Below are 57,671 nucleotides of genomic sequence, written 5' to 3' on the forward strand. Positions count from 1 at the left end.
AGGCCGTGCTTTTGCCCCCGGCTTCCTTCAGATTCCACCTCGCGATGGACACCCTTGCCCTTGGCTAACGGTAGGCGCTTGCCAGCCCCCGCTCGGGACTTTCACCCTAGAGATGACGCCCATGCTGGGCGTACGCACAAAGAACCCCCTGCCATGAAGGCGGGGGGTGGTTGTCCGGCTTTGAGGGTCAGCTTAGAAGCCCATTCCATGCTCCAGTACTTTGAAAGATCCGCCTTGCCCTGCAGGTGCCTCCGGTCCGATCAGGATGAAGCTAAATAATGCCAGAACGCTGAATGCCATTAACAGTGTTTTCTTCATTTTTCCTCAGCTCCCTTATAGTTTCGCCATATTTCTGTTGCTGCTGCTCGGTCGCATAATTCCTGTACGTCTCAAACAAAGTTACACAATCAATTATGTTGCTGGCACCGTTCAGCCGGATGGCCAACTGAAGCGACTGCAGAATACTATCTACCCCTTGATTATACAACTCACGGTCGAGAAGGTACATCGAAATTTGATAGCGGAGCCGATATAACCGGTCAATGTTGATCGGGTCCATAAATTGCTCAAATCGCACCATTTCCCGGGAGAACTGCGCGAGAACATTGTCTACAGAGAAGCCGTAGCGGTTGGCCGACTCTACAATGACAACCAGACCAGGCAATATTTCACCGGGGTTGTCAGCCAAGAAGGTTGTATAAGCCGGGAGGGCCTCCTCATTGCCGATCATCATCTCCAGCGTAAACCCGTTGGCTATGGCAAAAAGGCTGAAGCTCTCGACAATATGCCGTCCTTCTTCGTCCAGAATTTCAAACCAGCTCAGGTCCGCATATCCGGCGGTATATTTCTTTGCTTCCTCATAGTTGCCCTGTTTGGTAAGTGCGGTTGCCTTGGCTAGATAACCGTGGCCGTAATATATGACAAGCGGACGCTCCAGATTCAATTCCTCGTGGCGTCTGCTGGATTTTTTCCTGAGCTGCTCCCGGTAGATCCCGTTAGCGAGTGCTCTCAGCTCATCCGCGTACTTCTCCACGTCCTTCCACTTGTGCAGTGTGAAGCAGACGTTGGCCAGCTTAAGCAGCCCATCAAGCTGCATATTCTCCGGAAGACGTCCGCGAAAAGGTTCAAAGGTGATAACTGCCCGCAGTTGTTCTTCCTTATCCACGACGGATTCCAATGACTTGAAAATACGGTACTGGCTTATGGCCATACGCTCAGAATAGCTGTCCTGCTCATTGTCTACGATAATTTTATAGAAAATAACCGACTCCTGGATTTTCCCGCTGCCGAATAATTTCTCCGCCACGGAATACAAAATATCCAGCGGCTTCGAATATTCCATGATCCGGCTTAAGACATCCTCTATGCAATGCTGCTTGCCAAGCTCGGCACAACGGATTAAAAAAGGCTCCACCCGGCGGCGGGAGATCCTCTCCTCGCTGAAGCACTCATCCACATATAACGGATATAACCATCCTTCCGGAAATCCGAAGGCTCTAGTGAACGCATCAAGTTGCCGCAGTGAAATTGGCTTAGGCGGGTTCCCATGAAGAATAGCACTGAGACTTCCGCGGTTCAGGCCAGAAACCTTCGCAAACGAAGCGAGATTATAACCCGAGCGGGATAGATGTTTCTCAATTTCTGAGCGTATGGTTGTCAACTTCGCCTCCACCCGGCCACCCCCTCCGTTAACTCTGATAATGCCCTTCTATTAATTGCCATTATAGGTGATGCTTATAGAAAGCACAACAAAATGGCCCCACAAAGTGAGGCCATCCGGTTCAAAGGTTTTGGAGAAATTTCACATATTACAAAATCAAATAGAAAATTTATTGTTGCAGCGCGGCTTTGCTTCGCGCCCTGTGGGTCTTTGGTTTCTTCCCGTAGGAAGTTGCTGCGCTCTTGCGGCTGCGCAAACTTTCCATCATTTTGTTCTGGGCCATCACGATGTAGCCATCCAGACGCTGGCTTAGCTCCAGAACCACGTGGTCGCTGAGACTGCGCTCCTGTGCAACCTCAAGCAACTCACTTCTAAGACTCTCTATAGTAATAAACAGTTCATCTTCTCTATACTCTTTTAAAAGTTCAACAGGGGAATTTTGGTAAAGGCTCATGATTGCTCACCTTCTCTCTATCAACTTCATCCCTATCATAATTCATGATGCCAAAAAACATATTTTGAAAAAAAAGAAAAATATGTCGATCACAATACAATATTTAATTTCGTTATTTCTTCTCTCCGGCTCCCGGCGGCAAATACCGTTCTCCCAGCACCTTCATGGCGAAGTTTATCCATTCGCGTGCTGCGAAGGACAAGTACCGGTCTCTGCGCCAGATCATACCGAGCTGCCAGGGAATGACAGGCTCCGTCAGCGGCACCACGGAAATCCGCGTACGGTCCATGTCCCGGCAGATGGTCTCGGGGAGCAGGGCGATTCCCATTCCGGCATCCACCATCCGGCTGATCAAATCCCATTGCGAGCTTTCATATACGACCTTGGGCTGAAATCCTACCTTAACACATTCAGTGATAATCCGGTCATGCAGGGCAAAATCCTCCCGGAACAGCACAAACTCCTCCTCCGCCAGCTCCCTCAGCGGCACAGCCGCCGCTCCGGCCAGCCGGTGTCCCGCAGGTACCAGCAGTTTGAGCTTCTCCTCTACAAAGGTGAAGCAGTGAAATTTCGCTGTGTTCACCGGCAGCACAATCGCTCCAATGTCGAGCAGCCCGGTCTCTACATCATCCTCCACTTTTTTGGCTCCGTCTTCGTGCAGGCGGATCGTCACGTCCGGGTAACGGCGGTGAAACTCGCCAATTACGGCAGGAAAGAAGCTCGCGCCGACCATCGGCGGCAGCCCGATGCGGATGTGGCCCTGCTTCAAATTGCGCAGGCTGTCCAGCTCCGAGGACAGGCTAACGAACGCTCCCACGATGTTCTGCGCCTTGGTCAGCAGAATCTCTCCGGCATCCGTCAGCCGGATGCTTTTGCCCTCGCGGTAAAAGAGGTCCGCCCCAAGCTCCTCCTCCAGATTGCGGATCATTTTGCTGATTGTCGGCTGGGAGATGTACAGTGATTCCGCTGCTCTGGAGAAGCTGTTCAGCCGGGCTACCTGGACGAAATACTGCAGTTGCCGGATATCCAAATTCGCCGCCTCCTTGTATAGATAAATGGAATGTCACTTATTCAATCTATTCATTTTACCTATGAAAGAAATGGATGTAAACTTTCAGTAATGAAAGGAGCGAAGCCTTATGAAAAAGCTTGGTATAGGCTTGCTGCAGGTAGCCGGACTCACCATATTCTCAATGTTAATCAACTCTTTGACCCCACTACTCCATATTCCCATTCCCGGAAGTATCATCGGCATGATTGTTCTGTTCCTGCTGCTGGAATCCGGTGTCATTCGTCTGAACTGGGTAGAAGTCGGAGCATCCTGGCTGCTCGCCGAGCTGCTGCTGTTCTTTATCCCTTCAGCTATAGGTGTTATGAAATATTCCAAGCTGCTCGAAGCGGATGGCCTTCAAGTGCTGGCGGTTGTGCTGGTCGGTACCTTTGCCGTAATGGCCAGCTCAGGGCTGCTTACGGGAGCTATATTTAAAGTAAAGGAGCGTAGAGGATCATGATAACCGGATTATTGCTGCTTGTACTGACTGTCGCCGTCTATCTGCTGTCCAAACGAATCTATGCTTCCAGTAATAAAATGTACGCTTCCCCGCTCATCATTACGCCGCTGCTGATTATCAGCTTCCTGCTGATGACGGGAATTCCCTATGAATCCTACAATGCGGGAGGCAAATGGCTAACGGATCTGCTGCAGCCGGCAACCATCGCTTTTGCAATCCCTCTTCATAAAAACTTCAAGGTACTTAAAAAGCACGCCGCCGAAATTGCGGCAGGCGTGCTGTCAGGGACGGTAATGGCAGTACTCTCCTCGATGCTGCTGGCCAAATGGATGCATCTTAGCGGCGACCTCGCCACCAGCCTGGTACCTCGTTCGGTAACTACACCGATCGCCATGAGCATCTCGCAAAGCATCGGCGGCGTTCCGAGTATTACGGCAGTTTTCGTAATTCTGACCGGGGTGCTGGGTACGCTGATGGGGCCTTCTGTCCTGCGCCTCTTCCGCATTGACAATGAAATTGCGCGCGGTGTATCGCTGGGAACCGCTGCACACGGTACGGGCACCTCCAAAGCCTTCGAGCTGAGTTCGCTGACCGGCACCATCTCCAGTATCGCGATGATTCTGACGGCGCTGCTGTCCATAGGAGTTGCGCCGGCTCTCCTCGCGGTTTTCCTCCACTAGGCCGCCCCGGCTTGGGCCAATAGACCTGCCAGTTCAGCAGTGCTGAGCCGGCGGGTCTATCTTTTTCTTACAGCTTCACTGGCAATCCGCTCTGCGCCGAATCGTACGCTGCACAGGTCACCTTCAGCGTCTTGTAGCCATCTTCATAGTCGCTGAGAATACGCGAACGGTTACCGGTCCGCACCGCATACAGGAACGCTTCGCTCTCGGCGGCGTAAGGATTACCAGCGTTCGCATACTCCTTGCTGTCGCCGCTGCGCACCTCAAGCAAACGCTCCGGGTTCCAGTCCAGCAGGCCGTTATCATTATAGAAGCTCAGACCAACACGCCCTACCTCGCCGGGCAGTACGCAAGTGTTCGAAATATTCGCCACAATGCCGTTGTCCAGCTTGAGCGATACAGTACCGACATCCGCCACCGTTACCCCCTCATGCTGCTCATGCATGATCCGGTTGCCGAACATGCCGTAGACCTCGGTCACCTCACCTCCCAGATAACGGAGCAAATCAACAATATGCGTCGTCTGCTCCGTAAACTGGCCGCCGGACTGCTCCTGGTTGCGCCACCATGCAACTCCCGGCATACCGCCCATCCATTGTCCGACAATCATTCCCACCTTGTCGCCGCTGAGCGCCTTCTTCAGCCGGGCTATGTTCTCCTGATAACGGAAGTGATAGCCGACGGAGGTCAGCAAATTATGCGCTTTAATGTCCTGCAGCAGGCTGGCCGGAATCTCCGTACTTGAGCCCAGCGGTTTCTCAATGAAAAAGGGGATGTCCCTGTGGATCAGCGCACGCTCAATCGCTCCGTGCGATTGAGGAGGTACGCAAATATATACCGCATCCAGCTTGTGGGCATCCAGCATCTCTGTAATTTCACCATAGCCGGCGGCTCCGTAAGGGAGAGCCATCTCCTCCCCTTTTTGCTTGCTGCTTCCGCACACGGCCTGCAGCTTCACATCGTCCATTCCCGCCAGCAAATCCGCATGCACCTTGGAGAACCAGCCTGTCCCTACAATCCCTATATTCAGTGTCATCATATTCCCTCCTGTAATATTCGAATGTATGCCTTTTCATAGATTATACGCTATCAGCCCAAGACTGTATAAGTTGAACTTTAGATTTTCATATTAGGGTCTGGTCGTAACTGCGGGGAATGTTTGGACTTCCGCACTCCTACCTTTTTCATGATGTTTATAAGTTCAGCTTATTACCAGGTAGTCTCTCCACTCCTCCGGGAGCAGCTCCACATACGGGTGCTGCAGGAAACGGTCATCCGCCAGCATAATTATTCCGTTGTCCTGCTCGCTGCGGATCAGCCTTCCTCCTGCCTGCTGCACCTTGCACATACCCGGGTAGACGTAGGCATAATCAAAGCCATTCTTGCCCTGGGACTGAAAATATTGCCGCAGCAGATTGCGTTCCAGCCCCACCTGCGGCAAGCCGACACCGACGACCATCACCCCGTTCAGGCGGTCGCCGGGCAAGTCCACACCTTCCGAGAAAATCCCGCCAAGCACAGCGAAACCAAGCAGCGTCTTCGGATTATCCGGCCGGAAGGAGGACAGGAATTCCTCACGCTCCTGCTCGCTCATCCCGCTTCCCTGGACGAGAGTCGTCACCTCGGGATACTTGTCCGTGAACACCTCAAAGACATTCTGCAAATACGCATAAGAAGGAAAAAACACCAGGTAATTGCCCTTCCTTGCAGCTATCCCTCCCAGCGCGTCGCTTAGCGGAAGGAAGGAATCGGCACGGTCGCGGTAACGGGTGGACACCGGAAGTACGGATACCTCCCACTGCTCCTTATGGAAGGGCGAAGGAACGCTCAGGCTGTAATCTTCCTCAGCCGCCCCGATCATGTCCCGGTAGTAGGACATCGGGGATAGCGTTGCAGAGAATAGAATCTGGCTGCGGAAGCCCTTCGCCATTTGCTGCAGCAGGTGGGACGGGTCCAGATTGAATAGCTTCAGCACGACATCCCCCCGCTGGACCTCAGCATAGGTTACATACCGTTCATCATAGGTTTTGAAGGTGCGCAGCATGCCCTGTACCGCATAATAGGTGTCCAGCAGACTGCCCGCCTCTTCCGTATCCGGTGCAATGAGCGCAGAGGGAGGACTGAGCAGCTCCAGCTCCGCTTCAGCGGAGAAGGTCTCCAGCAGCTGCGGCAAGTCTGCGGGGTAATCCGGCCAATGTCCTTCTCCTTCTTCGCCGCAGCTTTTGCGCAGGGCGATGAAAAAAGCATTCACCGCTTTGGCGGCTGCGGCAAGGCTGCGGTTCACCGTCTTATACTGCCGCTGCAGCGCCAGGAACGGCGCTTTGGTCAGAGAAGCGGAGTACATCTCCCTGCCCCGGTCCACCAGGTTATGGGCCTCATCCACCAGCAGCACCGTCTTCTTCTTCCGCTCCTCCGGCAGCCGCTTCAGGCTGATCCGGGGATCATAGATATAGTTATAATCGCAGATGACCATATCGCAGGCATAGGCTGTATCCAGCGAGAACTCAAACGGGCATACCTGATGCTTGCGGGCATACTCCGCAATGATCTCCTGCGTCATCAGCGTTTCATGCGCCAGCATATCCAGCACCGCTTCATTTATCCGGTCATAATACCCTTCAGCAAAAGGGCAGCCGTCCTTGCCGCACAGCCCCTCCTCGCGGAAGCAGGCCTTCTCCTTAGCGGTCAGCGTGATGGCATGCAGATGAAGGCCGCCGGCAATCAGCAGCAGGACCGCCTCCTGCGCTGCAAACCGGGTGACCGTCTTCGCCGTCAGGTAGAAGATGGCCGTTAGCTTGCCCTCGCCCAAGGCTTTTACCGCCGGGAAGAGGGTGGACATCGTTTTGCCGATGCCTGTAGGCGCCTGGGCAAACAAATTAACGCCCTCCGCAGCCGTCTTGTACACGGCTGCGGCGAAATGCCGCTGCCCCTGCCGGTAAGCGGCAAATGGAAAAGACAGCCCGCGGATGCTCTCCTCCCTCCGCCCTTCATGCGCGACCCTCAGCTCCGCATAAGGAGCATATCTTGCCACCGTGTCCATCGCGAAGACCATAAGCTCCTCTCTGGACACCTGCCTGTACAGACTATGCTGCTCTTCGCTGCCTCTGCGGACGTAGGTAAGCTTGACTTCAATAGAAGGAAGCTCCTGTTCAAGCGTAATCATATAGGCGTACATGAGCGCCTGCGCCCAGTGAACCTCCCGCCCTTCGAAGGTGGAATCCAGAGGTCCGGCTGTAGACTTAATCTCCTCTACAATCAGGCTTCCATCCTCGCGGACAAGCAGGCCGTCACAGCGCCCGTCGATGATGAACAGCAGGCCTTCATAAGGAATCTCTGTCTTCAGATAGACCTCTTTGCGGTCGCCTTCCTTATATTGCTTCTGAATATGCTGATGGATACGTGTGCCTTCGGCCATTGCCGCACCGCTGCGGAAGCCCGGCTCCAGGCTGCCGCTGCTGAAGGCGTACTCCACCAGCGCCCGCACGGACAACGATACCTCTGCGTACTCCATGTTCCGCCTCCTCCATGTCCACGCCTTTTTTGCAGGCGAGGGGCCATTTTCGTTCTTATAACACTGTATAATCCCTGATCAAGCAGATAATCTCCGCTTCACGCGCTTGCAATTGAATTTACGCCTTCCCCAAAGGTTATACGGCTGTTCTGATTTTTGACATTCCTCACCCAGCGCTGCATAATTAGGTCTATTGATAAGGGTGCAGCCGGGAATTGGTGTGTTTATTTTGCAGAAAGAGGGCGAAGCTGTGTCATCCCCAACATTTAAGAGGTGGCTTTTCAAACCATTCGTATTTTTCTCGATTCTATTTATTTTAAAGAGCTTTTTGGCCTGGGGCGTTATCTTTGGAGAATTGCTCTCCTGGAAAACCCTGTTAACTGAGATTCCTTTTGTCTGGGCCCTGTTTGCCCTGATTGAGAGATTTGCCTCCAAGCGGAAGCTAGGCTATTATATGACGGTCAATTTGCTCGTTACCGCAATCTTTTTTGCCGCCATTATGTACTTTAAGTATTACGGAGTCATCGTCACTTATCATGCGGCGGAGCAGGTGAATCAGGTTACGGCTGTACGCAACAGCGTCTTCTCGCTGATGGACCCGTATTATCTGCTGATTTTTGCCGATATTATCGTTCTGGGCTTCTACTTTTTCTTCAATAAAAAGGGTCGGACCTATAAGAAGGATAACATTAATTACCACCGCGGGAAACTCTCGCACAGCCTTCTGTTCATCGTCTCGCTAGCCCTCTGCCTGTTCAATATCCTGCCCAACAAGGCCAGCATGAATGAGATCAAGAAGGCGCAGGAGATGGGGATTTTGAATTATGAGGCCTACACGATATTTGCTAATGACAAACCGGAGATCGTGAACGCCAGTGAAATTACACAGGATACAATCGACAAATTGAAGAGCATAGACACGTCTGCTGTCTCCCCGCTTCAGGGCGCCGCCAAAGGCAAGAACCTGATTATTCTTCAATTGGAGTCGTTCCAGAACTTTCTGCTCGGGCTGAAGGTGGACGGACAAGAGATTACGCCGAACCTCAACCGCCTGATGAAGAACAGCTTGTACTTCCCTAACTTCTACCAGATGGTCGGGCAAGGGAATACATCGGACGCCGAGTTCGTAGTCAACTCCTCCTTCTATATTCCGCCTCAGGGCGCGGCAACGATGTCTTATGTCGACAAAGAGCTGCCAAGTTTGCCAAGGCTGCTGCAGAGTAGCGGCTACCAGACAGCTACCTTCCACACCAATGATGTGGAGTTCTGGAACCGCGGAGAGCTGTACAACGCGCTTGGCTGGGAGAAATATTATGATCATAAGTTTTTTGGCGACGAGGATTCCTTTTTCTTCGGAGCTTCGGATGAAGTGCTCTACCGCAAAACCGCAGATAAGCTGAAGGAAATGGATGCAGACAGCAAGCCTTTCTACGCCCAGGTCATTTCGATGTCTGCCCATCATCCGTTTACCATTCCTGCGGAAAAATACAAGATGAAGCTGCCGGAGCGGTATGAAGGCACATTCGTTGGTGACTATATCCGCGCCCAGAACTATGCCGACTATGCGTTCGGACAGTTCGTGGATGAGCTTAAGGCGAATGGACTATGGGACGACAGCCTGATTATGGTCTACGGAGACCATATGGGATTGCCGATTTATTCGCTGGACCATGATGATAAGGAATTAATGAAGGAAATCTACGGGCATGATTATGAATATGCCGATATGCTCAATATCCCGCTGATCATTCATGCAGAGGGCGCCATTTCGCCGCAGACGGTGGATCATGTTGGAGGCGAAGTGGATATTATGCCTACTGCAGCCAGTCTGCTGGGTGTATCAATGGACAACAATATTCATTTTGGCCAGGATCTGTTGAGCCAGTCCTACAATCTGCTGCCGCAGCGGTACTATCTGCCAACCGGCTCCTTTATCGCCAGCTCCGGGCTGCTGATTCCCGGCAACAGCTTCGAGGATAATACCCAGTTCACTCTTGCAACCGGCGGCAAGGCGCCTGCTGGAACCGAGGATGAATACAACCGCGCTTTGCGATTGCGCCAGCTCTCGAACAGCTACGTTATGCAGCTTCCGGATAGAGTGAAAAAAGCAGAATAAGCTATACGTATAAAAAGCCGCGTTCCGGATTTACGGAGCGCGGCTTTTATTGTTCAAGCTGCTGCTGTCAACGTTCCTGCTTCTCAAGCATCAAATAATAGTCGGCAAGGTTTTGCAGCTCTTCCGGCTTCAGGATTGATAAATGTTCGGTGAGCAGCAGCAACGAGCGGTATTTCGCTTCTTCAAGCACATTCTGACCCTTCGTGGTAAGGGTGACAATTACGGCCCTCCGGTCATTCTCATCCGGCTCACGCGCACTGAGACCCAGCAGCTCAAGACGGTCCAGCATTACCGTAACTGCACTGGATTTGACCTCCAGCTTGTCAGCCAGTTGAATGACGCGCGCGTTTCTCTCCTGGGCGATCATCCGCAGCAGTCCGAATTGCGGCACGGTAAGGCCGATTTCCTTATGCAAGGACATCTGCGACGCAATTTTGCGTTGAACCTTCCACATGGATACTCCTAACTGCTCTACGAGCGGATCAATTTGTTGCGACATCCCTTTCAGCTCCCAGTCCGTTTGTCCTACTCCAAGCGTACCATTACCACAGGCCATGATTCAATCCTTTCGTAGCCCATTCGACACAAAATTACTATATTCTCGCTAATACTCTACTATCAGTCATGATATATAATCGTAGCAGCAGTGATAGCAGATATCACTGAAAACAATAAGAGTCAGGGCTGGTGATGCAAATAATGAAGTTGGCTACAAAATTAACCTGGATGATGCTCGTCGTGTTGCTTCTCGTCGGGTCCTCCATTGGATTCTTCGGATACCGCGCTGCGTATCATCAAGTGGATGAAGCTGCCGGGATCGAATTGGTAGGCTGCGCCAATATTACGACCGGTCTCGTTGATCCCGCTGATATATCGGCACTCGCCGGCGGAGATAACAGCAAGGTTGCTGCCGTCGAAGACCGGATAGGCTGGATCGTGGGGCATAAGCCTATTTTTAAAGAGGCCTTTATTCTGTCTCTGGATGGAAAAATACTCGCTGCTGATGCCAACCTGAAGAAAAGAGGCTACAAAGCAGGGGATTCCTTCTACTTCACGGATGAAGACAAAAAAATGATAACTACCATGAAGCATTCCGCATATTCCAAGGTTTATACATACCAAGGAATCTCGCTCAAAACCGGATACGGCCCCATTTACCAGGATCATGATCCCACAAAACCAATTATTGCCTTGATGGCTATCAATTTTGACGGCCCGTTAATCAAGGAACGGACAATGGATATCATTGTTCAGCCATTCATTATTGGCGCCTCCATCCTGGTCGTGGCGATCCTTGCCGCCTATCTGTTGATTCGCCGGATGGTAAGTCCGCTGACCAAGCTGTCAAGCTCAGTGAACACCGTTGCCAAGGGAGATCTTACCCGCGATCCGCTGCTCTTCACAAGCAAGGATGAGATCGGGACACTGGCACGCGACATTGGCGCGATGACGCTGAATCTGCGCAACCTGATTACCCAGGTCAATGATACCTCTATGCTGGTCGCCTCTTCGTCCCAGGAGCTGTCCGCCAGCGCCCAGGAAACGAACCGGGCCGGGGAGCATAGTGTGAACATTACCATTGAGCTGGCAGATGGCGCGAACACCCAACTGCATGACCTTGAGGGAAGCTTTAAAGCTGTACAGGATATGTCACGCTTTATCACCGAGATAGCCGGCAACGCGGACAGCGCAATGAACAAGGCTGCAGAGAATGCCCAAAAAGCCCGCTCCGGCCGGGAGTCGATGGAGTCCACCACCTCTCAAATGGGCGTTGTGGGCGGAAGCATCGACGACCTATCAGCCATCATTGAAACGCTGGGCAGCCACTCCAAAGAAATCGGGAATATTATCGGTACGATAACCAGCATCGCGGAAGAGACCAATCTGCTGGCGCTGAATGCCGCTATTGAAGCTGCGCGCGCCGGAGAGGAAGGCCGGGGCTTTGCCGTTGTCGCTGGCTCCATTCGCAAGCTTGCAGAGCGTTCTTCTGCATCGGCAAGACAAATTGGCGAATTGGTAAGTCTGATTATTACCCAGATGGACAAGGCCTGGGAAACGATGCTGCATTCCTCCCATGAGATGCATCAGGGTCAGGAAATGATCAAGTCTGCCGGTCATTCCTTCTCCGAGATTGAGCTTTCCGTCTCCGACATGTCTGCACAAAGCCAGCAAATTTCGGCAACGGTCCGCGAGCTTGCACTGATCTCGGAAGGACTCGTTGAAGCGATCCAGAAGATTGTTGCTATCTCTAACCAGACGGCTGACGGCGCCGCGACACTCTCCGCCTCCTCACAGGAGCAGCTTGCTGCAATGGAGGAAGTCGAATCCTCCGCTGCCTTCCTCTCCTCACTAGCGGAGAAACTGCAGGTTGTTGTGGAGAACTTCAAGATCTAAGGTTTCTAGCCAGCGGTCATTTGTCCGCTGGCTTCTCTTTTCTTCCAAGGTTCCATTACAAACCGGAAAGAAAAAATCCGGGGCTTCTCCAGCCTCAAGTAACCTCAGCTTTTTATCCCCGCATCCATAACGGCTGGATGATCCACTTGCTCTTTTTCCTGGAAATCCCTCCGATAGAACCATCCGACCAAGACAGCAATTGTCGTCATAGCCGCAGCCAGCAGATACACCTGGACCATTCCAAAGCGGTCTGCATACCAACCCAAGAACAACAAAGATAAACCAAAGGCAAGGTTCGTAAGCACATCAATTCCTGCCATCACTTTTGGGAGCACGGCAGCCGGAGCGCTGGTTTGCAGCAAAGTACGGCGAATAATTCCAGCCATTTGCACCGGTAAACCTGAGACGGCAAAAAGAACAAGCGCAGCGACCGGTATCGTATTGAGAGCAAACACTGCTGTAATCAGCACATACACGAACAATGCTCCCAGCATGTACAAATAACTGCTCTTTTGCAGCCGTTTGACCAAGCCAACAACAAGCAGCCCGCCCAGAATTGTACCGGAGAAAAAGGAGGCATTCATAAACCCCCACCAGCTTGCATTCTTATGCAGCACCTGAGTTACATACGCCAGAATAAATGCACCAAGCCAGGAGGTTCCCCCAATGGTGTCTATACTGTCCACGATCATTAGGGAACGAATGCGGCGGTTATTCCAAATGATCCGCCACCCTTCCCCAAGTTCTTTCCAATGAGAGCCCTTTGATTCGGCTGCTGCCGGACGTTCAGCGGGGATTGGAGATTCGGAGCCTGATTCCTGTTGATCCAGCGGATCACGAATGAATGAGGTGACAGTTGCCGCCAGCATATAACAACAGGATGCGATCAATAGCGTATTCAGTGAACCGATCCAGGCTACAATAATCCCGCTGAGAGCCCATCCTGCACATTTAACTACTTGATCACTAACTGCTACCAAACCATTCGCGCGCATGAGTCCCTCACCGGTTGCCAAGCGGGGGACAAGCGCATTTCGTGCCGGGTTAGTCCAGCCATCCAGAAATGACATGCCAAACACCATTATAAAAATGAAAAAAAACGCCCCTTGTCCAGGCACGGTCCGCAAGTAAAGAAGCAGCAGTGTAAAAATGATAAACTGCCCAAGCTGGGAGAACAGCAAAATCCGCGTGAGCCTGAACCGGCTGAGAATTATAGGTGCAACCAGTCCGCTAACCACTTGGGCAGACAAACGGAACAACGGAATTAAAGTGGTCTGCAATAGAGAATTGCTTGAGCTGAACACCAATACCGTTATACTCAAAATGTAGATAATATCTGCTATATTCGAGATCGTCTGAGACCCCCACAGATAATAAAAAGAACGCTTGATCAAAAAAATTCACCCTTCCTTTTCCATAGCCGATTTTTGAATTCCTTTATATGTCAAGTTTATACATTCTATATACACCCTTAAATTTCCTCTTTTTAATTATAAAGGAAATTCAATTGCCAATAACCAACAACCCATTTGCTTCTTACGGACTCAGGCAAAGTCCTCAGCCGGACAAATAAAAACGGCTACACCGTCCATAACCGGACAGTGTAACCGTTTTGAATTTATATATGTATCCAATTACGCCGTATTCTCGCTGAACCATTGCCCCAGCTCGCTGACAGGCATCGGCCTGCCGTAATAAAAGCCTTGCATCACCCGGCAGCCCAGAGATTGCAGCAGTTCAATCTGTTCCGTCGTTTCCACGCCTTCGGCGACAACCTCCATGTTGAGATTGCTGGCAATGGCGATGATATTGCTGATAATCGCTTTTTTGGAGTGCATCTTGCTCTTGCGGATGAACACCTGGTCAATCTTCAGCGTATTCACCGGAATTTCATCCAGATTGCCGAGGGAAGAGAACCCGGTTCCGAAATCATCCAGCGACACCCGGACCCCAAGGTTCCGCAGCTTGGAGAGCTGGGCCACCGTCTCTTCCATATTATTCATCGCAATGGACTCCGTAATCTCCAGTTCGAGGAAATGCGGCTCCAGGCCAGAGCGCACAAGCGCTTCCTCAACCACATCGCAGAGACTGCCGCCATCGAACATGCGGGCCGACATGTTGATGGAGACGGCAACACTCGCCACCTTCGCCTTATGCCAGAGCATATTCTGGCCGCACACATCATGCAGCATCCAATAGGTAATCGGTACGATCAGTCCGGTCTCCTCGGCAATGGGGATGAATTCAGCCGGGGAAATAATTCCGTGCTCCGGATGTCTCCAGCGCAGCAGCGCTTCAAGTCCAACCGTCACATTCATCAGCGAATCCCATTTGGGCTGGTAGACAACCATGAATTCCGAACGGGCCAGCGCTTTGCGCAGATCCTTCTCCAGCGACATCCGGCGAAGCTGGTGGCGGTTCATTTCCTGATCGAAGATGCTGAATTTATTCTTGCCGGAATCCTTGGAGGTATAGAGTGCAGTGTCGGCCGCCTTCATCAGCGCAGAGCGGTCCGTCCCATGCACCGGATTCATGCTGATTCCGACGCTTGCCGTAATATACAGCTCGTTGCCTACAATGCTGTAGGGCTTCTTCACTTCCTGCAAAATATGCTGCGCCGCTTCCTGGGCTTCATCTACGGTACTCTCAGGCAGCGCAATTAGAAATTCGTCACCGCCCAGCCGGAAAACCTTCCCCTTCGTGCCGATGCAGCCTCTCAAGCGCTCGGCAACCTCCTGCAGCAGCATATCGCCAATGTCATGGCCCAGCGTGTCGTTGATCGACTTAAAGCGGTCCAGATCGACAAAAAATACCGCACCCGAGCTGCTGCCGAAGAATTCTTCCTTGAAATACCGCTCAAGCCCATGCCGGTTCGGCAGCTCCGTGAGCGGATCATTGTAAGCCATCCGCTCCAGCATATGCCGGTCCAGGAAGACCGCGCCGCCGGATACAGCAAGCATTAGCAGCGTTACAAGTGAAACCCCCGTCAGCAAAATAACGTCCGTATCTACCTGAAAGGGCTTTGTAACGAGCCAGCTTTCGTAAGCTATATGGCTTGTTCTCAGACTGATATAATGCATCCCGGTGACCGCGAGTCCGATGAACATCGCCGAATACAGCTTCCAGCGGCTGAAGCCGGTATAATCCTTGAACTTTCGGAGCAGAAGCACTCCAACATATGAGGCTGAAAAAGCAACCATAATGGACAGTACCTGGGTTGCCGACTCATAGTGGATCTTCGCTTCCATCTTCATGGAGGACATTCCAACATAATGCATGGCGGCAATGCCGCTGCCGAGAATAAGCCCGCTGGCTACAAGCCCCATCCTTTGACGGAGGACAGCGGCGATCCACAGCGACAAATAGCAGGCAAGCATGATGAGCAGCAGCGACGACACAGCCCGGCCCAGGTCATAGCTGACCTTGAAGGGCAGATGCAGCGCCATAATTCCCACGAAATGTATCGCCCATATCCCGCAGCCAAGCACACAGGCGCCGGACAGGAGCCAGATGAGTCTTGCTCTGCCTGTGGAATGGGAGATTTGTGAAATCAGACTCAGTGCCGAAAAAGCTGCGGCCGCCGAGAGCACAAAAGATAGTAAAACAATCCAGATATTATAGTGGATTCCCATTTGATCCATAGTCGACCTCTTCACCGGTTAAATTATCATAGTCGCTGCTGTATGTTTCTCAAGTAACTATCAATATACGAATATCAGATAAATGGAAGAGTGCATAAAGATAATATAGGCCATCCCTGAAAGTTAACTGTAGGTGTATTCTACCTTGTATTTGGCAGGCTGTCTAAGTAAATACTGGAACTCAGACCCTTTTTTTATTGTCGGCAAAAAATGTCCATATTTGCATGTCGGCTTCAGCCGCCGAGGGTTGGAATTTGTCCGGATTGAGAAGTGCTTCCGGGGAAGCTTTTGCGCCAAATCCACCAATTTGCAGCTACCAGAATTACCAGATAGATGTAAACTCCGGAAGGAAACAGGGTAATTGCAAAATGCAGCCCGCCCAGTCCTATCAAGATGAACAACAGAGCGAAGGCGCCTCCCTGAAAGTCCTTCTGCTTCGCGGCCTCATATTTCTCCGAGAAAGGCAACGCTTGCGGCAGCACACGGAAGCATATCACCGAATACAGTAGCAATACCAGCAGAACAGCAACCAGATCCGGCAGAATGCGTATACCGAACAGCCAGATGAATATAGCCGCTTCCAGAATAAACAGCGGGAGCAGGAGCCGCAGCACCGCAGCCTTGAGCATTCCACGGTACACTGGAGACGTTCCGGGCAGCGGGATGGTTCTGTAAATCCATGCTCCTTTGTAGCTTGCGGAGTAACGCAGCATTTGCACTACGGTCATCATCAGCATCCCGCTGAAATAAATGAACAGATAAGCTCTGGAGGCCTTCAGCGATGCCAGATCCCCGCTCCATACCTGATTGAATATGAAGATGAACGGCAGCACTAAGGATAAGCCAATCGTCGGGTATACCTTCAGCTTGAAATCCCGTTCATTTCTCATCATCGACCAGGTGAACCGGAAGAACATAGCCTCTGCCTTGTTCCGGCAAAAGACCTCTGACAGCCGGCTGGCCACACGGCCGCTGTCTTTGCCGGCAGCCCCTTGCTCCGCCAGCTTCTGCAGATTCCGCTCGAACACCGGCATCAGCTTAATATAAGCGAGCAGCAGCAGCACCGGAACTGCGAGCGCCAGCACCGCAAGCACGATGAGCTCCGCTCCCCTGTTTCCGCCTACCAGCACCTCAAACGGAGCGGCGAACCAGACAGGTGCTATGAAGTATTGCCACCAGGCGGGCTGGAACGTACCCACCATATCAGTAGTATTGAAGAGACGCGGAACCAGTTGATAGCCTACTACAGTTCCAACGGATAGAATAATTTGAATATAGTTGATGATGTCCTTAAGCTTTTCCCCGTCAAAAATTCTTAAGACCAACAGATAGAGCAGCGCTGTAACTACCAGTATGAAGCAGTCCATAAGCAGAACTCCGACCGCATAGATCAGAAAGAAAACCACTCCCTGCTTAAACAATGAAACCGCCAGCGAGGGCCCCATGAAGGTCAGCGTTAAGGTAAGCAGATAAATGAGAATATGGATGATCTTGGCCATGTTCAGCGTCCGGCGGTCAACGGGCTTGGAGAACAGGATATTCTTGTCGCGCAAATCGAGCATGACCGACGAGAAATCGGAAATCAGGGTGGTCGCGATCATAAACATCGAAATGGCAAACACCATGCTCATCATCAGCATATAATTGCCGTCAGGTATGATGAACAGGATCAGCATCAATCCGAATAATAAATAGATCCACTGTATCCGCAGCGGTGAACCTTCGGTTCCCTGATTTTTTTTCTGTGCGCCGCCGGAGAGCACTGTCGGTGTCCGCCTTCCATCCATCGTCAGCTTGACCTGAAGAATGCTGCGCAGCATCTCATAGTCCACGCCGGCTCTCCTGAACCCGCCTTTTAACCGGTCAAGCAGCTTCAGTATGTAAAAATCATTCATGCGGAGCACCTTCTCCAATAACTGCAACAAACTCGCCGGCAATATCCCGGTATTTATCGAATCCGGTCAGCTGATTAAATATCTCCTCAAGCGACCCTTCCCGGCTTCTCTCCTGAAGCTGCGCAAAGCTTCCGTCCGCCACAATATCCCCGCCGCTGAGCAGAATGATCCGGCTGCTGATCTTCTCCACGACATCCATAATATGCGAGGAATAAAAGATCGTTTTGCCCTGCGCCGCCAGGGAAGCGAAGATTTCCTTCACCACCATGACACTATTGGCATCGAGTCCGCTAAGTGGCTCATCCAGAAACAGAATATCGGGATCATGCAGCATGCTGGAGATCAGGAGCACCTTTTGCTTCATCCCTTTGGAATAGGAGGCGATACGCATATCGTAGGCTTTGTCGAGATTCAGCAGCGTCATCAGCTTCTCGGCCTTGACATCGGCTTCATGGCGCTTCATGCCATACAGCTCGCCTATAAACGTCAGGTACTCTCTCGCGGTCAGACTATCATACAGCTCGGCAATCTCAGGTACATAACCGATTCTCCGCTTGTAAGCGGTATCCCCGTCGGCAATATCCCTGCCAAAAATCCTCACCGTGCCGGTATAGCCTTCCACCAGCCCCAGCATGATCTTCACCGTAGTGCTCTTGCCTGCGCCATTGGGACCGATATAGCCGATAATCTGTCCTCTGTATACCTCGAGGTCAATCCCCCGCAGCACCATCCGGTCGCTGTAATTCATCCATAAACCGGAAATCGAAATGACCGGCTCTTCTGCAAGGCCCATTACCAAATCTCCTTTCAGACTCCGTTATGTACTTCCAGACATATACACTTTAATTCAATTCCTATTCTAACAAATTTTACATCGTTCACCTATTAGAAATTACCACAAACCTCGCCCGATTTAGCGCCCCGAAATCAATAAAAAAAAGCAGCCCAAAGGCCGCTGAATGTAGAATCCTGTATTCGTATATAATGGAGTGCTATTCCTGCTTCAAGCTGATCCGCTGACGCTGACGTGCGGACTTAAGGCAGGTCTCAATCAGCATCATATTTAGTACCGGGTCCTCTGCGGCAACTACTGGCTCCGCCCCGAAGACGGCGGCGGCAAAATCATCGGCCTGCCGGACATACGGATTAGCGCCCGTTGCTTCTACCTGCTTCACCTTCCCGCCGGTATGCACGAAAAACGCGGCATCCTCGAATCTGGCATTGAACGGCATCGGAATCTCGATCCGGCCTTCAGTGCCAAGCACCTCCAGCAGTTGGCGGTTGTAGGCCCACATGCCGCAGTCGAAGATCAGGCTGACGCCGTCGGGGAATTCGACCAGACCGGAGGCCATCATGTCCACATGATCATGCTTCGGGGAGAAAATAGCCTGCACGGTTGCAACTTCCGGCTCTGCCCCGAACAACAGCCGCGCCGCGCTGAGCGGGTAGCAGCCAACATCGTACAAAGACCCTCCGCCCCACGCCGACTTGAAGCGGATATTGGAGGTGTCTTCGGCATCGTTATAGGTAAACGTTCCGCGAATGGACCGCAGGTCGCCGATATCGCCCCTCTTAATGATCTCCCGCAGCTCGGCAATCCGCGGATGATGCCGGTACATGTAAGCCTCAGCCAGATGAACGCCCGCCTTCCGGCAGGCTTCGACCATCTCCGCAGCCTCGTGGCTGCTAAGGGCAATCGGCTTCTCGCATAGCACATGCTTGCCCGCTTCCGCCGCGCGGAGCACCCATTCACGGTGCAGATGATTCGGAAGCGGAATATACACCGCGTCAATATCCGGGTCTGCAAGCAGCTCCTCATAGCTGCCGTAAGCCTTCTCTATGCCGAATTCTCGGGCAACGGCGCTGCTCTTATCCAGCCCCCGGCTGGCCACTGCCCCGATGATCCCGGTCTCCGATTCCTGAATGGCCGGCATAACCGAGTTTGTCGCAATCTGCGCACATCCCATGATTCCCCAGCGAAGTTGTCGCGCCATCAATGAACACCTTCCTTTGTCATAGATTCCCATGCCTATCCTAATGAAACAATATCATAGAACCCGGCATATCTCTATCAACGTGCAGGCGTTACATTAGCGCATTCAATAGAACTGCCGCACCCAGTACGCCAATCCGGGCGGCGCTCATCAGCACAAAATTTTTGACGGACAGGATAAAGGTTGCCGCCTTCTCCTGCTTCTCATAGAAGCGCGCAATGTTGCGGCGGAGGGGAATCAGAGTCAGCAGCAGCAGAGCCACCAGAACAGGATTCACGCCCAGCAGCAGCAGGACGGCAAGATCGGCAAAAGAGACATAATAGAGCAGCTTGAACAGCAGCAGGGCGTTCCCCCGTCCGATATACACGGGCAGCGTGTACCGGCGGTTCTCCATATCATCCTCAATGTCGCAAATATTGTTAGCCAGCATTATCCCGGCAATGCCGAGAATGGCCGGCACCGAGAACCAGAAGAGATACAGCACCTCCAGAAGGTTGATATGCAGACTAACCCAGCCCCCGGACAGCAGCAGCGTCACCACACTTTGATCCGAATGAATATAGGCCGAGATAAAGATAATGACAAAACCCATGAACAGTCCTGAGAACAGCTCACCGAGCGGCATCCGCGAGATGGGTATCGGTCCGAAGGAATACAGGATGCCTATCAGGAAGGACAAGCCGCCCAGCAGGAACACAAGCAGCCCCGTCTCAGCAACAAGCGTTATCCCCCCGCCCACCGCAAGCACCAGCAGGATGGCAATCGCTGCGACCACCGTGCGTTCTTTGAGCTTGTAATGAACGATGGCATTATGCGTTTCATAGCCGTAGCCGTGGGTTTTGGCCGCTTTTTTGAAATCGTAATAGTTATTGATTGCCGTTGTCGCCATGTCGAAGCTCAGCAGGGACACGAACATCAGCGCAAAACGCAGGATATAGAAATCCTCGAACCGGTACAAGGCATACAATGTCCCCAGGAGAAAAGGCAGCATGCTCGCCACCTTCGTCGGCAATTCAACCAGCCTTAAAAAACTTTTTACATTCACACCAAATCATCCTATCTGTCAAGTTAACACATCTATACTACGGTAACTCTATCAATTATTGCTGCAAAACTCTACAATGTCGATTATTATACATCAAATTTCGACACTTTAGGCAGAAATGCGCTGCAAAATATTCCCTAATCATGGTACACTGTTCATTGTGGTACTTATTTCCTATAAAGTCGAATTACAATAAAGGGGAGCATCATGAAGCTGCGCAAAAAAATAATGATCTTCATTAGTGTCGCTGGCATGCTTGGCATAGGGACGACCTACCTGCTCCTGCACCTCATCATGCTGAACCGTTTCGAGAAGCTGGACGAGGCCGCTTTGCAGGACAAGCTGAAGGACACGGTATCTTCCTTTCAGAATGAACTGCTGAATATGAAGGCCGGTCTGCTGAATTATTCACTTCGGGATGAAACCTACCGGTTTATGGAATCCGGAAGCTCGAATACAGCCGCCGCCGCCCCGGATGATGCTTTTATCCGCAGCAATTTTACCCCGACAACCTACGAAATCAACCACTTCGATGTGATGGCTCTGCTAGATAAATCAGGGAATCCTCTTTACGGCGGCACTTACGATTCGAAGCTCGGGAGCGTGTCTCCGCTGACAACAGAGCTTCGTACACTGTGCAAATTGATCAGCAGCCGGCTGCCTGCTTTATCTGATGCAGAGGACAGCAGGTCCGGCATTGTGATTCTGGATAAAGGTCCGATGCTGATCACTCTTGCCCCTATAATCAACAACAACAAAGACATGCCGGCGGCCGGCACCGCCATTGCCGGAAGAATGCTGCTGCAGCAGGAGGTCGACCAACTCTTACATGCTGCCTCCTCCGGCATTCAGATTGCCAGAGTTACCTCGGGAATGCTTGCACAAAGTCAGGGTAAGTCTGTCTGGATGAGTCCGCCCTCCGGCAAATCAATGTCGATTCATACCGTCGTGAACGATCTGTTTGGCAACCCGGGAGTGGTCATCACCCTGAACCAGCCGCGCCAAATATATGAGAACGGGAAAGAGTCGCTTTACAGCTTCCGGCTGCTTTTCTTTATCCTGACCATGCTGCTCATCGTGATCAGCCTGATCTTCGTCAACCGCTTCATTCTGGGACGAATGACTTCATTAATCAGAAATATCCGCGCCATCGGCAACAGCAAGGATTTATCCATTCGCATCAGCAGCACCGGGCGGGATGAATTCAGTGATGTGGAGCGTGAATTCAACCGGATGATTCATTCTCTGGAGCAGGCACAGGAGGAGCTGCAGCAGCAATCGCTGCTTGATCCGCTGACCCAGTTGCCCAACCGCTCGCTCTTTTTCGCCAAGCTCAACGCGGCAATTGCCGCAGTGAAGGGCAGCAGCAGGCAAATTGCCCTCGTATTTATTGACCTGGACCATTTCAAGACTGTCAATGATACGCTCGGCCATGATTTTGGAGACGCTATGCTCAAAGAGACCGCCTTACGGATATCGAAGGCCGTCGGCAAATATGATGTCGTATCACGCCTTGGCGGAGATGAGTTCACTATCCTGCTCGCCGACATTCCCGATTCCTCTGCCGTCACCGCCCAGCTGTCGAGGATTCAGGAAGCTCTCTCAATGCCGCACCATATCCAGGGGCATCTGCTCTATAATACGGCCAGTATCGGGATCAGCATCTATCCCCAGAACGGAAAGGATGCCGACTATCTGGTCAAGCAGGCTGATCTGGCGATGTTCCATGTCAAAGAGACAGGGCGCAATAATATTTTTCAATACTCAGAGGATTTGGAAAACAGCATTAGACGCAAGAAGGTCTTGTCCCAGCATTTGCTGTCTGCGGCTGTCAATAATGAGTTCGAGGTCCATTACCAGCCGATTGTCTGCACAGATGATTTACAGGTGCATAAGGTGGAGGCTCTGTTACGCTGGAACAGCCCGATTCACGGATCAGTCTCTCCGGAAGAGTTCATTCCCCTCGCAGAGACCAGCGGCTCCATCGTCGGCATCGGCGGCTGGGTGCTGCGGCAGGTATGCGCTGATGTGCGCCGCTTCCGGGAAGACGGCCTGATTCTCACCGCTGCAGTCAATATTTCGGCACTGCAGCTCATGCAGCCCGGACTGCTGGAGCTGCTCCTGGAGCTGCTGCATGAATACGGTCTGCCGCCTTCCAGCCTGGAGCTTGAGATTACAGAGAGTGTGCTGATCTCCGGGGATGAAATACTCCAGTCGGTCCAGCAGCTTAGAGCACACGGGTTCCGTATCTCTCTGGATGACTTCGGCACCGGATTCTCTTCCTTAAGCTATCTGCGCCGCTTCCCTGTCGATGTAATCAAAATCGACCGCTCCTTTATTGCCGAGATGACCCCGGGGCCGCAGGGCGACGTGCTTGTCAAAACCATCATCGAGCTGAGCCACAAGCTGGGGCTGCGCGTTGTGTCCGAAGGCATCGAGCTGCGGGAGCAGTTCGACATGCTCCGCCGCCTGGGCAGCGATGAACTGCAGGGCTACTATATCAGCAAGCCAATTGCGGCCCGGGAGATTCCAAGATTTTTGTTGCCGGAAAATCTGTTTTGGAGCAAAAAATAGGCGTTTCCTTTATAGGCAAGCCTCTGGCGATATGATATGATAGGCAAGCTGATAACAGCACCCGGCAACGGGTGCTGTTATCGTATGCGAACATTTTTTGAAAAAATTGGAGGCTTTTTATTCTCATGTCAGCGCAATCGCCTAACACCCAGTCTGTCAAAATCATCACCGCCGACCCTAGCGCCATCGGCCTGTTCGGACTGGCTATCGTCACCCTGGTCGCTTCTTCACAAAAGCTCGAGATTACAACAGGTCTCAGCTACGCCATCCCCTGGGCTATCTTCCTCGGAGCCTTCGCCCAGCTATTCGCATCCATTCAGGATGCCAAGCACAACAACACCTTTGGCATGACCGCTTTTGGCGCATACGCCTTCTTCTGGTTCGGGATGGCTGCAAGCTGGCTGATCAAGCTCGGCGTATTCGGCACTGTTCTGGCAGAAAGCGTAGATCCCAAGCAGCTTGGTTTTGTTTTCCTGGGGTATCTGGTGTTCACGCTCTTCATGACCCTTGGTGCGGTTGAAGCGAACAGAGTGCTGCTCATCATCTTCGTGTTAATTGACTTCCTGTTCCTCGGCCTGACGATGGATTCCTTCGGAATCGCTGCTGAATTCTTCCACAAGCTGGCCGCCTGTGCAGAGCTGGCTATCGGGATTGTTTCGCTGTATGGCTGCGGCGCATCCGTGCTGAACGCTCATTTCGGACGCACATTCCTGCCAACAGGAGCTCCGCTTGGTATCTTCAAAAAATAGTGTTGCCTGCTAACGAAAACCTCATCATGATATAACTGTACGAACAACGGGTAAATACAAGCTGCCGTTTAAGGGCGGAAGGTGTTTACCCGTTTTGGTTTTTATAGGCCCACTGTAACCTTCCCCCTTGCACAAAGGCGATAAAAATGACATGCTATAGAAACACCTACGACATATATCGACATCCCTCTGCGGTGCGGGGAACTGTTTTTTAATGAACGGCAATATCTATCCTGAAATAACGATGTCCGAACAGGGGACATTGTTATGGAAGCCTCGAATTTGGCGAAGCCAAACTCAAGGGCCATCTATGAAATTTCATCGTCTGAAGTGCCGCGAAAGAGCGGCATGGCTGTCTATTGTTGAATTTTCTCGGGTATCGGAGGCATTCTATGGCTTTCATTAATAAAAAGCCTTTAACGATCATCCTCGGCTTCTTAGTCGTACTTCAGCTCTCATTGTTCTACTATTATTCTTTATCCATCGACCGGGAATACCGGGCTGAAAAAGCCGACTTGTCCTCACAAGCAGTCATGCTTACATCGAACATTGAAGAGAGAGCCTCGATTGTCAAAGGCGTCAGCTCCTTTATACAAACGGTCGGCTTTGATGCCGATCCTAAAGTGATTAATCAATATCTGGTCACCGCATACAACAACAACTCAAGCAATGTTATGAATATCATGATCGCTCCGGACGGCCTCATCCATTATCTTTATCCTCTCACAGGCAATACAGCGATTCTGGGAAAAAGCCTCCTGCTGGATCCCTCCCTGTCCTCACCCGGCATGGTTCAAGAAACGATCCGCTCCCGCAGTATTACGGTAGACGGTCCCCGGACACTGGCCCAGGGCGACTACGGCATGGTAATCAGGCAAGCTATTTTTAATGGCAACTCATTTGCCGGTATTGTCTCTGTCACACTGAAGATTGACAATATTCTGGAGCAGCTCCCGCTTAAGGGGGCCAATCTATATGTAACGGCAGAGGATCACACCTTTTTGTTCGGCAACCCCTTCCATAAAGCCGCTCAGCAGATTACTGTTCCTATTAAGGTCTATAATCAGCATTGGCTGATGGGTGTCTCTATGCCCTTCCACAAGAAATGGGAGATTATCCGGAGCGTGCTTTGGATCGACATTGCCTTTCTGCTCATTATAGCTTTTATACTGTATATCTATTGGCATCAGAGCCGGTTCAACCGCGAGCTGGAGCGTGTGGTTAGCATTCGGACCCGCGATCTTCGTGTATCGAAACGCCTGTATGAGAAGCTGGCGCATTTCGACAGCCTGACCGGGATTCCGAACCGGCTGTATTTTCTGGATGAATTTGAGCGTTTGCTGCAGTCGGCAGATGAGACACAGACCTATACCTTGTTTTTCTTTGATTTGAACAGATTTAAGGAAATCAACGACACGTTAGGCCACTCTACAGGTGACCAGGTAATCAAGACGCTGGCGAACCGGCTGAAAAACGGAGAATTGCCTTACAAGCTGTTCGCGCGTACCGGAGGCGACGAGTTCGTCATGCTCTTCTCGGACCTGCCCCGGGAGAATATTGCCGCTATTGCTGAACAAATCGGCGGACTGATCTCGGAGACCCTGCTGATCTCCAGCGCACATCTCAGTCTATCGACCAGTATCGGCGTCTCTTTGTACCCGGAGCACTCGCAGAACAAAGATGATCTGCTGAAATTTGCCGACATGTCGATGTATCAAGCCAAATCGCTGGAGGAGGCCAATTATTTTATCTTCGATTGGGATCTGCGCGAGAAGCTGGAGCAGAAAACGATGGTCGCCAAATATTTGCACTCTGCACTGGAGCGCGAGGAGTTTGTGCTACACTATCAGCCGCAGATCAATGCCATCACCGGTAAAATGACCGGCATGGAGGCGCTGATCCGCTGGAACCACCCGGAGAAGGGCCTCATTGGACCGGGAGCGTTCATCGCCGCCGTGGAGGAGGCCGGGCTGATGATTCAGCTTACGGACTGGGTGCTCCGCGAGGTCTGCCGTCAGCTCTGCGAGTGGAGGTCAGCCGGAATGCCGCTGCTGCGCACATCCATCAATATCTCCAATAGCTGGTTCTATAACCGTAACCTTATAGAGAACCTGCTTGCGGTCCTTGATCAATACGGGCTGGAGACAAATGTGCTGGAGTTCGAGATTACTGAGAGCACGGCCCTCCTGGAAGAGCATTATCCGGTGCTTCAGCAGATGCGCGACCACGGCATTGTTGTCTCCATCGACGATTTCGGCACCAAATATTCTTCACTGAATTATCTGAAGCATTTTCCGGTCAACAAAATCAAAATCGACCGGACCTTCATCACCGGCATTGGCGTCAGCTCCATTGATGAGACCATCATTAAATCCATCGTTTTTGTCGCTTCACAGCTTGGATATGAACTGATTGCCGAGGGCGTGGAGACTGAGGAGCAGCTCGAATTTCTAATCAAGCATAACTGCCATCATATTCAAGGATTTTTCTTCTTCCCGCCGCTTCCGGCGGAAGAGATTAGCAAGCTTGAATCGTAATCAGTATAATAAGAAAATAGCGGTGCCGTCCCTGCGGGGACGGCGGCAATCCGTGATGTTAATCCGAAAGGAATTCGAGAAAATGAATGCGTTATCAACAACCGAATGGATCGTAACTGTTGCCTTTGCGCTGTTACTTGCCGTTATCGCTTACCGCGTCATCCGTGGCATGCCGAAGATGGCTGGAGATATTACAGCTTTTCGCAAAAGAACGCTGGTCTGGACCCAGGTGGCACTTGTGCTGACTGTGCTTCAGCTCAACTTCAAAGCAGGCGACTGGCGTTTTGGGATTATTCTGGCTCTGATTGTGCTGTTCACCGGCAGTATCTGGCTATCTGCCCGCCATTATGACCTGCGCCGGACTGAAGCTCAAGGGTCTGCGGATCAAGAATCAGCCCCTAAAGAATAGGTACGCAGCTTTGTGGTACTACGCTGCAATATAAATAAGCTCCCGGATGGGGGCTTATTTGATTACATCTCCCTCCCAATGTGCCTTTCTCGCAGAATTTGATGTTCTTTCGAATGAATTCTATGTACAATGAGCAAAAGAAGCTTACTTAACCACTTAGTATGGAGGGATTTTGTGACAAACCAAAGCAGCCACGGGGTCTACGGATTCCGCTTCAGCGAGCCGGACCGTCTGCCGCTATTTAACCTCTTCGCGGTCGGACATGATATTGTTGCGGATTCTTCCTATCACTGGAACGGCATGGAGCGCACAGATGGGCCGCTGCTGCTGTTCCAATACACTGTGGAAGGAGCCGGAATGTTTGATACAGGGCAGGAGAGCCTGCGCATCGGCCCCGGTCGTGCTTTTCTTGCGGAAATCCCCAGCAGACACCGCTATTATTATCCTGGCGGCCCTGCGCCTTGGGAATTCTTGTTCCTGCTCTTCAGGCCGCAGCCCCTCCTGCCTCTCTGGGAAGAAATCAAAGCAAAGCTTGGACCTGCTCCACTCATTGACCCCGGCAGCACGCCGATCCGCATACTCCGTGATATTGCCCGCGAAGCTCATTTCGGCAGAATCGCGGACCCATATATCGCTTCCTCATTACTGTATCAGTTCATGATGGAACTCGGCAGACTCTCCTTGAGCGGCCCGCGGACCGAGGCTGAATGGCCTGCTGCAGTGCGGGATTCCGTCCAATTCATCAAAGCCCACTATAACTCCATGATCGGCCAGGAGCAGCTCGCCGAGAGGATGGGGCTCTCCAAATTCCACCTGCTGCGGACCTTCAGCAAATATGTCGGCGTCACCCCAAATGAATATGTAAACCGGGTCAGAATCGAACATGCGGTAGAACTGCTGAGAACAACCGATTGGAGCATTGAAGCCATCGCGGTTCAGGTTGGTTATTCCAGCGGCAGCTATTTCATCAAGGTGTTTCAAAAGCTCACGGGGCAGACTCCCGGGTCCTTCCGTTCCGGGAACGGCAGCCTGAATTACAGCCGGCTCTTTTTCGACTAGCGACCTCTATATAAGTTGAACTTTAGATTTCCATATCGGGGTCTGGTCGTAACTGCGGGGAATGTTTGGACTTCCGGCCGCTGTTGTTCACAGATTTCCTGATTTGAGACCGCTGCTCGCGGTTGAAATCTGTGAACAAAGGCGGACGCATTCGCTCCTACAGTTCCAAACTTCCCCTTCGTCACTCCTGCCCTTTTTATTCATTTTTAAAGCCCAACTTATACAGGAGCAATTTTGTGCTATTAAGGAGACTATTTTATTGTGGAAATCTGCTCTGATAGTATTCTATGATGGAATTGTTACAGCAATTTTATTTCGCAGCTTCTATCAAGAAGCGCTAAGGAGAGCGACACAATAATGAGCCATTTACAATATGCCAAGACCCCGCCTATGGGGTGGAACAGTTGGGACTGCTATGGAGCTGCAGTTACCGAGCAGGAAATCCGCGGAAATGCGGAATATATGGCGAAGAACTTAAAGGAATTCGGCTGGGATACTGTCGTCGTCGATATTCAGTGGTACGAGCCGGGAGCTGTTTCCTCGCAATACCGTCCGTTTGTACCGCTGGTCATGGATGAATATTCCCGGCTGCTGCCGGCAGTAAACCGTTTTCCTTCCGCAGAAGGAGGACTGGGCTTCCGCCCGCTGGCCGATTATGTGCATAGCCTTGGCCTGAAATTCGGCATTCATATCATGCGGGGAATTGCCAGACAAGCTGCACATGCAGCAACACCAATCAAAGGCACTTCGGTTACAGCCCGCGATATTGCGCACACCAATTCCATCTGTCCCTGGAATACGGACATGTACGGCGTCGATGCTGAGAAGGATGGGGCGCAGGCCTATTATAATTCCCTCTTTGAGCTGTATGCCGACTGGGGCGTGGACTTTGTAAAGGTAGATGATATCGCCGCTTCGAGACTATATGATACCCACCAGCCTGAAATCGAACTGATTCATCGTGCCATCCAGCACTGCGGGCGTCCGATGATTCTGAGCCTCTCGCCCGGCCCCGCTCCGGTTCCTTATGCCGATTTCCTGGCCGATCACGCTAACATGTGGCGGATCACCGACGACTTCTGGGACCGCTGGGAGCTGCTTCTCGACATGTTCGACCGTTGCGAGAGCTGGCAGGGACGAGCCGGCGGCGGCAGCTGGCCGGACTGCGATATGCTGCCTCTGGGCCATATCGGCATCCGCTCGGTAGACGGCGGCGGAGCCGACCGCTGGACCCGTTTTACACGGGAGGAGCAGGTTACGATGATGACGCTGTGGAGCATCTTCCGCTCACCTTTGTTCTTCGGCGGCGAATTGCGGGACAATGACGAATGGACAAATGCCCTGCTGACCAACCGCGATGTACTGGACATGCACCGCAGCAGCAGCGGAGCGAAGCTTGTCAGCCGCAAGGATGACAAGGTGGTCTGGTCGGCAGATGGCGGCCAAGGAATCCGCTATGTTGCCATGTTCAATACCGGAGAGAAAACTCAAGAGGTCCATGTGCGGCTATCCGAGCTGAACCTGGAAGGCGCGGTATCCGTCAAGGAGCTATGGAGCGGAACGGAAACACACGGTCTCAGGGATGAGCTGTCATGCGGCATCCTGCCGCATGGCGCCGTGTTATACCGGGTTACGTACGCTTAGCATATACGTCTGGTAGGTAAAGGGCAGAAGTGACGGAGGGGAAGTTTGGAACTGGAGGAGCGGCAGCGTCCGCCTTTATGTTTGGATTTCTACCGCAGCTAGCGGTTTAAATCAGGAAATCCAAACATAACAGCGGCCGGAAGTCCAAACATTCCCCGCAGTTACGACCAAACCCCAATTTGAAAATCTATAGTTCAACTTATATACATCTAATTGTATTTTGTGCAGTAGATTAGTTGCGCAAGGTCTTTGAAAAGCGGTTTTGTTGTATTTTGTACAATAGAAATTACGCTTCTAACCAAAATTCAGCCTAAACGCAAAAATCTGCTGTACGAAATACATTAGATTGACGAATAAGACACTCAGAGCAGTATTCTATTGCACAAAATACATCCGCATACATGCCCCCCTCTCAAGCTACCCGCAAACTCCCCCTTTTCTGCAGCTATTCTGTGACAACAAGCATACTTCTTCCCTCCATAACCATACTAATGGCATTCTAGGTTTTCTATGGAGGGAGTCAAAAATGGGTAAAAGAATGAATCTGCTGATGTTCAGCGGGGAATATGACAAGGCGATGGCCGCACTGATTCTGGCCAATACGGCGCGGGATATTGAGGTTGAGGTCACGATGTTTTTCTCCTTCTGGGGATTGTTTCTGGTCCGTGATCCCGAGAAGATGACGCTGGAGGACAAGACCATCTACGAAAAGCTGATGGATGTGATTACGCCAAAGGGACCGGAACAGCTGCCGCTCTCGCGGATGAATTTCAGCGGTCTTGGCCGAGTTATGCTGGAGGAGATGATAGAGGATCAGGGAGCGCCCAAGCTGATTCATTTTTTGAAGGGGGCACGCAAAAAAAACATCAAATTCTATGCCTGCAAGCTCTCTGTGGAGATCATGGGCTTCAAGCCGGAGGAGCTTCTGCCTGAGGTGGAGATTATTGATGCCGCCGCTTATCTGAAGGATGCGCTGGAAAGCGACCTGCAGCTCTTCATCTAACCGCCATATCTGGGCTTTAACCTATCTGCTGCTGCGGGCATATACTGAGGCCAAGTAGAAACGGATACCGTCCATAAGGAGCCTAATCTCCCGAAGCAGCGATGCTCCGTATTTCAGGTATCTGTTTCAGCAAGGAGGAATTGCCCGTGCTGAGTATCAACCGCGCCTCATCGGCAGAGAAGCCCGCCCTGCTGCAGGAGCATTTCGCAGCTTTCCGCGAGCGTACCATTGGCAACCGGCATTATATCTCCACCCCCTATGGCCGTCAGCCGCTGCTGTATGCCGATTGGACGGCCAGCGGCCGGCTCTATGAGCCCATTGAGCGCAAAATCCAGGAGACATTCGGGCCTTATGTCAGCAATCCCCATACGGAATCCAATACAACGGGGCTAACCATAACGCTCGCCTATAACGAGGCGCGAAGCATCATCAGGCAGCATGTGAATGCCGGGCCGGAGGATGCTCTGCTCTTCTGCGGCAACGGTACAACCGGCGCGGTCAACAAGCTGCAGCGGATGATGGGCCTGAAGCTGCCGGAATGGCTGCGTGAGGAATACTTCTATGCCCCTGAGGACCGTCCGGTAATCTTCGTCAGCCATATGGAGCATCATTCCAACCTGCTGCCCTGGCAGGAGGGCATCGGTGACGTAGTTACCGTTCCGCCGGCAGCGGATGGAAACATCGATCTCCGGCAGCTCGAAAATCTGCTGCTCCTCTACCGGAACCGCCGCTGGAAGATCGGCTCGTTCACCGCCTGCTCCAACGTCACAGGCATTCAGACGCCCTATCACAAGCTGGCCGCCGCCATGCACCGGCACGGCGGGGTTTGCTTTGTTGATTTTGCCGCAAACGCCCCCTATGAACCGATCAACATGCACCCCGCAGAGCCGCTGGAGAAGCTGGATGCGGTCTTTTTCTCCCCGCATAAATTTCTCGGCGGGCCCGGAACGGGCGGAGTGCTGCTCTTCGATACCAAGCTGAGCAGAGGCCGTCTCCCGGATGAGCCTGGCGGCGGGACGGTCGTGTGGGTCGATGCCTGGGGCGAACGCCGCTACATTAATGATGTGGAGGTCCGTGAGGACAGCGGCACGCCCGGATTCCTGCAGGCGATCCGAATCGCACTGTGTCTTAAGCTGAAGGAACAGATGAACGGCGACGGCCAATTCATGATGGTAAGGGAGCACGAGCTGTGCCAGAGGCTGTTGACCGGACTCGGCTCCATTCCCGGCTGCTCCCTGCTTGCGGGTGAGCATACCCGGCGGCACGGCATCGTTTCTTTTACTTTGCAGGGCATTCATTACAATCTCGCCGTGAAGCTGCTGAATGACCGCTTCGGCATCCAGGCCCGGGGAGGCTGCTCCTGCGCTGGCCCCTACGGGCATCATCTGCTGGGGCTGGACCAGGAGCAGTCCCATAAGTTCATCCAGGCTATTGAGGCTGGGGACCAGTCTCTGAAGCCCGGCTGGGTCCGCCTCTCGCTGCACCCGATTATGACCGATAGTGAAGTGGACCGGATGATTGCCGCCGTCCGCAGCATTGTGCGCCACATCGGCGTCTGGAAACAGGATTACCGCTATAACCGCTCTACCAACGCTTGGCTTCACATCGCTGAGGAGGCTGCGGAGAAGCCGGCCGTCAGCGGGTTATTCGCCCTGTAAGGATTCACCGGCTGGAAGCCGCTCCTCCCTTAGCCGCGCGGCCCGGGCGAACCGGGCCTCAATCGCTTTTACTCCCCACAGCGACAATCCGATAAACAGCAGCACATAGATGATTTCAGCCGGACGGTGGATAAACCGCTCTGCATCATTGCCGATATAGGAAACCGCAAACACCATAATAGCTTTGCCTGCGGACAATGCAATCAAGTAAGAACGCAGACGCATCTGCGCAAGTCCTGCTGCCATGTTGATCACGACGAACGGTCCCACCGGAAACAGGCTGAGCAGAAAAACATAGCTGAATCCGCTCTGGCGGACCCAGGTCATACCCTTAGCCACTTTTGGCCGCTGGCTCCATTTCCGCAAATAAGGGTGTGAGGCGATTGCACGGATGATCAGGAACGTCGTCACACAGCCTGCAACCAGGCCGAGCCAGGAATATAAGAACCCGAGCCATAGCCCGTACACCGCACCGTTTAATCCCACTATGGCAATGGTCGGCAGCGGCGGCACGAAGGATTTCATAAAGGTCAGCCCGATGCCGGGCAGCGGCCCAAGCGAGCGGTACTGCTCAAGAAGCTGCCGCAGGCGCTCCTCAGTGAGCCATGACATTATATCTAAAAAGAACATAGCGGACCCGCTCTCCTCATCTACAGTTGAAATAGTTGACGCTTTGTTTCAATTATACATTACTTTTCCCCGCCAGATAGCGGCTTCTTTCCTTCCATTCACTGGACAAGCGGAAGCTGCCGGGGCTATGATGAAATTATTGTCAAGCATAAAGTGAGGTTTTCATGAAATCCCTGGATTACAGACTGCTCGCCAAAAGAACCCTTGCCCTGCTGTGCCTCTGCCTGCTGGGTGCCGCTGCACTGATGCCTCTAATCAGCGGTTCCGTATCCAATTGTTCCCGGCCGAAGGCCGGTATGATTGATTTGTCCGCATGCACCTTCGACGATGCCTCCACCTTCAGCCTGGACGGTGAATGGGAGTTTTATTGGAGCACTCTGCCAGAGCCGCAGTCAGGGCAGCACCGGATGCCGGACCAACCGGCTTATATTTCTGTGCCTGCACCCTGGACCTCCCCCTTGCAAAATGCAAAGTACAACCGCTATGGTTACGCGACCTACCGGCTGGTTGTGAGGCTTCCGGCGGATACGCCCGCCCTGGCACTTAAGGTGAACAATATCCGCAATGCCAGCCGGGTATTGGTAAATGGCGTTGCCCTGGGCGGCAGCGGCACTCCCGGCACCTCCCCTGACAGCAGCAAGCCGCTTAACCGTCCCTACTCGCTCTCTTTTAACAACAAAAACGGCCGGGCTGAAATCCTGATTAATGTGTCCAATTTCAACTATGCCAGCGGAGGCATTATTGAGTCTATCCGCATTGGAACGCCTGCCGCCATAGGGGCGCTTGAGCAGCGGAACAACACCTATGATATCCTGCTGGTGGCAGGCTTCGCCTTTATCGGCTTTTACTTTTTCGGGCAAGGGCTGCAGCGGCAAGAGGACCACCCTTCGCTTCAGCTTGCGATGTACTGCTTCACGGTTGCGCTGTTCATACTGACACACAGCGAGAAGCTGCTGTTTGACTTCTTTCCTTCCATATCCTACGAGTGGTTTAGTAAGCTTCAGCTCATCTCAGGGGTCATTGGCTTTTCTTTTGCAGCCAGCTATACCTATTCCCTGTTCCCTGCTTTGTATTCCAGAGCCTTTCGCTGGGTATCCTTCGCCTACTCTGCGGGTTTTGTTCTTTTCACTCTGGCAAGCAATGTCAGCCTGTATTCCAAAGCGTCCAATTTCATACTCCTCTTCAGCCTTCTGTCCATTTGCTACACCCTGTACATCATGGCCAGAGCAGCATGGCGCAAGGAAATCGGCTCGTTTTATCTGCTGATCAGTGTAATCGCCGCCGTTATGTTCACCTTGACTATAGCCAGCAATCTGCTGCTGGGAACGGAGTTTTATGCCATACCGCCGGTAGCCGGTCCGATATTCATACTTGCCCAAGGGCTGTTCCTCTCCGCAAGACAGGCTTACGCCTACGAGACGATCAAACAGCTCTCACAGCAGCTTGAGCGCAAGGACAGGGATAAGGACGAATTTCTGCTGAAGACCTCCAATGAGCTGCGCACACCGCTGAATGCCATTATCAACATTTCGCTTTCACTCTATGAAGGCGCAGGCGGCAGCCTCACCCCCTCCCAGCGCGAGGATATGCGGCTCATCCTGGGCACAGGAAGACGGCTCGCTTTTCTTGTCAGGGATATCCTCGATTATGAGCAGATCAAAGGACAGCGGATTACGCTGCACTGGGGAATCGTTGATATTCAGGGTGTTGCAGGTATCGTTATCGAGGTGTTCCAGTTTCTGAACAAGAAGGACAATATCCGTATTAAGAACCGCATCCCGCCTGCCGTATTCCTGGTAGAGGCCGATGAGCACCGGCTGATGCAAATTCTGTACAACCTGCTGGACAACGCGCTGAAATTCACGGACCGCGGCAGCGTCGCTTTCGAAGCCAGGCAGCATGGCGATTACGTGTCCATTACCGTGGCCGATACTGGCCGGGGCATACCCGCAGAACGGCTGGAGAGTATCTTCCGTGACTACGAGCAGGTTAACGAAGCGGATTCGCTGGAGAGCGGCGGACTAGGCCTTGGTCTTGGCATCACGCGCAAGCTTGTGGAGCTGCATGGAGGAAGGATTGAGATCTCCTCCACACCGGGAAAAGGAAGCAGCGTCACCTTCGACATTCCGGTCAGACAGGCCGCTACACCTGCTCCGGCAGAGGAGACTAAGCCAGAACAGCGCGAGCTGCTGCTCACTCCGGTAAAGCCTCCTGCGGAGCATTTAAAATATCCCAAGCTGCCGCAGGAGCCGCTTACCTCCGGCAGCGATGTGAATGCCCCGCGCATTCTTGTCGTTGATGATGACTATGCCAATCTGAAGGCGCTGACCAACCTGCTGTCACTGGAGAACTACAGAATCTCCAGTGTGCGCAGCGGCAAGGAAGCGCTGGCGCTGCTGTCTGCGGACCGCGATTTCGATCTTTGCATCATTGATGTCATGATGCCGGAGATGTCGGGCCTGGAGCTGTGCAGAATTATCCGCGATACGCACAGTCCGCTGGATCTACCTATCCTGATGGCCACCGCCGGACAACAGCTCCATTTCAACGAACCTGCGTTCCGCGCGGGTGCGAATGATTTTATACATAAGCCGTATGCTTGGAGTGATCTGAAGGGGCGTGTCAAGACGCTTGTCCAGTTGAGAAGATCGGTATCGGACCGGCTCAGCTCGGAGATTGCCATGCTGCGCGCGCAGATCAAACCGCATTTTTTATACAACGCCATCAATACGATTATCTGGATGAGCTCACGCGATCATGAGAAAACCCGGCAGCTGCTGTACGATCTGAGCCATTTTCTGCGCGGAAGCTTCGATTTCAGCAATCAGGAGACGGCCATTCCGTTCGAGAAGGAGCTGGAGCTGATTGAGGCGTATCTGTCACTTGAGCAAGCGCGCTTCGGCAAACGCCTGAATGCGGAGTACAACATCGAAGCCGCCGAATTCTCCCTTCCGCCGCTGATTGTGCAGCCCATCGTGGAGAATGCGGTCCGGCACGGGCTGATGGAGCAAATCGGCGGAGGAACCGTCCTCCTCTCCACCCGGCAGGAAGGCGACCGGATTCTGATTACCGTATCCGACAATGGCAAAGGGATGAGCGACGAGCAGCTCTCCTCCTGGATGAAGGAGGATTACCGCTCTCCTCACGGGGAAGGGACCGGAATCGGCTTGAAGAACATTAACCGCAGACTGCTGAAGCAATTCGGACACCCGCTGAAGATCAGCCGGGGAGAGCAGGGCGGGCTTGAGGTGCATATAACAATTCCTTGGAAGGGTGAATCCCTCTGAATTATTCCGTAATGGTTGTAGACGATGAATGGCCGGCGCTGGAGCAGATGCGTGAGCTGCTCCTCCAGTGCGAGGGGATTTCCTCTGTCCAGGTTTACGATAATCCGCGCGAGGCCTTCGAGGCGGCGGCTGAGCTGAAGCCGGACATTCTGTTCCTGGATATCCAGATGCCCGAGCTGTCCGGCCTGGCTTTTGCCGAGAAGCTGCTGCCGTTCTCGCCGGACACTGACATTGTATTTGTGACCGCGTACCGAAATTACGCTGTCGAGGCCTTTGAGCTGTCCGCTGCCGATTATTTGCTGAAGCCCGTAGATCCGCCCCGCCTGCACAAAACATGGACCAAAATCCTCTCCAGGCGGACGCTGTCCGGCACTTCAGAGCAGCCCGATACTGCGGCCCGCTTCCATTTCCTTGGCGGGTATGAATTATCCGGCCCTCATGGAGCGGTGAAATGGAGCACGCACAAGGCAGAGGAGCTGTTCGCTTATTTGTGGATTCACAGGCAGGGCAGCGTCAGCGTGATTCTGAATGATGTGTTTACACAATGGAATTATGAGAAAGGCAAGCAATACCTGCATACCACCGTCTACCAGATCCGCAAAACACTGAAAAAAGCCAAGCTGGACGATAAAATCGAGCTGATCTTCGACAGGGAGAACTACCGGCTGGAATCCCGGGGAATCGCGAGTGATATCGAAAAATTCCAGGATGCGGCTTCGCTGGCGCTGCAGGACAGCAATCTGGACAAGCTGCATGGCGCTGCTTCCCTGTATGCTGGCGATCTTTTGCAGCCGCTGGACAGCCTGTGGGTATACCCCGCCAGGGACAAGTACCGCCGGCTCTACTTGAAGCTGATGGAGCAGCTTACTCTGGGGCTGATGCAGACAGGCCGCCACTATGAGGCGGAGGAATATGCTGTACGCCTGGTGGAGCTGGAGCCGCTGGAGGAGAGCTATTCGCTGCAGCTTATCTCCATTTACTTCGAGATCGGCAAGCCTTTGCGGGCACAGCGCCGGTTCACCCAATTCAGGGAGGCCTACAAGGCCGAAACGGGCGACGAGCTGCCCGACTGGTTCCTGGATGTGTATAAGCGCTTGGGGAAATAAAGCTGCCTAATCGAAAAAAACAGTCCTGCACACTGATGCGCGGCTGTTTTTTTGTGCCTCCCGAATGATATTTTTCCGCTGTTGTTCGATCTTTTCTCCCATTGTTCGACGTTTATCAGCGATTTATCAGTACCAAGCTGCTACTATGGTCTCACACAACAAGATTACATACCTGAATGTATTAACACACAATACGGAGGTTGTAAGATGAACAAACGTTCAGGCTTCAAAAAATATTTCAAAAGCTCGGGATTCCTCACGCTCATATTCTCCATGTTCCGTGAGATTTCCGTAGACAATACACCGCCCGCCATGTCCGTGGAAGTCACTACAGACAAATCCTCATATGCTCCAGGGGAGGAAGTGACGGTGCTGGTGCATTTGCGCGATTTTGCCCCGAATGATCCAGGGTACAGCTACTTCAATTTCATTGTACAGTATGACAGCGCGGTATTTGACAACTCGGAGTATCTGCAGCAATCGGTGTACATGAAAGAGGCATATACGTCCGGCAATGAAGTGAATAATATTACCCAGTACAATTTCATGAGTCCGGTGGATGGGAGTATTTATCTCGATATGAACACAAGCCTGCGCGGAATCGACATCCAGGTCGAAGCGAACACCAGGCAGATCAGCATACCGGCAGTCGATCAGACGCTCGTAACCTTCAAGCTTCGTGTCAGAGAGCATACGCTGGCGGCATCCTCGACGATCTGCTTAGCCAATGAGTTCACCAGAATCAGAACCTCGGAAGTTAGCGACAGCTTTTACCTCTACTCTCCTGATGTAACAGAAATCGCTCCTGAACCCATTGCCATCACCCCCTCTCCGTCGGTTTCCGTCTTCTCCCTGGATCTTGATCCCAACCGCCTGGCGTAGCATTTGGCAACAAGTAGAAACGGCTTTGCCGTCCTCTGAAAGAGGCGGTATCCGTTTCAGCGAGAAATATAAGGATGATTAATGGCGTGGAACATAAAATCCATATATTTTAAAATAAGCGGCAGGCTCCCCTGCGTTCAGATTCTCTGGATACTTTGGGGTGCCTGTTTGTGCTTTGCAGTTCCGCGCCCATCCTGTACTATCAATGTAAAACTGCTACAAGCGAGGGGATTTCATGCTGCTGCATGCGGAAAATATGGATTTGCGCGCAACATCGGAGAAAGATTTGGAGTTTGTCCTGAATGCGGAGCAAAGCGAGGCGAACCGCCCGTTCATCGGACAATGGAGCAGGGAACAGCATGCTGCAGCCCTGAAGGACAGAGATATTCTGCATCTGATCATCCAGGAGAAAACAGGGGAGCCAGCGGGTTATGTCATTCTAACGGGGCTTCTGGACCCCAACCTTAGCGTCTGCATCATGCGGATTGCCGTTCAGTCCAAGGGGCACGGCTTCGGCAAAAAAACATTGGCGCTGCTGACGCAGTGGGTCTTCACCCAAACCCAGACGCACCGGCTATGGCTTGATGTGAGGGAGCATAACAGCAGAGCGCGCCATGTCTATGAGAATGCAGGCTTCAGACCGGAGGGAATACTCCGTGAATGCGTCAAAGTCGGCGACTCCTTCGAATCGTTAATGATTATGTCGATCCTGCGGCATGAATTTTTGGAGCGGGAGCGGGTTTAGCTCTCCAATTGGCTTGGCTGCTGCGGATTGGAATGTTTATAGAAAGTAGAAACGGCTGTGTAACGTCCTTAAAAGAACAGTCTTATACTTGAACAACAAGCTGCCGGAGCAGCATGCAATGCAGGTTCGCCTAACTCTTCTGTTGCGCTTTCTACAATAGAATTGGACGTAACGCCGGGGTTTTTCAATTCTGTTGCACTTTATCACTCAGGAAGGACAGAACTCGCCCATTTAAGGCGTTTCAGTTGGAATCTGCTGCACCAAATACAACAGAATTCGGTTTTGTTGAAAAATAGCTTTGATCTGCTGTATGAAGTGCAATAGATTGCTGCTGCATCTACACTGAACGTAGATCTGCATTACCCAAAGCATACCTTCGTTCTTCAGACAATTTAACCCCAAAGTTATATATCCCCAGCTTTATGCACAGTTTATGCACAATTCATCCACAATTCACCATGGCTTATCCACAACAATAAAATCCAAACGTAACTATTCAGGTACAGTCTTAAGGCAACACAAATAAGGTGTGCGCTCCTTGTTCGCTCCGAAATGTTCCAGAATATAGGTGAGCTCTCGAAGGTGGTGCGCGTTGCACAGCGCATGTTGACACTGGTCGTAGGCCAGATAGGGTTTCCAAGCATCATGGACAGCGACTCCCTCATAATTCGGAAGTATCCCTGCTGCTTCGAGGCCGTTCTGTCCGTGACGAGCATGGATCGTCACATTTTAGATCTAATCAAGAAGGTTTGCTGATCAATATCTCTTCTATGGGAGGAAAAGTGGCCTTTCCTACGATGTCTCTGTATCAAAAAATCGAAATCGGGAGACTAGGAGTTTGGAACATTATACTCTTCGAGAGTACGGACCAACTTCCTTCTGACAGCTTCTCTTAATTCTTCCGGTTGGAGCACGACCGCTTCAGCACCGAACGAAAAGAAATATTCAGCAAAGAATAGTATTTCTGAGGGGAAGATACCCAGCTCTAGTATGCCTGTGCCGTTATTAGAACTATGTACTTCTCCCCAAGGGAAAATCCAGCTCTTATCTCGGAATAACTCAATCCCTTTTGCCGTTAGTTTCACTTTGACATTTACGCTTTCTTGTTTGCTGTAGAAATGAAGTCCCCAGTTCGTTAAATCCACCTCTGAAACATCCACTGTAGGCGATAACGCTTCGGCATCCGCCAAAACGGCTGACCATATCCGATCTACCCGGAATAATCGGAAGGCTTTTCGAAGATAGCAGTAAGCTGGGCAAAACCAATATCCCTCATGGGCATATATACCGATGGGTTGAATCGTTCTTTCATTGGTTTCATACTTCCGAGTTCCATAATTGATTGTTACAGGTAACCTTCTAATGGACGCTTGGAGCAATATCTCAAGGTAGCCAGCTCGTTCTGGGCGTGTATGCGTAAAGAAGTCAATTCGGTGTCGCATCTCGTCTATCTGACATTTCACATCATCCGATAAATACCTGTAAAATTTTCGAAGTGCGGATTCTGCAGATGCCTCGAAGGGCAGCGAACTGAAGTGTCGAAGAGCATGGGAAGCAAAGAATATGGAGAATGCCTCATTTTCCGTAAATGAAATCGGTGGAAGGCTTCGCTCTGTAAGAACCTGGTATCCACCTCCTGCACCAACTTGAGAGTATAATGGCACTCCCATTCCACTCAGCTCCTGCAAATCGCGTAGCATGGTTCGGGTAGACACACCAAATTCTTCAGCAAGCTCTTTAACGGTGAATTTCCGCTTCCGATTTACTGCCATCATCAATTCAATCAGGCGTCTCGACTTCCCCATTAAATTCACCCCACCAAAAAATACTGACAAGTTCTGTCGTAATTACATTATACACTATGAATAAGCCGGATCGCAGGGAGAGATTACGGCAAAAAGCCGGAACAATGGCTAATAGAGTTACTGGCTAAATATTGTTTTCAAGAACGCAAATTGTGCAAACAGAGAGGTTCCTAGTAAGCAACAACAATTTTTGAACACTATAGAAAAGGAGTGCATCATATGTCTAAAGAACAGCGTCAGATAGTGGATGCAATGCTGCGGCGCCCCCAACCCACTAAGCCAACAACCGTCGAGGAGATGCGAGCGAGCTTCGTTGCCATGATGGCGACTATGAAAGCACCTGCGAACGTGCGGACCACACCGACTACCCTGGGTAATCGCCCCGGCGTGATCGTTGACCCCGCACAGGATGCCCTTCCGGGAATAATCCTCTATTTTCATGGCGGATCGTATATTATGGGTTCTCCCTGCACTGCCATGTCCCTTACCGCAAATCTAGTCAGCAAGACCAGCATCCGGTCTGTCTCACTCGATTACCGTCTGGCTCCGGAACATCCGTTTCCTGCAGCTCTTGACGATGCTCTCGCAGCCTATCGTGAGCTTTTGGACAACGGAGTTGAAGCGACGTCTATCGCGTTCGCCGGCGACTCTGCCGGTGGCGGTATTGCTGTCGCGGCTTGCCTGATGGCACGGGACGCAGGTCTGCCGATTCCAGCAGCGGTAGTGGTGTTCTCGCCGGGTTTGGATAAGACGCACTCTGGAGCTAGCATGGATAGCAAAATTGGGCTCGACCCGTTCTTCACCCGTGAGAGCTTTGAATACACAGATGCACTGTACCTCGCTGGACAGGACCCGAATCATGAGCTCGTAAGCCCCGCCAGGTTTGCCGATCTTACCGGGTTCCCACCGCTCCTGCTACAAGTCGGAACCAACGAGGTGCTCCTCGACGACTCCACGCAGTTAGCCGACCGTGCACGGGCAGCAGGCGTAGATGTAATCCTTGACGTTACCGCCGACGTCCCGCATGTTTTCCAGGCGTTCGCCGGTATTCTTGATGAAGCTGATCAAGCCCTAGATCGTGCTGCGCTCTTTATCACACAGCATCTCAAATGAAAATGGGAGAAGCCTCATAATAAAGAAAGTAAGTAACTTCCAAGGTACCCAAAATGTTTAAAAGTACTTCCAAGTCCTCAAGCGATGGATTACGGAAACCCAAGAGTATGCGGCCAACTGGTGGTAAGAAAGGAGCACCTCAGGAGCATAGTGGACATCCCTTTACACTGCCCCAATACCCGGACGAAGTGATCCGGAATGAAGTGAAGAGTTATTCCCAGTGCTCGGCATCCCTGCTGGACGTGCCTGCCCAAAACCTTAGCCGTCCACAGGTCGTTGATCTGCCTGCCAAGTCAACTTCACAGTTGCCGTTCATGTGTGTAGACACTTTCTGCGCTCAAGGGACGATGAATGCCCGCCCGATGTTGAAGCACTGATTCGCAAGAATATTTTGCCAATTCGACCTCTTCGACCAGGACAGCAGAATACGCGCAAAATTTGCTGGAAATCAGTTATTGGCTTCGTTGCTTGCACCCAAAAATAAACGGCACAGGACTCGTTCCCATGCCGTTCTGGATTCCAATTTTTATTCTCTGTCTTGTCTTTGAGCTAAACTTAATGACAGTGGATGCTTGATTCCCTTGCTCTTGCTGTTCGTGGCGATTTTTCCTTTTAATCCTTCTGTCGCGGACCTAAGCAGTTACATCATCCAAACAACAATAAAGGCTGCAATCCGAAGATCACAGCCTTATGAGCCTTTCCATAGCTTACGAATGTGCTTCTATGGCCGCAGATGGCAGGGCTGCTGCAATCAGCAGCGTAGTCACATGCTTGCGAGCGTCTGCGGTCAGCAGCAGCAGCTCCACCGGGTCTCTGCCGGGGGCACTGCTGGTGAACTTTACTTTGGCCCCATCCAGGTCCTCCTGGATGCCGGTTATCGAATAGCCCTGCCGCAGCAGGGCATCAATCTCCTGCCGCTCTTTATCGAACTCGGCGAATGCAGACATTCAGACCACTCCTCCGCTGATTTCCGCTTTGGACGGACGCGGGGCTTCCGCCTCGAACCGCTTGCGGTGCAGATATTTGCCGGCCCCTGGCTTGCCGACAAACTGCTTGTCACGAATCACAAATTCGCCCCGGCTGAGCACGGAGACCGGCTCGCCTGTAATCTCAAAGCCTTCAAAGGCATTGTAATCCACATTCATATGATGAGCAGCTGCGGAAATGGTTCTTTGCACAGAAGGATCGAAGATTACAATATCCGCATCGCTGCCTACAGCAATGGTACCCTTCTGCGGAAATAACCCAAACAGCTTGGCGCTGGAGGTTGAAATGATATCGACAAATTTATTGAGCGAAATACGGCCCTTCTGCACACCCTCGGAATAGAGCAGGCTGAACCGGTCTTCGATGGTCGGTCCGCCGTTCGGAATCTTCGAGAAGTCGCCCAGCCCAAGGTCCTTCTGGCCCTTGAAATCAAAGGAGCACTGGTCCGAGCCAATCGTCTGCAGGCTGCCGCTCCATAAGGCGTCCCACAGCACATCCTGATTCCACTGCTCCCGCAGCGGCGGGGACCAGACATATTTGGCGCCCTCGAAATCCGGCTTCTCCAGCGCCGTCTGATCGAGCACCAAATACTGCGGACAGGTCTCGCCGTAGACACGCAGTCCTTTCCGGCGGGCTTCAGCAATCTTCCAGGCAGCTTCCGCACAGGTTACATGCACCACATAGAGCTGAGAATCGGTCAGCTCCGTCAGGTACGCAGCCCGGCCGGTAGCTTCGCCTTCCAGCTCGGGAGGCCGGGTCAGCGCGTGGTAGATCGGATCAGTATTGCCGGCGGCCAAGGCCTGCTCTACCAAATATTCGATCACATCTCCGTTCTCGGCATGCACCATAACGAGTGCGCCTTCCCGTTTGGCGGCCTGCAGCGTCTTGTAGAGTACGCCATCATCCGCCTGGAACGTGTTCTTGTAGGCCATAAATACCTTGAGTGAGGTAATGCCCTCATTCTCAATAATCTGCGGCAGCTCGCCGAGTACCTTGTCGTTCAGCTCCGAGACCATCAGGTGGAAGCTGTAGTCGATCACCGCTTTGTCCTGCGACTTGTTATGCCACGTATCCACCGCCTGCTGCAGCGGCTGGCCTTTGGTCGTCAGGCAGAAGTCAATCACCGTGGTCGTCCCGCCATAAGCGGCGGCAATCGTTCCGGTCTCGAAGTCATCTGCGGTTACAGTACCGCCAAAAGGCATATCGAGATGGGTGTGGGGATCAATTCCCCCCGGAAACACATAGCAGCCGGAAGCATCAATCAGCTCCGCGCCAGGCGCCTCCAGATTGAGGCCGATTCCGGTAATCACGCCATCCTCCAAGAGAACATCTCCCGTATACGTGTCCGTTGCAGTAACGATAATGCCGTTTTTGATGATTTTCTTCATCCTACACCACCTCCGCTTCCGAATAAGCGCCATGAAGCGCGCTGATTACCTTTTGACGCTGATTCCAGGTCAGAGGCGCCGCTCCGGTGTCTAGAGCCACCATGTCAATCGCGCCGTCCGCCGGACAGACAATGGAGCATAGATTACAGCCTACACAATCCTCCTCGCGCACCTGCAGAATCGCCTTGCCTTCGGCATTCGTAAGCATGTCAATACATTGATGCGATGCGTCTTCACAGGCAATATGGCATTTATTGCAGTTGATGCAGTTGTCCTCGTTGATCCGTGCGACCACTTTATAATTCAGGTCCAGATCGCCCCAATTGGAGTACTTGGGTACCGATTTGCCGATCAGCTCCGTGACCGAAGCCAGTCCCTTGTCATCCAGATAGTTGTTCAGGCCGTCGATCATCTCCTGGGCAATCCGGAAGCCGTGGTGCATAACCGCCGTGCAGACCTGTATACCGGTGGAGCCCATCAGCATAAATTCAACAACATCCTGCCAGGTGGAGATCCCGCCGATCCCGGAGATCGGCACGCCTACGCCGCGGTCGCGCGCACATTCGGCGACCATGCTAAGGGCAATCGGCTTCACAGCCGGCCCGCAATACCCGCCGTGCGCCCCTTGGCCGCCCACGTTCGGAATGGTATTCCAGCTATGAATATCCACCCCGGCCAGGCTGTTGATCGTATTGATCAGGCTGATCGCATCCGCGCCGCCCTTGACGGCGTGGCGGGCGACAACCGTGATATCGGTAATGTTCGGCGTCAGCTTCACAATGACCGGCGTGGTCGCCACTTCCTTGACCCAGTAGGTCTGGGCTTCTACCAGGTCGGGCTGCTGCCCGGAGGCCGCGCCCATTCCGCGCTCGGCCATCCCGTGCGGACAGCCGAAGTTAAGCTCCAGCCCGTCTACGCCGACAGCCTCCACCCGCTTGACGATTTCATGCCATTTCTCCTGCTTCGGCTCCACCATCAGGGAGGCGACTACCGCATGATTCGGGAATCTTTTCTTCGTTTCATAGATTTCCTTCAGATTGACCTCCAGCGGACGGTCGGTGATCAGCTCGATATTGTTGAAGCCAGCTACCCGCTGCCCATTGAAATGCACGGCGGCAAACCGGGACGAGGTGTTAATAATCGGATCGCCCAGCGTCTTCCACACCGCACCTCCCCAGCCCGCTTCAAATGCCCGCTGCACCTGGTACCCTGTGTTGGTAGGCGGCGCCGAAGCCAGCCAGAACGGATTGGGTGACTTGATTCCTGCAAGATCAATACTCAAATCTGCCATTACTGTTCCCTCCCTGTCATGTAAGTCCGGCAAGCGCAGCCGGCCTGGATTTTTTCAGGATAGAGCCACCCTGCTGTCCTGCATCCCCGATAACTGCTTCGCTATAGCATAAGCGGCATCCTTACCCTGCTGGGCTGCGGATACCACCATCGCTTCGCCTGTGCCGGAGCCAAAGACGATATCCCCGGCGGCATAAATTTTCGGATCGGAGGTCCGGCCGGTCTTCTCGTCAATCTTAACCACACCCCATTCATGCTCCAGGCCCAGCGCTTCAATCAGATCAACCCGCCGTTTTTGCCCGATGGCCACCACCACCGCATCCACCGGCATGAGGAACTCGGAGCCCTCCACAGGCACTGGGGTGAGGCGGCCATCCTTTCCGGTCTCCCCGGTCAGCTTCATCTGCACACATTCCAGGGCGGCAACGTTGCCCAGCTCGTCCCCGATGATCCGCTTTGGCAGGGTCAGCCAGCTGAACTCCACGCCTTCCTGCTTGGCGAATTCATATTCAAAGTCATAGGCCGTCATCTCTGCGAGCGTCCGGCGGTAGACCATCTTCACATTCGCTGCTCCCAGCCGCACCGAGCAGGTAGCGGCATCAATCGCCGTGTTGCCTGCGCCGATGACGGCGACACGCTGGCCCATCAGCTCCAGTGTCGGAATCCCCGTCTTCGTGGTCTCGACCAGCTCGATGGCATCGTACACCCCGGAGAGCTTTTCTCCTGCAATGCCAAGCGGCGGGACATAGCCCATTCCTGCGGCCAGCACAATGGCATCATAACCAGACTTCAGCTCCTCCACCGTGACGTCCACGCCGACCTTCACTCCTGTACGGATCTCTACACCCAGCTTCTCGACCTGCTCCACCTCCCACAGCGAGATCGGCTGCGGCAGCCTGAAGGAGACAATTCCGTGTGTATCCAGTCCGCCCGCGAGGGACTTCGCCTCATAGATCACTACGCCGAAGCCCTCTCGCGCCAGTTCTCTGGCTGCAGACATCCCGGCTGGACCGCCGCCGATGACAGCGACCTTTTTGCCATTAGGCACGCCCGGCTTGAACAACTGCGCCCCACTGTTAATCGCCCAGTCGGTGGCATAGCGCTGCAGCAGTCCGATCTTGATCGGCGCGGAAGCATCATTCAGCACACATGCCCCTTCGCACAGCTCCTCTGTAGGGCAGACACGCGCACAACTTGCGCCTACTGGATTGGAATCCATGATGGTCGTCGCCGAGCCCTTCAGATTGTCGGTAGCAATGCGTTTAATGAAGGAAGGAATATTAATGCTGGTCGGGCAAGCTTTGATGCAGGGTGCATCATAACAATACAGGCAGCGGTTGGATTCTTCGATTGCGCCTTTACGGGTAAGGCCAGGCTCAGCCTCGGAGAAATTTCGCATAAACATATCGGGCGTGAATGTGTGCAACGGAGAAGTGTGCTCCATCCGTATCCCTCCTTCTGTGTGATTGGCTTCCGCTTTAAGATTATTTTATGTTATATAATATAACATTGTTTCGGGTATTGCCTTAATATTCTACTTACTTATCAGGATTATTGTAGTAAAATGAACAATAAACCAAAGGTTTTCTTCTGTTCCCTATCCAATTGAGTTAGATATACTGACACATCATACTCAAACTATAGTCAATTCCATTTTTCGTTACATTAGACACTTTGTCTAATTTCAAAAGTGTATTTTTTACCTGTGAGAGCGAGGGGAAGCTTATGGATTGGGAACTTGTATTTACCATTCGCGATGCGCTCAAAAGACCGCTGTTTGCAGAAGCTGAGATCATCGGCGGAGCAAGCGGCCTGGACCGGGCGGTCCGTTGGGTGCATGTGCTGGAGAGCGCAAGCTTTGAGAGTCTGATCCACGGGGAAGAGATGATTCTTACCACCGGAATGGGCGCAAGCGTCGATCTGCCCTCTTCGTTAGCTTTTATGCAGAATCTGATTGATAAGAACGCAGCTTGCTTATGTATCGAGCTGGGAGCCTATTTCAGCAGCATCCCGCAGGAGATGATCAACCTGGCCAACCGCCATGACTTCCCGCTGATCATCTTCACCCGTACCGTACGCTTTGTCGATATCACACTTGACCTGCATTCACTCATCATCAACCGCCATCACCGGATGCTTCAGGAGCTGGAGAGCATCTCCCGCGAGTTCCACCGCCTGACATTGACCTCTCAAGGAACGCTTAAAGTGCTGCAATTATTATGCAAAAGCACCCGCACACAGATTGTATATATGCAGCTCCAAGGAAAACCCCTGTTCTTCCCGGCCCTGTCGCCGGAGGAGCAGTCCCCGCTGCTGAGCTTCTTCGAAGCCACCCGGGAAGAGCTGGAGGGCGCACAGCCGGACGCTGCACCGTACATCCGTGAATACGGCCACAAGACAATTGCCGTGAAGCCGGTGGGCGCGCTCGATCAGACCTGGGCCTATATCCTGATGGTCTGCAATCACAAGCCCCAGGAGTTCGACTGCCTGCTGCTCGATTCCGCCTCGCTGTCGATTGCGCAGGAGCTGCTGCGTACGCGTTACATGGAGGAACGCAAGCTTTTCTCGGAAAATCTGTGGGTAGAGGAGCTGGTGGGCGGCCGCATCGAGGACGATAACCGGCTCAAGGGACTGGCAGGTCCTGACTTCAACGTGGTCAATGAGCTGCCCTACCGGGTATGCCTGATCGAAATCGAGAATCCCCGTGATGTTAAATGGAACAGCTCGGAGAATGAATGGGAGTCGATCACCTTCCATCTGTCGCTCATCCTGCGTTCCATCTTCGAGAAGTACTCCCTGCGGCCGCTGATTACGCTGCGGAACAACCGCCTGACCGTCATTGCCCTCGACATCCAGTCCAAGCTGCCCGGCAAGCTGCGGCTCCAGCAGGCGCTGGATGCCCTGCAGCATATCCGCTCCGACGAGAAGCTGAAGGACCTGCAGCTCGTGATCGGAGTCAGCAAGTCCCACCGGGGGCTGAAGGCCGCCCATGCCGGTTACCAGGAAGCCGTACAAGCGCTGTCTCTATACTCTTGTTATCAGAAGTCCATTCTGTTCTACGAGGAGCTGGGCGTCTTCCAGCTGCTGCTGAGTCTGAATGACGGCAAGACGCTGGAGACCTTCATCCGCAGCTACCTCGGGCCGCTGATTGATCATGATGAAGCCAAAGGGAGCGAGCTGCTGCTGACGCTGCGAGTCTACCTCGACCATGATGGCTCGAAGCAGATCGCGGCCCGGAACCTGTTCATCGTCAGACAATCGCTCTATTACCGGCTGGATAAAATCACCGAGCTGCTGGGCGAAGACTTCATGCTGCCGGAGAACCGCATCTCCATTCAGGTGGCCTTGCGCGCCTACCAGTTCCTGCACCCGGAGAAGCTCACTCTGCCCAGCTCCCGTTCAGCACAGCTTTGAAGGTATCAATGATGAACTGAATATCCTCATCGGTGGAGGACAGCGGTGGAGCTATGGTAAGCACATTATTGTAGCCTGCCACGGTATCCCCGTTTTTGCCGATGATCAGACCCTTGGCCTTGCACTCGGCAATAATGCCCTTGACGACAGCCACATCGGCAGGCTGCTTGGTGGCCTTATCCGCCACCAGTTCGATGCCGATGATCAGCCCGAAGCTGCGGATGTCGCCCACCAGCTTGTGATCCAGCAGCCCGGCGAACTCACCGGCCAGTCTTTTGCCCAGAATATCCGCCCGATCTACCAGATTCTCCTGCTCCATGAGCTCCAGATTGCGTAAGGCCAGCGCACATGCCGCCGGATTGCCGCCGAAGGTATTTACATGGCGGAAATGCCCGTAGTCATCGCTGTTGTCCTTGAAGGCCTCATATATATCCTTGCGTACCGCCGTGGCTGACAGCGGCAGATAGGCACTGGTCAAACCCTTGGCCATAGTGACAATATCAGGCTTCACACTGTAATTAAGATGGCCGAACTTGCGCCCGGAGCGTCCGAAGCCGCAGATTACCTCGTCGATAATCAGCAGCACACCGTGCTTGCGGCAGATTTCCTGCACCCGGTCCAGATAGACCTGATGCGGCACAATGACTCCGCCGCCGGTAATCACCGGCTCCATAATCACCGCCGCCACCGTCTCCACGCCTTCCCAGACAATCGTATCCTCAATCGCCTGTGCACACTGGAGGTTGAACTCTTCTACCGTAGTTCCGGCAGGTCTGCGGTAGCTGTCCGGCGGAGCCACATGCAGAAAGCCGCCGCTCAGCGGCTCATATTTATATTTCCGCTGCGCCTGGCCGGTAGCCGAGAGAGCGCCAAGCGAGCTGCCGTGATAGCCGCGGTAACGGGCAATGAATTTATGCCGGTAGTGCTGGCCGGTTTGCTGCTGGTATTGGCGGGCTATTTTGAAGGCAGCTTCGTTGGCCTCTGAACCACTGTTGGAGAAAAAAATAACATATTCATCCCCCAGCCACTCATTCAGCTTCTCCGCCAGGGCAATTGCCGGCACATGGCTCTGCGTCAGCGGAAAGTAGGGCAGATTAAGCAACTGATTATAGGCCGCTTCCGCCAGTTCCTTCCGGCCATACCCGATATTTACGCACCACAGACCGGACATCCCGTCCAAAAACCGGTTGCCATCCATATCCGTCACCCATGATCCGCTCGCAGAGGCGGCAATCATCGGCGGATTCTTTTCACTGTAGGGGGTGATGTTATGCCATAAATACTGCTGATCTTTCCGGATAGCCAGCTCACTTTCTTTCCCCAGGCTTTGCATGGCACTCTCTCCTCTCGACATTCCATTTATAGTTAATAACGCGCGGTGACCATTTTCTTGCGGGTATAGAACTCAACGCCGTCGCGGCCGTTGGCATGCAGATCTCCATAGAAGGATTTCTTGTAGCCCGAGAACGGGAAAAACGCCATCGGCGCAGGCACACCCAGATTCACCCCCAGCATCCCCGCATCAATCTCTTCCCGGAACTCCCGGATCGCCTTGGCGCTGTCCGTATAAATGCAGGCCCCATTGGCAAAAGGGGATTGATTCGTTACCGCGATAGCCTCGGTCAAATCCTTAACACGAACGACCGCCAGCAGCGGCGCAAAAATTTCCTCCCGCCAGATCGTCATGCCTGGCTGCACATGATCAAAGATCGTCGGTCCGAGAAAATAACCCGCCCCCGAAGCCGCGCCGTCCTTCCTGCCGTCCCGCACCAGCTCCGCCTTCTCCTTCAGCCCCGTTTCAATGTATGCAACGGTGCGATCCTTGTTCGACTGGCGGATAACTGGGCCTAGAAACACACCTTCCTCCCTGCCATCCCCGATCTTCAGGCCATCGGCGGCTTCACACAGACGGCTTACCAGCTCATCGGCGATGGACTCCTGAACCACCACAACAGAGCAGGCCATACAGCGCTCACCCGCAGAGCCGAAGGCGGCGGAAATAATGTTCTTCACTGCATTGTCGAGATCGGCATCCGGGAGGACAATGGAATGGTTTTTGGCCCCGGCGAGCGCCTGCACCCGCTTGCCGAAGGAGGTTCCGTGCTTATAGACATATTCCGCAACCGGCTGGGAGCCGACAAAGGAGATCGCCTTGACCTCTTCGTGCTCCAGCAGGCCGTTCACCACCTCATGCGCCCCATGCACCACATTCAGCACCCCCGGCGGAAATCCCGCCTCTGCAAACAGTTCGGCCAGCCGGTTCATCAGCAGCGGCGTGCGCTCGGAAGGCTTCAGCACAAAGGTATTGCCGCAGGCAATCGCCAGCGGGAACATCCAGCAGGGCACCATCATCGGGAAGTTGAACGGGGCGATGCCGCCGACCACCCCTAGCGGATACCGGTACATCCCCGATTCGACGCCAGTGGCAATGTCCGGCAGTTGACTGCCCATCATCAGCGTGGGGATACCGGAGGCAAATTCCACGCATTCAATCCCGCGCTGCACCTCACCCCGCGCTTCCTCCAGGCTTTTGCCATTCTCCAGCGTGATTAGCTCTGCTAACTCATTCCAGTGCTGCACCAGGAGCTGCTGGTATTGGAAGAAATATCGGGCGCGGCGCGGGACGGCCACCTTGCGCCAGGACGGGTAAGCCTCAGCAGCAGCCTTCACCGCAGCATCCAGCTCCTCCCGGCTAGAGATCGGCACATAGGCAATAACCTCCCCGGTTGCCGGGTTGAACACCTCCTCCTGCCGCCCGGAGAAGGATTCCACCCAAGCGCCGTTCACGTAGTTCTTTACTTTCTCTGTTTGCCTTACGAGCAGAGACATCGCCTGCACCTCTTTCTATCTTTGGGGTTGCCTATTATAGCAAGCTGAACTCAAGATTGACCTTAATGGGCCGATTACAATAGATGACCGCCCATTCTGGCGGTCATCTATTGTGAAGCAGCGGTACAATTGGAGAAATCTTAAGACGGGCAGCGGCCGTAAGCCCAAACATTTCACCGCAGTCATGGCTGCGCCCATTTAGATCAAGATGGAATTTCTCCACTTCATTCTGCTGAGTGACCTCCCCGAGGATGGTTAGTGGGAAAAAATCCACCTATTTCCTTATAAAATCACTGAATGGATGGAAATGGAGAGGATTAAGTCAACTTTTTCCACCTAATCATCAAACAATCGGTCAAACTCACAAATTAGGTTCCCTTTTTCCACTTCATTCTGTCCGCAGTTCATTCCATAAGTTATTGCCTTGTTTATTTTGCCGCCATCTCGACAATTTCGTTCGTGTAAGCCTCATCCACTTTGGATGCCTTCTTGATGACCCCGAACTTGAGGGCGATATCCGCCGTCTGCTGGAATGCCGCAGCGTCGGTGAAGCCCAGCTTGGAAGCGTCGAAGCCCTCCGGCTGGATCAGCTTCGCCACCTCAGTCATCATTGTTAGCTGATGCTCCCGGGTTGTGCTGCCTTCCTCCGCCAGCTTCATGACACTGTCTACAGCCGCTTCAGGATCGGCGATGGCGTCTTTCCAGCCCTTCAGGGAGGCACGGACGAACTTTGCCGCTGTTTCCTTGTTGTCCGCCAGCCATTCCTTATTGGCGAAGAGGTTGTCTTCCAGCATCGCCACCCCTTCATCATTCATGTCGATTACATTCAGATCCTCCGCTTTGATCCCTGATTCCAGCACGACCTGGTATTCGTTGTAGGTCATGGCCGAAGCCGCGTCGATCTCCCCGCCGAGGAATTGGTCCATCGTGAAGCCCTGCTTCGTGAATTTCAGATCCTTATTTGAATCGAGCTTGTATTTATCAAAGAGGGCCAGAATCTCAAACTCATTGCCGCCCATCCAGTTGCCGACTTTTTTCCCCTTCAGATCAGCCGGTCCATTGATTCCAGCAGCCTTCTTGGATACCAGCACCAGTCCGCTCTTCTGGAAGATTTGCGCGATTTGCACCAGCGGCATTTCCTGCTCCTGGCTGGTCAACAGACTCGCTACCCAGTCCACGCCGATGTCTGCCGAACCGCCTGCAACCTGCTGCTCCGGTACGATGTCCGGACCTCCGGGCAGAATCTCTACGTTCAGCCCTTCATCAGCATAATAGCCTTTGTCCTTCGCCAGGAAGTAACCGGCAAATTGGGCCTGCGGCACCCATTTCAATTGCAGCTTAACGGTTACCGGATCTGCAGCCGATTCCTTCGTTGCCGCCGCTTCCGGCGAAGCGGAAGCCGCAGTCCCTGCCGTAGTTTCAGCCGAAGGAGCCGCATTATTATTGCTGCTGCCTCCGCAACCTGCGAGCAAAGAGACCGCCATGATCATTACCGCCATCAACAGCCCGCCACGAAATTTGTGTTTTCCCGCGTTCATCAATACAACTCCCCCTACCCGATTTGAGTTTCATTTCAAAATAAGATCAGCATGGTTACTTGTGGTGCTCTATGCATACGGCCTGCGGAGGGGTTCTCTGTTCCCCTTCTGCACAGAACCGGATGTAACGGGATCAGGTGTTAGGACCGCTGGGAGGAGTGCCACTTGATGAATATTCTCTCCAGCCATTCAACGGCGAGGTAGAAGATCACTCCGGCAATCGCCGCAAGCACGATGCAGGACCAGCCCAGCGGCATTTTGGCTACCTTGATGGAGTTGGAGAGCAGATAGCCCAGCCCCCGCGAGGAGAAAAAGAACTCCCCGACAATAGCCCCGATCATACTGGCGGTAGCATTGATCTTGAGTGCAGTGAACACATAAGGCAGACTGTTCTGGATACGCAGATAGCGGAATACCGCCGGCTTGCCAGCCGCATAAGAATGCATCAGATCCAGCGCCAGCGGATCGACGGCTGCCATGCCCTTATAGGCATTGATGGCCATTGCCGCCATTGTGGTCGCTGTAACGATGGCCGCACGCGAGCCGATACCGTCTCCGAACCACAGATTCATGATCGGGGCGAGCGCCACAATCGGCACAGCGTTCAGAGCGGCCACCAGCGTTAAGCTTCCCCCGCCCCAACGGGGCCAGGCGGTTGCCGCCAGAGCAATCAGGAAGCCGCAGGCCGAGCCGATCAGCATCCCCACCACAGCCTCCGCCAGCGTATAGCCGGTATAGGACAGCAACATGCTGAAATTATCCTGCATCGCCTCCCATATTGCCGAGGGTAGCGGAAGCTGGTATTTTTTCAGATCAAGCAGCTTGTGGAACACTTGAACCTCCCAAAGGAACAGGAACAGCACACCGGCCAGCAAGGGTAGAATCACACTGGGCTTCAGCCATCTCAAAGGCCGCCGGGGGCTTCGCCGATTGCCAGAATCCAACAAAATTACGTTGTTATCCGAAGAATAAGAAGCGGATGCCGGTTCTTTCCCGGAGGACGCCAGGAATGGGGTATCCCGCACAGTATTGCTCTCCATCAGCGGCCGCCTCCCTTCGGACGAAATTCAGGCTGCCAGGGCGCTGCCAGGCGTTCCACCAGACTCATCAGCCAATAGCTTGCGACCCCGAGGAGAGCGCCGACAAGCACCGTTGACCAGAACATATACGTATGGGAAGGGCCGTAATAGAGATTGCGCAGCATAATGACACCAATACCATGCTGTGCGCCCATAAGCTCCACGAGAATCGCTCCGGTGACGGCGAGCGGTGCGGCAATCTTGAGTCCGCTGAACAGACCGGGCAGTGCAGCCGGAAAGCGCAGCTTCCAATACACGGCCCAAGGCTTCGCGGCATAGGAGTGCATAAGCTCAACCGCCGCCAGGTCCACACTGCGCAGCCCGCGCAGCATATTGAGCGCCACCGGAAAAAAGGTGATATACCCCGAGATAATGATCCGCGACACCTGCTCGTCACGCACAATACCGTAGATGATTGGCGCAAGGCCCAGAATCGGGATCATCTGTGAGGCGACTGCGTAGGGGAAGGCGAGCTGTTCTATCGTCCTCGACAGACTCATCAGCACCGCCAGGAGCACTCCGGCCGCCGCACCGATCAGAAATCCGACACCGGCATTGCCGAAGGTGGCTCCCCCCTCTGCCACAAGCGTCCCGTTGTACTTCCACAGCGTTGCCGCCACCTCATGCACGTAAGGCAGCTTCGACTGGGCCAGCGGCGTTTTCGCCACATGCAGCAGCAGCCAGGAGAGCGCCTCCCAGACCACCAGCAGGCCGAAAATCCACACGAAAAGCGGCAGCACGCGGTCACGCATAAATGTACTGTTCCCTTTCATCCCTACACCCCTTCGAAGCTGTCGCGGATTCGGGCGATCAGTTCAAAAAACTGCGGGCTGTTTCTCATTTCCGCCGTACGCGGACGCGGCAGCGGGATATCCACAATCGCGGACAGCCTTCCCGGATGCGGCGACAGCACGAACACTCTGTCCGACAGGAAGATCGACTCGGGGATACTGTGGGTGACGAAAACAATCGTGTTCTGCACCTTGCTCCAGACAGTCAGCAGCTCCTCATTCAGACGCTCGCGGGTGAATTCATCCAGCGCGGAGAACGGTTCATCCATAAGCAGAATTTCCGGCTCCATCGACAGCGCTCTGGCGATAGCTACCCGCTGCTGCATCCCTCCGCTAAGCTGCCACGGATATTTGTCGGCAAAACCCTGCAGACCCACAAGATCCAGCAGCTCCAGAGCTTTATCCTCACGGACGGATTTCTTGACGCCCATCAGCTCCAGCGGCAACGTAATGTTGTGCTTTACCTTCCGCCAGTCGTACAGCACCGGACTTTGGAAGACAATGCCGTACTTTTGCGCCAAACGGGCTTCTCTCGCACTTTTGCCAGCTACAGTTACATCCCCGCCGGTTGGTGTGATAAGATCTGCCATCAGTCTCAGCAGCGTGGTTTTTCCGCAGCCGGACGGACCGAGCAGGGAGACGAACTCCCCTTTGGCAATATCAAGGCTTACCTGATGCAGCGCAAGCACATCGGCCGTTTCCGCCCTATAACGCATCTCGACGTTCCGCATCTGTATTTCAGGAATTTTTGTTGCTACTAATGACATTCCCAGCGCCCCTTTCATTCCTGAATCTGATTTAATCTTACTATAATGTCAAATAACATAACACATAACAAGGTGTTGATGATGGTTTCCTCAAACGATGTAGGATTAACTAACATGTTACACTTTGCTCCCTATACACTCACTAGACAAATAGTAAAATTGCGTCTGCGAATTTCCGTCACTTTGTCTAGGGGCCGCAGATATGTGGTACTATTTAGCTAATCATCATCCAAATAGGAGACAATCCGCCCATGCCAAAAGCTTATATTCGCCCAGGGAGACAAGCCTGATGGACTCCATGATCTCCGATTATATTGTTATTGTCTGTATCTCAGGTGTGCTGAACGCTCTGCTGGCGCTTTTTGCCTATTACAAAAAAACAGATTTCGCCGGAACGCGGGCATTTATCCTCAGCTCCCTCACTTCGGCAATCTATGCTTTTGGTTTCGCTTTGGAGCTTTCGGGCAATTCCATGGGGGAAATTGAATTCTGGATCAAGCTGGAGTATCTGGGTATGCCCTATATAGCTCCTTCCAGCCTGCTTGTAATTATGTATTTCGTAGGACTGGAGCGTTTGATCCACAAAAAGCTGCTGCTCCCGCTGTACGGCATCCCCCTCATCACAACGCTGCTGGTATGGACCAACGGCTATCACCACCTGTACTATAAGTCCTTATATTTTCGGGAAGGCGTCCGGACTCCGCTGATTGATGTAGTCATGGGCCCTTGGTATATCATTCAGGGCAGTCTGACCTTCGGCTGCATGCTTGCGGGCATGTGCCTGATCGGATGGCAGTGGAACCGGATGAAGCATGCTTACCGCCGGCAGTTGATTATTATTTTTATAGGACAATTCCTCCCTGCCCTGGGCGCTTTCCTCTATCTGATGGACATGACGCCACAAGGCGTAGATCCTGTCCCGGTGATTATGAGCATCACTTCAACGCTATATATCTGGGCCATCCTCTCCAGAGGCATGCTGACCGCCGCCCCCATTGCCCGGGAAAATCTGTTCGAGAGCATGCGCAACGGGGTGCTCGTCACCGACCGTTCTGACAAGCTCATTGATTACAACAGGGCCGCTACGGAGATGCTGCAGGGACTGGATTCCTCAGCCATCGGCAGACCGCTTGTGCAGCTATTCCTTCCCGCCGGCAAGGAGGCCGTCGCCTATGTCATGAATTCCGACCCGCTGATCAGCGGGGAACGGGAGCTTGCCTGGAACAAAGACGGCGAGACCTGCTATTATCAGGTGCGCTCCTCACCGGTGCTGAAGCGGGACGGCCAATGTGCCGGAAGGATGATCATGCTGATTGATGTGACCGAGCGGACCCTGCTCCAGGAAAAGCTGCAACTGCTGGCCACGGTCGACAGTCTGACAGGAATCTATAACCGGATGCATTTCATGGAGCTGAGCCGGGAGCTGCTGGCGGAAGCCGCTTTAAATCTGGCGCCGGTTTCGATCATTTTGCTGGACATCGACTTT

44 protein-coding genes and 1 pseudogene (1 of these 45 running past the window's edge) are annotated in these 57,671 nt (G+C 52.9%); 20 read left to right on the forward strand and 25 right to left on the reverse strand.

What is annotated here, in order from left to right; translation table 11 throughout:
* Positions 1-271 precede the first annotated feature (271 nt).
* The 3 genes from AC0LWN_RS12000 to cidR form a co-directional block, all read right to left on the reverse strand.
* Positions 272-1,672 carry a DNA-binding protein gene (locus AC0LWN_RS12000; protein ID WP_474665521.1) on the reverse strand — a complete coding sequence of 467 codons (1,401 nt, stop codon included), beginning with the start codon at positions 1,670-1,672 and terminating at the stop codon, positions 272-274.
* Between the two features lie 157 nt (positions 1,673-1,829).
* A complete protein-coding gene (locus AC0LWN_RS12005; protein WP_474665523.1) occupies positions 1,830-2,114 on the reverse strand; it encodes an aspartyl-phosphate phosphatase Spo0E family protein in 285 nt (94 codons plus the stop codon).
* A gap of 112 nt (positions 2,115-2,226) precedes the next feature.
* A complete protein-coding gene (gene cidR / locus AC0LWN_RS12010; protein ID WP_474665525.1) occupies positions 2,227-3,144 on the reverse strand; it encodes a cidABC operon transcriptional activator CidR in 918 nt (305 codons plus the stop codon).
* Between the two features lie 109 nt (positions 3,145-3,253).
* On the opposite strand from cidR, the gene AC0LWN_RS12015 reads away from it, so the two are divergent.
* Positions 3,254-3,625 (forward strand): CidA/LrgA family protein, encoded by a 372-nt coding sequence (locus AC0LWN_RS12015; protein ID WP_474665527.1) that lies wholly within the window; start codon positions 3,254-3,256, stop codon positions 3,623-3,625.
* On the forward strand, positions 3,622-4,305 hold the full coding sequence (locus AC0LWN_RS12020; protein WP_458967818.1) for a CidB/LrgB family autolysis modulator: 684 nt from the start codon (positions 3,622-3,624) through the stop codon (positions 4,303-4,305). The genes AC0LWN_RS12015 and AC0LWN_RS12020 overlap by 4 nt, the downstream gene beginning before the upstream one ends.
* A gap of 67 nt (positions 4,306-4,372) precedes the next feature.
* Here AC0LWN_RS12020 and AC0LWN_RS12025 read toward each other — a convergent pair whose 3' ends face one another.
* Positions 4,373-5,341: a Gfo/Idh/MocA family protein gene (locus tag AC0LWN_RS12025; protein ID WP_474666062.1), complete on the reverse strand. Its 969-nt coding sequence runs from the start codon at positions 5,339-5,341 to the stop codon at positions 4,373-4,375.
* A gap of 165 nt (positions 5,342-5,506) precedes the next feature.
* On the reverse strand, positions 5,507-7,816 hold the full coding sequence (locus AC0LWN_RS12030) for a helicase C-terminal domain-containing protein (RefSeq protein WP_474665529.1): 2,310 nt from the start codon (positions 7,814-7,816) through the stop codon (positions 5,507-5,509).
* Between the two features lie 250 nt (positions 7,817-8,066).
* Between AC0LWN_RS12030 and AC0LWN_RS12035 the strand changes: the two genes are divergently transcribed.
* Positions 8,067-9,932 carry an LTA synthase family protein gene (locus AC0LWN_RS12035; RefSeq protein ID WP_474665531.1) on the forward strand — a complete coding sequence of 622 codons (1,866 nt, stop codon included), beginning with the start codon at positions 8,067-8,069 and terminating at the stop codon, positions 9,930-9,932.
* A gap of 67 nt (positions 9,933-9,999) precedes the next feature.
* Here the strand turns inward: AC0LWN_RS12035 and AC0LWN_RS12040 are convergent, their stop codons facing one another.
* Positions 10,000-10,431 (reverse strand): MarR family winged helix-turn-helix transcriptional regulator, encoded by a 432-nt coding sequence (locus tag AC0LWN_RS12040; RefSeq protein WP_474665533.1) that lies wholly within the window; start codon positions 10,429-10,431, stop codon positions 10,000-10,002.
* 200 nt (positions 10,432-10,631) lie between these two features.
* Between AC0LWN_RS12040 and AC0LWN_RS12045 the strand changes: the two genes are divergently transcribed.
* A complete protein-coding gene (locus AC0LWN_RS12045) occupies positions 10,632-12,326 on the forward strand; it encodes a methyl-accepting chemotaxis protein (protein ID WP_474665535.1) in 1,695 nt (564 codons plus the stop codon).
* Between the two features lie 104 nt (positions 12,327-12,430).
* Here AC0LWN_RS12045 and AC0LWN_RS12050 read toward each other — a convergent pair whose 3' ends face one another.
* The 6 genes from AC0LWN_RS12050 to AC0LWN_RS12075 form a co-directional block, all read right to left on the reverse strand.
* Positions 12,431-13,720, reverse strand: coding sequence for an MFS transporter (locus AC0LWN_RS12050; protein WP_474665537.1), 1,290 nt, complete (start codon positions 13,718-13,720; stop codon positions 12,431-12,433).
* Between the two features lie 240 nt (positions 13,721-13,960).
* Positions 13,961-15,967, reverse strand: a complete 2,007-nt coding sequence (locus tag AC0LWN_RS12055; RefSeq protein ID WP_474665539.1) for a putative bifunctional diguanylate cyclase/phosphodiesterase — start codon at positions 15,965-15,967, stop codon at positions 13,961-13,963.
* Between the two features lie 233 nt (positions 15,968-16,200).
* Positions 16,201-17,862, reverse strand: coding sequence for a hypothetical protein (locus tag AC0LWN_RS12060; RefSeq protein ID WP_474665541.1), 1,662 nt, complete (start codon positions 17,860-17,862; stop codon positions 16,201-16,203).
* Positions 17,855-18,655: an ABC transporter ATP-binding protein gene (locus AC0LWN_RS12065; RefSeq protein WP_474665543.1), complete on the reverse strand. Its 801-nt coding sequence runs from the start codon at positions 18,653-18,655 to the stop codon at positions 17,855-17,857. The genes AC0LWN_RS12060 and AC0LWN_RS12065 overlap by 8 nt, the downstream gene beginning before the upstream one ends.
* Before the next feature lie 199 nt (positions 18,656-18,854).
* Complete coding sequence (locus AC0LWN_RS12070; RefSeq protein ID WP_474665545.1) at positions 18,855-19,856, reverse strand: Gfo/Idh/MocA family protein; 1,002 nt, start codon at positions 19,854-19,856, stop codon at positions 18,855-18,857.
* Positions 19,857-19,947: 91 nt separating this feature from the next.
* Positions 19,948-20,901 carry a 1,4-dihydroxy-2-naphthoate polyprenyltransferase gene (locus tag AC0LWN_RS12075; RefSeq protein ID WP_474665547.1) on the reverse strand — a complete coding sequence of 318 codons (954 nt, stop codon included), beginning with the start codon at positions 20,899-20,901 and terminating at the stop codon, positions 19,948-19,950.
* Positions 20,902-21,108: 207 nt separating this feature from the next.
* On the opposite strand from AC0LWN_RS12075, the gene AC0LWN_RS12080 reads away from it, so the two are divergent.
* From AC0LWN_RS12080 to AC0LWN_RS12115, 8 genes are all read left to right on the forward strand, one after another.
* The gene (locus tag AC0LWN_RS12080; protein ID WP_474665549.1) at positions 21,109-23,475 is read left to right on the forward strand and encodes a bifunctional diguanylate cyclase/phosphodiesterase; all 2,367 of its coding nucleotides are present in this window, start codon (positions 21,109-21,111) and stop codon (positions 23,473-23,475) included.
* A gap of 125 nt (positions 23,476-23,600) precedes the next feature.
* Positions 23,601-24,224 (forward strand): acetate uptake transporter, encoded by a 624-nt coding sequence (locus AC0LWN_RS12085; protein ID WP_458967805.1) that lies wholly within the window; start codon positions 23,601-23,603, stop codon positions 24,222-24,224.
* A gap of 392 nt (positions 24,225-24,616) precedes the next feature.
* Entirely contained in the window at positions 24,617-26,761 is a 2,145-nt protein-coding gene (locus tag AC0LWN_RS12090; RefSeq protein WP_474665551.1) for a bifunctional diguanylate cyclase/phosphodiesterase, read from the forward strand.
* Positions 26,751-27,170: a hypothetical protein gene (locus tag AC0LWN_RS12095; RefSeq protein ID WP_474665553.1), complete on the forward strand. Its 420-nt coding sequence runs from the start codon at positions 26,751-26,753 to the stop codon at positions 27,168-27,170. The genes AC0LWN_RS12090 and AC0LWN_RS12095 overlap by 11 nt, the downstream gene beginning before the upstream one ends.
* Before the next feature lie 174 nt (positions 27,171-27,344).
* A complete protein-coding gene (locus AC0LWN_RS12100) occupies positions 27,345-28,229 on the forward strand; it encodes a helix-turn-helix transcriptional regulator (protein WP_474665555.1) in 885 nt (294 codons plus the stop codon).
* Between the two features lie 357 nt (positions 28,230-28,586).
* Entirely contained in the window at positions 28,587-29,873 is a 1,287-nt protein-coding gene (locus AC0LWN_RS12105) for a glycoside hydrolase family 27 protein (protein WP_474665557.1), read from the forward strand.
* A 526-nt stretch (positions 29,874-30,399) separates the two neighbouring features.
* Positions 30,400-30,876 (forward strand): DsrE/DsrF/DrsH-like family protein, encoded by a 477-nt coding sequence (locus AC0LWN_RS12110; RefSeq protein WP_474665559.1) that lies wholly within the window; start codon positions 30,400-30,402, stop codon positions 30,874-30,876.
* A 146-nt stretch (positions 30,877-31,022) separates the two neighbouring features.
* Positions 31,023-32,534: an aminotransferase class V-fold PLP-dependent enzyme gene (locus tag AC0LWN_RS12115; RefSeq protein ID WP_474665561.1), complete on the forward strand. Its 1,512-nt coding sequence runs from the start codon at positions 31,023-31,025 to the stop codon at positions 32,532-32,534.
* On the opposite strand, the gene AC0LWN_RS12120 is transcribed toward AC0LWN_RS12115, so the two are convergent.
* Complete coding sequence (locus tag AC0LWN_RS12120) at positions 32,520-33,164, reverse strand: TVP38/TMEM64 family protein (RefSeq protein ID WP_474665563.1); 645 nt, start codon at positions 33,162-33,164, stop codon at positions 32,520-32,522. The two genes, AC0LWN_RS12115 and AC0LWN_RS12120, sit on opposite strands and share 15 nt — an antisense overlap.
* Positions 33,165-33,328: 164 nt before the next feature.
* Between AC0LWN_RS12120 and AC0LWN_RS12125 the strand changes: the two genes are divergently transcribed.
* The 4 genes from AC0LWN_RS12125 to AC0LWN_RS12140 all read left to right on the forward strand — a co-directional run bounded on the left by AC0LWN_RS12125 (position 33,329) and on the right by AC0LWN_RS12140 (position 39,184).
* The gene (locus tag AC0LWN_RS12125) at positions 33,329-36,451 is read left to right on the forward strand and encodes an ATP-binding protein (protein WP_474665565.1); all 3,123 of its coding nucleotides are present in this window, start codon (positions 33,329-33,331) and stop codon (positions 36,449-36,451) included.
* A gap of 11 nt (positions 36,452-36,462) precedes the next feature.
* Positions 36,463-37,557, forward strand: a complete 1,095-nt coding sequence (locus tag AC0LWN_RS12130) for a response regulator (protein WP_474665567.1) — start codon at positions 36,463-36,465, stop codon at positions 37,555-37,557.
* Between the two features lie 207 nt (positions 37,558-37,764).
* Entirely contained in the window at positions 37,765-38,439 is a 675-nt protein-coding gene (locus AC0LWN_RS12135) for a cohesin domain-containing protein (protein WP_474665569.1), read from the forward strand.
* Positions 38,440-38,674: 235 nt separating this feature from the next.
* Positions 38,675-39,184, forward strand: coding sequence for a GNAT family N-acetyltransferase (locus AC0LWN_RS12140; RefSeq protein ID WP_474665571.1), 510 nt, complete (start codon positions 38,675-38,677; stop codon positions 39,182-39,184).
* A 549-nt stretch (positions 39,185-39,733) separates the two neighbouring features.
* On the opposite strand, the pseudogene AC0LWN_RS12145 reads toward AC0LWN_RS12140, so the two are convergent.
* Positions 39,734-39,871 (reverse strand): annotated as a pseudogene (locus AC0LWN_RS12145) (IS66 family transposase); the annotation flags it as partial.
* Positions 39,872-40,014: 143 nt separating this feature from the next.
* Complete coding sequence (locus AC0LWN_RS12150; RefSeq protein ID WP_474665573.1) at positions 40,015-40,989, reverse strand: helix-turn-helix transcriptional regulator; 975 nt, start codon at positions 40,987-40,989, stop codon at positions 40,015-40,017.
* Between the two features lie 219 nt (positions 40,990-41,208).
* Here AC0LWN_RS12150 and AC0LWN_RS12155 point away from each other — a divergent pair, with 219 nt between their 5' ends.
* Together AC0LWN_RS12155 and AC0LWN_RS12160 are read left to right on the forward strand one after the other, a co-directional pair.
* Positions 41,209-42,102 carry an alpha/beta hydrolase gene (locus AC0LWN_RS12155; RefSeq protein ID WP_474665575.1) on the forward strand — a complete coding sequence of 298 codons (894 nt, stop codon included), beginning with the start codon at positions 41,209-41,211 and terminating at the stop codon, positions 42,100-42,102.
* A gap of 107 nt (positions 42,103-42,209) precedes the next feature.
* The gene (locus AC0LWN_RS12160; protein WP_474665577.1) at positions 42,210-42,479 is read left to right on the forward strand and encodes a hypothetical protein; all 270 of its coding nucleotides are present in this window, start codon (positions 42,210-42,212) and stop codon (positions 42,477-42,479) included.
* Positions 42,480-42,809: 330 nt separating this feature from the next.
* Here AC0LWN_RS12160 and AC0LWN_RS12165 read toward each other — a convergent pair whose 3' ends face one another.
* From AC0LWN_RS12165 to AC0LWN_RS12180, 4 genes are read right to left on the reverse strand one after another with little or no spacing between them, the layout of a single operon-like run.
* Positions 42,810-43,049 (reverse strand): hypothetical protein, encoded by a 240-nt coding sequence (locus tag AC0LWN_RS12165; protein WP_474665579.1) that lies wholly within the window; start codon positions 43,047-43,049, stop codon positions 42,810-42,812.
* On the reverse strand, positions 43,050-44,477 hold the full coding sequence (hydA, locus tag AC0LWN_RS12170) for a dihydropyrimidinase (protein ID WP_474665581.1): 1,428 nt from the start codon (positions 44,475-44,477) through the stop codon (positions 43,050-43,052). It lies immediately after the preceding gene.
* Between the two features lies 1 nt (position 44,478).
* Complete coding sequence (preA, locus tag AC0LWN_RS12175; protein ID WP_474665583.1) at positions 44,479-45,768, reverse strand: NAD-dependent dihydropyrimidine dehydrogenase subunit PreA; 1,290 nt, start codon at positions 45,766-45,768, stop codon at positions 44,479-44,481.
* A gap of 54 nt (positions 45,769-45,822) precedes the next feature.
* Entirely contained in the window at positions 45,823-47,211 is a 1,389-nt protein-coding gene (locus AC0LWN_RS12180; RefSeq protein WP_474665585.1) for an NAD(P)-dependent oxidoreductase, read from the reverse strand.
* A 281-nt stretch (positions 47,212-47,492) separates the two neighbouring features.
* Here AC0LWN_RS12180 and AC0LWN_RS12185 point away from each other — a divergent pair, with 281 nt between their 5' ends.
* Positions 47,493-49,181 carry a PucR family transcriptional regulator gene (locus AC0LWN_RS12185; RefSeq protein ID WP_474665587.1) on the forward strand — a complete coding sequence of 563 codons (1,689 nt, stop codon included), beginning with the start codon at positions 47,493-47,495 and terminating at the stop codon, positions 49,179-49,181.
* On the opposite strand, the gene AC0LWN_RS12190 is transcribed toward AC0LWN_RS12185, so the two are convergent.
* The 6 genes from AC0LWN_RS12190 to AC0LWN_RS12215 all read right to left on the reverse strand — a co-directional run bounded on the left by AC0LWN_RS12190 (position 49,147) and on the right by AC0LWN_RS12215 (position 56,185).
* Complete coding sequence (locus tag AC0LWN_RS12190) at positions 49,147-50,514, reverse strand: aspartate aminotransferase family protein (protein WP_474665589.1); 1,368 nt, start codon at positions 50,512-50,514, stop codon at positions 49,147-49,149. The genes AC0LWN_RS12185 and AC0LWN_RS12190 overlap by 35 nt on opposite strands.
* 32 nt (positions 50,515-50,546) lie before the next feature.
* Entirely contained in the window at positions 50,547-52,010 is a 1,464-nt protein-coding gene (locus AC0LWN_RS12195) for a CoA-acylating methylmalonate-semialdehyde dehydrogenase (RefSeq protein ID WP_474665591.1), read from the reverse strand.
* A 428-nt stretch (positions 52,011-52,438) separates the two neighbouring features.
* Positions 52,439-53,548: an ABC transporter substrate-binding protein gene (locus tag AC0LWN_RS12200; RefSeq protein ID WP_474665593.1), complete on the reverse strand. Its 1,110-nt coding sequence runs from the start codon at positions 53,546-53,548 to the stop codon at positions 52,439-52,441.
* Positions 53,549-53,688: 140 nt separating this feature from the next.
* A complete protein-coding gene (locus AC0LWN_RS12205; protein ID WP_474665595.1) occupies positions 53,689-54,588 on the reverse strand; it encodes an ABC transporter permease in 900 nt (299 codons plus the stop codon).
* Entirely contained in the window at positions 54,588-55,400 is an 813-nt protein-coding gene (locus AC0LWN_RS12210) for an ABC transporter permease (RefSeq protein ID WP_474665597.1), read from the reverse strand. The genes AC0LWN_RS12205 and AC0LWN_RS12210 overlap by 1 nt, the downstream gene beginning before the upstream one ends.
* A gap of 2 nt (positions 55,401-55,402) precedes the next feature.
* Positions 55,403-56,185 (reverse strand): ABC transporter ATP-binding protein, encoded by a 783-nt coding sequence (locus tag AC0LWN_RS12215; protein ID WP_474665599.1) that lies wholly within the window; start codon positions 56,183-56,185, stop codon positions 55,403-55,405.
* A 289-nt stretch (positions 56,186-56,474) separates the two neighbouring features.
* Here AC0LWN_RS12215 and AC0LWN_RS12220 point away from each other — a divergent pair, with 289 nt between their 5' ends.
* On the forward strand, positions 56,475-57,671 hold the 5' portion of the coding sequence (locus tag AC0LWN_RS12220) for a histidine kinase N-terminal 7TM domain-containing diguanylate cyclase (protein WP_474665601.1). It continues 396 nt past the right edge of the window; 1,197 of the gene's 1,593 nt are visible here — the first part of the coding sequence; the start codon lies at positions 56,475-56,477; the stop codon falls past the right edge of the window.

It is taken from the genome of Paenibacillus sp. sgz302115, assembly GCF_056120445.1.

Coding starts and splice junctions, on each gene's coding strand:
- AC0LWN_RS12055 (WP_474665539.1), bottom strand. CDS start 15,967: ATGGATCAAATGGGAATCCACTATAATATCTGGATTGTTTTACTATCT.
- AC0LWN_RS12130 (WP_474665567.1), top strand. CDS start 36,463: ATGGTTGTAGACGATGAATGGCCGGCGCTGGAGCAGATGCGTGAGCTG.
- AC0LWN_RS12105 (WP_474665557.1), top strand. CDS start 28,587: ATGAGCCATTTACAATATGCCAAGACCCCGCCTATGGGGTGGAACAGT.
- AC0LWN_RS12160 (WP_474665577.1), top strand. CDS start 42,210: ATGCGGCCAACTGGTGGTAAGAAAGGAGCACCTCAGGAGCATAGTGGA.
- AC0LWN_RS12150 (WP_474665573.1), bottom strand. CDS start 40,989: ATGGGGAAGTCGAGACGCCTGATTGAATTGATGATGGCAGTAAATCGG.
- AC0LWN_RS12215 (WP_474665599.1), bottom strand. CDS start 56,185: ATGTCATTAGTAGCAACAAAAATTCCTGAAATACAGATGCGGAACGTC.
- AC0LWN_RS12205 (WP_474665595.1), bottom strand. CDS start 54,588: ATGGAGAGCAATACTGTGCGGGATACCCCATTCCTGGCGTCCTCCGGG.
- hydA (WP_474665581.1), bottom strand. CDS start 44,477: ATGAAGAAAATCATCAAAAACGGCATTATCGTTACTGCAACGGACACG.
- AC0LWN_RS12210 (WP_474665597.1), bottom strand. CDS start 55,400: ATGAAAGGGAACAGTACATTTATGCGTGACCGCGTGCTGCCGCTTTTC.
- AC0LWN_RS12125 (WP_474665565.1), top strand. CDS start 33,329: ATGAAATCCCTGGATTACAGACTGCTCGCCAAAAGAACCCTTGCCCTG.
- AC0LWN_RS12110 (WP_474665559.1), top strand. CDS start 30,400: ATGGGTAAAAGAATGAATCTGCTGATGTTCAGCGGGGAATATGACAAG.
- AC0LWN_RS12190 (WP_474665589.1), bottom strand. CDS start 50,514: ATGCAAAGCCTGGGGAAAGAAAGTGAGCTGGCTATCCGGAAAGATCAG.
- AC0LWN_RS12005 (WP_474665523.1), bottom strand. CDS start 2,114: ATGAGCCTTTACCAAAATTCCCCTGTTGAACTTTTAAAAGAGTATAGA.
- AC0LWN_RS12140 (WP_474665571.1), top strand. CDS start 38,675: ATGCTGCTGCATGCGGAAAATATGGATTTGCGCGCAACATCGGAGAAA.
- AC0LWN_RS12085 (WP_458967805.1), top strand. CDS start 23,601: ATGTCAGCGCAATCGCCTAACACCCAGTCTGTCAAAATCATCACCGCC.
- AC0LWN_RS12020 (WP_458967818.1), top strand. CDS start 3,622: ATGATAACCGGATTATTGCTGCTTGTACTGACTGTCGCCGTCTATCTG.
- AC0LWN_RS12025 (WP_474666062.1), bottom strand. CDS start 5,341: ATGACACTGAATATAGGGATTGTAGGGACAGGCTGGTTCTCCAAGGTG.
- AC0LWN_RS12090 (WP_474665551.1), top strand. CDS start 24,617: ATGGCTTTCATTAATAAAAAGCCTTTAACGATCATCCTCGGCTTCTTA.
- AC0LWN_RS12180 (WP_474665585.1), bottom strand. CDS start 47,211: ATGGAGCACACTTCTCCGTTGCACACATTCACGCCCGATATGTTTATG.
- AC0LWN_RS12195 (WP_474665591.1), bottom strand. CDS start 52,010: ATGTCTCTGCTCGTAAGGCAAACAGAGAAAGTAAAGAACTACGTGAAC.
- AC0LWN_RS12045 (WP_474665535.1), top strand. CDS start 10,632: ATGAAGTTGGCTACAAAATTAACCTGGATGATGCTCGTCGTGTTGCTT.
- AC0LWN_RS12080 (WP_474665549.1), top strand. CDS start 21,109: ATGAAGCTGCGCAAAAAAATAATGATCTTCATTAGTGTCGCTGGCATG.
- preA (WP_474665583.1), bottom strand. CDS start 45,768: ATGGCAGATTTGAGTATTGATCTTGCAGGAATCAAGTCACCCAATCCG.
- AC0LWN_RS12070 (WP_474665545.1), bottom strand. CDS start 19,856: ATGGCGCGACAACTTCGCTGGGGAATCATGGGATGTGCGCAGATTGCG.
- AC0LWN_RS12030 (WP_474665529.1), bottom strand. CDS start 7,816: ATGGAGTACGCAGAGGTATCGTTGTCCGTGCGGGCGCTGGTGGAGTAC.
- AC0LWN_RS12135 (WP_474665569.1), top strand. CDS start 37,765: ATGAACAAACGTTCAGGCTTCAAAAAATATTTCAAAAGCTCGGGATTC.
- AC0LWN_RS12155 (WP_474665575.1), top strand. CDS start 41,209: ATGTCTAAAGAACAGCGTCAGATAGTGGATGCAATGCTGCGGCGCCCC.
- AC0LWN_RS12040 (WP_474665533.1), bottom strand. CDS start 10,431: ATGTCGCAACAAATTGATCCGCTCGTAGAGCAGTTAGGAGTATCCATG.
- AC0LWN_RS12200 (WP_474665593.1), bottom strand. CDS start 53,548: ATGAACGCGGGAAAACACAAATTTCGTGGCGGGCTGTTGATGGCGGTA.
- AC0LWN_RS12065 (WP_474665543.1), bottom strand. CDS start 18,655: ATGGGCCTTGCAGAAGAGCCGGTCATTTCGATTTCCGGTTTATGGATG.
- AC0LWN_RS12060 (WP_474665541.1), bottom strand. CDS start 17,862: ATGAATGATTTTTACATACTGAAGCTGCTTGACCGGTTAAAAGGCGGG.
- AC0LWN_RS12185 (WP_474665587.1), top strand. CDS start 47,493: ATGGATTGGGAACTTGTATTTACCATTCGCGATGCGCTCAAAAGACCG.
- AC0LWN_RS12015 (WP_474665527.1), top strand. CDS start 3,254: ATGAAAAAGCTTGGTATAGGCTTGCTGCAGGTAGCCGGACTCACCATA.
- AC0LWN_RS12165 (WP_474665579.1), bottom strand. CDS start 43,049: ATGTCTGCATTCGCCGAGTTCGATAAAGAGCGGCAGGAGATTGATGCC.
- AC0LWN_RS12120 (WP_474665563.1), bottom strand. CDS start 33,164: ATGTTCTTTTTAGATATAATGTCATGGCTCACTGAGGAGCGCCTGCGG.